The following is a 57,299-nucleotide window of genomic DNA, read 5'->3' on the forward strand; positions in this document are numbered from 1 at the left end:
AAGCACCGCGCGAGCACGGCGCCCGCCTGGTCGCGCACGCGGTCGCCGAAGGCCCGCAGCTCGGCGGCGAGGTCGGGCACCCCGGCGGCAGCCGCGTCCGCGCGGCGGTCCCGCAGGACCCGCGCCGGGTTGCCCGCGACCACGGCCCAGTCGGGCACGTCGCGGGTGACCACCGCGCCCGCCCCGACCACCGCGTGGTCGCCCACGGTGACGCCGTCGAGGATCGTGACGTTCGAGCCGACCCACACGTCGTCGCCGAGCACGATGCCCTTGCTCCAGGTGTCCTGCTGGTGGATCGGCAGGTCGGTACCCATGCTGTGGTTGAACCCGAGGATCGAGGTGTGGGCACCGATCCGCACGCCGTCGCCCGCCCGGACGTCGCCGCGGACCACGGCATACGGGTTGACCGAGCAGTCCGCGCCGAGGGTCACCTCGCCCGTGAGGTAGGCGTGGGCGGCGACGTAGGTGCGGTCGCCGAGGGCGAGCCGGTCGCAGAAGACGGCCGCACCGGGTGCCACGAAGACGCCCTCGCCGATCCGGGCGCCGGCCGCGACGAGCTCTCGCCGCCGGGCCTCCTGGGCCGCGCCCTCCGGGGACGCGGGGTCGTACTCCCAGGGCAGGTAGTCGATCCGTCGGGCGCCGTCGGCCGGTGTGGGGTGCACGCGCGCCACCCTATCCGGGGCCCTCCTGCCACCGTGCGCTCAGCCCGCCAGGAGCGCCCCGCGCGCGGCACCGGCCAGCGCCTCGGCGAGCTCGTCGACGCGCTGCGGGTCCGCGGGGATCTGTGGTGTGGCCACCCGGAGCCACGCGGGACGCGGCGGGGTCGCGAACGTGCGGGACGACGGCGTCAGCACGATGCCGCGCGCCCCGAGCTCGACCAGGGCCTCGTCCTCGTTCTCGGCCCGCACCCACACGACCAGGCCGCCGGGAGGCGTCATGGTGCGCACGTCGCGGGCCGCGAGCGCCGCGGCGAGGTCGCGGGCGCGGTCGGCGTACCAGCGCCCGGAGTCGGCGACGAGCGTGCCGACGCTGGGCGTGGCGAGCAGGTAGGCGAGCGCGTTCTGCAGGATGCGGCTCTGGGCGAGGATGCCGTGGCTGCGCAGGCGGCGCACGCCCAGCACGACGTCGCGGGCACCGCCCACCACGGTGGTGCGCAGGTCGAGGCCGAAGGCGCGGCAGAAGGACGTGATACGGACGACGCGGCCGGGCAGCAGCGCGCCGAGGCTGGGCGGCCGCACGGGGGCGAGGGGGCCGAGCACGTCCTCCTCCAGCACCCAGGCGTCGGGAGCGTGCTCGGCCAGCACGGCGGCCAGCTCGGCCAGCCGCTCCGGCGTGACGGCGCCCTCCAGGGAGAACTCGCCGCCGGGCTGGTAGACGACGGTGCGCGCGCCGGCCGCGAGCGCCCGCTCCAGCGCGCCGGGCAGCGGCCCGGAGGCGTCGGAGGCGATGCCCACCACCTCGAAGCCCACCGAGCGCAGGTTCCCGATGGTGCCGGAGACCGCGGGCTCCTGGACGGCGATGAGGCCGCCGGGCGCCGTGGCGGCCTCGGCCGTGAGCAGCGTGGCCTCGCCGGCGCCGCTGACGGTCACCCATTCGGCGGCGTCGAACGGCCAGTCCTGCCGGACGGCGTCGAGCAGCGCCGGGGTGATCGCCTCGCGGCGCAGCGAGTTGGTCTGGGGTTCGCGCAGGCTGTGCGCGAACGCCTCCAGCAGGTCGGGCAGACGGTCGGTGGTGGGGTGCGCGGAGGCGAGGTCGACCGTGGACCAGCCCGCGAACACGGGGGTCTCGCCCGCCCGCGGCCAGGTCGGGGCGGCCACCGGCCCGGCGACGATCGTGCCGCCCCGGCGGCGCGTGGTGACCAGGCCCCGGTCGACCAGGAGCGACCAGATCCCGGCGATGGTCGAGCGGCCGAGGCCGGAGGCGGAGGCCACCTCCGCGATCGTGGGCAGCCGCGTGCCGGGCGCGAGCACGCCCTCCTCGATCCATGCGGTGAGCTGCTCGGCCAGCTCGGGCCCGGAGACGCCGCGCACCGAGGAGATCAGGCCGGACGGCGTGTCCGGGGAGACGCCCCGGGCGTCGGATGCTGTGCTCGTCATCGCCCCTCGTCGGTCGCGTGCTGCCGGTTATCTTCCAGATGTATATCAGGATCGCCGTGCGGCGCGCCAACCCGTCTCGGCGCCCCGGATACGGCGCCGTACCAGCATCTCATCAGGCGGACGGCGGCGGCCGCGGCTTGGAGCGAACGGGCCGTCATGGTTAACGTCTACCCGTGACCACGAATCTTCCATCACATAAGCCGGCGTCCCGCCTGCCGGTGATGGACACCGCCGACCGGATCCGTTCCGGCCGCGAGAGCGCGCGCTCCGTCGCCGAGCGCACCCTCGCGCGGGCGGACGCCGTCGACCCGGCCGTGCGGTCCCTCGTGTGGCGCGACGACGCCGCGACGCTCGCCGCCGCGGACGCCGTCGACGCGGCGCTGGCCCGGGGCGCGGACCTGCCGCCGTTCGCGGGTGTGCCGATCACGGTCAAGGACACGTTCGCGGTGGCGGGCCAGCCCTGGACCCGGGGCTCCCTGGCGATCGACGAGACGCCGGCGACCACCACCGACCTTCTTCCCGCCGCCGCGTTCGCGGCCGGCTTCGTCCAGGTCGGGCGCGCGGCCACGCCGGAGCTCGCGATGACGACGTCCTGCGAGAGCCCGCGCTCGGGCGTCACGCACAACCCGTGGGACCTGGGCCGGTCGCCCGGCGGGTCCAGCGGCGGGCCGGCCGCCGCGGTGGCCGCGGGCATCGTCCCGGTCGCCCTGGCGAGCGACGGGGGCGGCTCGCTGCGCGTGCCCGCCGCGTTCTGCGGCCTGGTGGGCCTCAAGCCCGGCCGCGGCCTGCTCCCCCAGCGCGTCCAGGGCTGGGAGGGCGGCGCCACGGAGGGCGTGGTCACGCGGACGGTGCGCGAGACCGCGGCCGTGGTCACGCACCTGGCGGCGCCCGACCCGCTGGCCTGGTCGCGCGGGGCCGCCGCCCCCGACTACCTCGCCGCGCTCGACGACCCGCCAGGCCCGCTCCGCGTCGGCCTGCTGACCCGCTCGTGGGACCCGCGGATCCAGGTCGACGCCGCCTGCGTCGCCGCCGCGGAGGACGTCGCCGCCGTGCTGCGCGCCGCCGGGCACACGGTGGTGGCGCTCGACGCCGCCGCCGAGGGCGCGGAGCTCATGGACCTGTACCCCGACGTCGTCATCCCGGCGTGGCTGCGGCAGGTCCCGCTGGACCACCCCGGCCGGCTCCAGCCCTACATCCACCGGGTGATGGCCCAGGCCGACGCGCTGGGCGCCGCCGACTACGTGCGCGGCGCGGTCCGCCTGCGCGCCCTGGCCCGCGACGTCACGGCCACCCTGTTCCGCGGCGCCGACGTGGTCGTGACCCCCACGACGGCGACCCGCGTGCCCGAGGTCGGCGTCGTGCTGAACGAGCTGACCCGCGCGGCCCCGACGCGCGACGCCGTCGTCTACGAGCGCACCCTCGCGTTCACGACCGTGCCGAGCGTGCTCGGCACGCCCGCCCTGACCCTGCCCGCCCACCTGGACGGCGACGGCCTGCCCCTGGGTACCCAGCTCGTCGCCCCGCAGGGCGGCGAGGCGCTCCTCCTGCGGCTCGGCCAGGTCCTGGAACGGCACTACGCCTGGGACCTGCGCCGCCCGCCCCACCACGCCGGGGACGCATGACGACCGCCCGGAACCCCGACCCGCACCGCGACCCCGTGCGCGGCCCAGCACCCCACAGGAACGAGACCACCATGACCTCCCGCTCCCCGCGCCGGACCACCCGGCCCCTGCCCCGCACGCTCGCCGCGGGCGCGGCGCTCGCGCTCACCGGTTCCCTCGCCGCCTGCTCGGCCGGGGGCGACGACGCGTCCGGCGGGGCGTCGGACGGCACGCTCAAGGTCGCCGTCTATGCCGGCTCCTGGGGTGAGTCGTTCACGAAGGCCTTCGTCGAGCCGTTCGAGGAGGAGACGGGCGCCACCGTCGAGCTCGTGCCCGGCAGCCCGGCCGACTGGCTCACGGCACTGCGCACCACCAAGGGCGGCACGCCCGCCTACGACGTCGTCGCGTTCACGCCGAACGTCATCCCGAGCGCAGTCTCCGCGGGCGTGGTCGCCGAGCTCGACACGGCGCGGATCGAGCAGTTCGACCAGCTCAACACGGTGCTCGCCGAGCAGAGCAACATCGCCGGCACCCAGTACGGCCTGCCGCTGACCGTCGGCTCCACCGGCATCGCCTACCGCACCGACAAGATCGAGGAGCCGCCCACCGACTGGTCCGACCTGCTCGACCCGGCCTACTGCGGCCACGTCGCCGTGTCGCCGCTCACCTTCAACACAGGCATCGAGTTCGTCGCGGGCCTGATCAACGAGGCCGGCGGGACCATCACGGACCCGGCGGACGTCGACGCCGCGTTCGAGCAGCTCGAGACCCTCAAGGACTGCGCCTCGACGTTCCCCGCGGACGGCACCAGCGTGGAGACCGCGCTGTCCAACGGCGACGCCTGGATCGCCGCGCACTGGGACGGCCGCGCGTTCGTGCAGAAGAACCAGGGCGAGCCGATCGGCTTCGCCTACCCGGCCTCCGGCTCGGTGGGCGCCCTGACCTCCCTGTTCGTCACCGAGGGCACCGAGCAGGAGGAGCTGGCGTACACGTTCCTCGACTACGTGGCCTCCAGCGACCACCAGCCCGTCTTCTCCGAGGGCACCTGGTACGCCGCGTCCAACGACCAGAACGAGTACCCCGCGCAGTTCGACGGGCAGATCACCAGCGGCCCGGGCGCGTACGACAGCTTCGTGTGGGTCGACTACGAGACCATCACCCCGCAGCTGCCCGACCTGCAGGCCCGGTGGCAGGAGATCTTCGGCTGATGACGGCACCCACCACCCCGGAGGCCGGCACCGCCGGCCGTGTCGAGGTCCGCGGTCTCAGCGTCGGGTACGGCGGCGCACCGGTGCTGGAGCTCGACGAGCTCACGATCGAGGCGGGCGAGTTCCTGTCCGTGCTGGGCCCCTCGGGCTGCGGCAAGTCGACGCTCCTGTCGGTGCTGGCCGGGTTCGTCACCCCGACCACCGGGTCGGTGCTGATCGACGGCCAGGACGTCACCCACGTGGCGCCCCACCGGCGCGAGACCGGCCTCGTGTTCCAGAGCTACGCCCTGTTCCCGCACATGACCGTGCGGCGCAACCTCGAGTACGGCCTGCGCACCCGGCGCGTGCCGCGCGACGAGCGGGCGCAGCGCGTGGCCGACGCCCTGCGCCTGGTCGACCTGGCGGGCTTCGCGGACCGGTACCCGCAGCAGCTCTCCGGCGGGCAGCAGCAGCGCGTGGCCATCGCCCGCGCCCTGGTCACCCGGCCGCGGGTGCTCCTGCTCGACGAGCCCCTGTCCAACCTCGACGCCAAGCTGCGCCGCCAGATGCGCCACGAGCTGCGCGAGCTGCAGCGCGAGATCGGCACCACCACCGTCTTCGTCACGCACGACCAGGCCGAGGCGCTCGCGCTGTCCGACCGGGTCGCGCTGCTCGCGCACGGTGACCTGGAGCAGCTCGGCACCCCCGAGGAGCTGTACCGCACGCCGCGCACCCGGTTCGCGGCCGACTTCGTGGGCGCCGCGAACCTCCTGCCGGTCCACGACGCCGACGGCGCCCGCACCGTGCTGGGCCGCCCGGTCCCGCTGTCCGCGGACGCCGGCACCACCGTGGCCCTGCGGCCCGAGCACGTGCGCGTCGTCGAGCCCGGCGGTGACGCCGCCGTCGCGACCGTGCTGTCCGTCGGGTTCGCCGGGGAACGGTACGAGTACCGCCTGCGCACGCCCGACGGCACCGAGCTGCTCGCCAGTCCTGCGGGGGCCGGGCGGCGTTTCGCCGAGGCCGAGACCGTCGGGCTCACGTGGTCCGACGACGCCCTCCTGCCGCTCGGGGCGGCCTGACGTGGCGGCCACGCGCGCCCGCGACCTGCGCGGCCACGTGGCGGCGATCGTGCCCACGGCGTTCGTCGTGGTCGCGTTCCTGCTGCCGCTGGTCGGGCTGCTCCTGCTGAGCCTGCGCCCGACCGACGCCATGAACAACGTGCTGCCCGGGTTCACCGGGGCCCAGTACGCCGAGGTGTTCGCCACGCCCTACCTGTGGGGCTCGGTCGTGGAGAGCCTCTGGCTCGCCGTCCGCGTGAGCGTCACGTGCCTCGTGCTCGCGTTCCCGCTCGCGTGGTACCTCGCCCGCTCGACGTCGGCCGTGGGCCGGTCCCTGGTCTTCGTCATCACGCTGTCGCCGCTGCTGACCAGCGAGGTCGTACGGTCCTTCGGCTGGCGCGTGGTCATGTCGGGCGAGGGACCCGTCAACGTGGTGCTCCAGGGGCTCGGGCTGGTCGACGAGTCGCTGCCGCTGCTGCGCTCCCCGTGGACGGTGTTCCTCGCCGTCGTGCACGTGCTGCTGCCGTTCGCGGTGCTGGCCCTGTCCGCCTCGCTCGGCGCCATCGACACCCGGCTGCTCCAGGCGTCCGCCGACCTGGGGGCGTCCGCCGTGCGCACCTTCCGCTCGGTGGTGCTGCCGCTGGCCACCCCCGGGATCGTCGCGGCGACCGTGATCGTGTTCTCGCTGAGCATGGGCGTGTACGTGACGCCGCTGCTCGTCGGCGGCGCCAACCAGTCGCTGGCCGGGCTGCGCATCCAGACCGAGGCCATGGTCGCGTTCGACCAGCCGCGCGCCGCCGCCCTCAGCTTCGTGCTGCTGGCCGTCACGCTCGCCGTCTGCGGGCTGGTCGGGCTGACCGGGCGGCTCGCCGAGAGGGGGCGTCGTGGCTGACCGTCCCGTGCGGGCCGCCGCCCGGCCCGGTAGCGGCCGGGCCCGCGCCCGGCGGGTGCTGACCCTGGTGCCCGTCGTGCTCGTGTGCGCGTTCCTGCTGCTGCCGCTCCTGGTGGTCGCGCTGAGCTCCTTCAACGCGGAGAACAACTTCCGCTTCCCGCCGTCGGGCCTGAGCCTGCGCTGGTACGCCGAGGTGTTCGGCTCCGCGCAGTGGCTCGACTCGCTGGGGTACTCGCTGCGCCTGGCCCTGCTCGTGGTGCCCGTCGTGGTGCTGCTGGGCACGCTCGGCGGGTACGCCGTCGGCGCCGGGAACTTTCCCGGGCGGCGGGCGCTCGGCCTGCTGTTCCTGTCCCCCATGGCCGTGCCCGGCGTGATGGTGGGCCTGGCGCTGCTCTACCAGCTCCAGCGCACCGGGCTGGTGGGCTCGGCGCAGGGGCTGTGGCTCGCGCACCTCGTGGTCACCTTCCCGTTCTGCGTGCGGGTCGTCGCGGTGAGCGCCGCGGCCCTCGATCCCGCGCTGCCACGCGCGGCGCGGTCGCTCGGCGCGTCGCCGCTGCGCACCTTCCTGACCGTGACCGTGCCGCTCATGCGCCCGGGGATCGTGGCCGGCGCGTTCCTCGGCGCCGTCATCTCGCTCGGCGAGGTCGCCGTGTCCGTGCTGGTGGCGGGCGCCGGCGAGGCCACCGTGCCCGTGCGGATCTACTCCGCGGTGCAGGTCCAGCTCGAACCCACCGTCGCGGCCGTCTCGACGCTCCTGCTGCTGGTCAGCGTCGTGACCATCGCCGTGCTCGACCGCACCGTCCACGTCTCGAGGTTCCTGTGACCCAGTCCCCCACCGCGGCACGCCGCCGCTGGCGCATCGGCATCGACGTCGGCGGCACGTTCACCGACCTGGTCGCCGTCCCGGGCGACGGCACCTCGTGGTCGCTCGCCGACGCCGTGACCCACAAGGTGCCGAGCACGCCGCACGACCCGTCGCAGGGTGTGGAGACCGGGCTGGCGCAGCTCCTGGAGCGGGGCATCGCCGTGGAGGACGTCGCCGCCGTGGCGCACGGCACGACCATCGGTCTCAACGCCATCCTCCAGGGTCGTGTCGCCCGGGCGGCGCTCGTGGTGAGCGCGGGCCACCGGGACGTGCTGCAGATCGCGCGTGCCCGCATGCCCCGGTCGTTCGACCTGCACGCGACGCCGGAGCGTCCGATCGTGCCGCGCGAGCACGTGCTGGAGGTCGCCCACCGGTTCGCGCCGGACGGCACCTCCGTCAGCCCCGGACGGGCGTCGCCCGGGGTGGGCGAGGCCGAGCTGGCCCGGCTCGTGGAGCGCCTGACGGCGGTGGCGCCCGAGGTGGTGGCCGTGAGCCTGGTGGGCGGGTACGCCGCACGCGAGGCCGAGCAGCACCTCGCCGACCGGCTGGCCGCCGCCCTGGGCGTGCCCGTGACGTCGGCCGCCGCGGTGTGGCCCGAGGCCGGCGAGTACGAGCGCACCACGCTCGCCCTGCTGGACGCACAGATCACGCCGCTGATGACCGGCTACTTCACCGCGCTGCGGGAACGGCTGCGCCGCCTGCGGGTGGACGCCCGCGTCTACATCACGACGTCGAACGGCGGCTCGGTGTCCATCGAGTCGGCGATGCGCCGCCCGGTGCAGACGGTGCTGTCCGGCCCGGCCGGCGGGGTCTCCGCAGCCGCCACGGCCTGGCCCGGCACGGACATGGTGACCGTGGACATGGGCGGTACCAGCAGCGACATCGGCGTGCTGCGCGGGGGCCGCCCCGTGCTCACCACCACCGCGACCGTGGGGCCGCACCCGCTGATGACGCCCGTGGTCGAGGTGTCGGCCATCGGCGCGGGCGGTGGCTCCGTGATCGGCGCCGACCGGTCGGGAGCCCAGCCGGTGCTCCGCGTCGGACCCGCCAGCACCGGTGCCGTGCCCGGCCCGGCCGCCTACGGCGCGGGCGGGACCCGGCCGGCCCTGACCGACGCCTACGTGCACGCGGGCGTCATCGACCCGCGGACCTTCCTCGGTGGCACGTTCCCGCTGCGCGCGGACCTGGCCACGGCAGCCCTCGCACAGGTCGCGGACGACCTCGCGCAGGAGGACGGGTCGCCGTCCTCCTGGGCCCCGGCCGCGACCGGGGCCGGGCCCGCCGCGCTCGCCGCCCGCGCCGACGGCGTGGCCGACGCCGCCCTGCGCGTCGCGTCGGTCGGCATGGCCGCCCGCCTGCGGACCGTGCTGGCCGCGCACGGCGAGGTGCCCGAGCGGTACACGTTCGTGGCGTTCGGCGGTGCGGGCGGCACGCACGCCGCGCTGCTGGCCGACGAGGTGGGCGTCCGCCGCGTGCTGGTGCCCGCGGCCGCCGGGACGTTCTGCGCGCTCGGCGCGGCGATCGCCCCGATCCGCCGCGACGTGGCGCGCACGGTGCGCACCGTGGTGGCCGAGCAGAACCTGGACGCGCTCACGACGTCGGCCGCGGAGCTGGAGCGCGAGGTGCTCGACTGGCTGCGCACGCAGGACGTCGCCGCGACCGGGACCGTGACGCTGAGCGCCGACCTGCGCTACACGGGCCAGCCGACCACGCTGGAGGTGCTGCTGGCCGAACGCCCGGCGGAGCCGGGCACGGACGGGCCCGGGCCGCTGCGTCTGGAGACCGAGCCGGTGCTGCGGCGGTTCGCCGAGCAGCACGAGCGGGTGCACGGGTTCGTGGACCCCACGGCAACGGTGCGCGCCGAGACGCTGCGCGCGAGCGTCAGCGTGCGCCTGGGCGAGGTGCGGTCCGGGCACGGCGGCGCGGCGTTCGTGAAGACCGGCGCACGCGACGTCCGCTACGACGGGACGCCGCGGCCGGCGAGCGTGCACGCGCTCGCGGAGGACGGCGAGGCGGCGGTGACCGGTCCGGCCGTGATCGAGAAGGCCGACACGACGGTGCTCGTGCCGGCCGGGTGGACCGCGACGACCGACGACGGCGGCAACCTGCACCTGGTGCGGGATGCGGTCGAGATCACGAACGAGGAGGGCTGAGCCGTGCTGACGACCGTCGAGAAGGACGTCGCCCACACGCGGCTGCAGGCCGCGGTCGAGGAGATGTGCCTGACCCTGCGGCGCGCGAGCCGCAGCCTGTACGTGCGCGACGCCGCCGACTTCGCGTGCGCCGTGGCCGACCGGTCGGGCCGGTTCGTCGCCTATCCGCAGGACGTGGGTGTCTCCGGCTTCGTGGGCCTGGACCTGACGCCCGCGATCGAGGCGGCGACGGTACAGGGCCCGCTGGCCCCGGGCGACGTGCTGCTGACGAACGACCCGTACCTCTCGGGCGGCCTCTCGACGCACCTCCCGGACGTGCACGCGATCGCCCCGTTCTTCGACGGCGACGAGCTGGTCGGCTACGGGTGGGCGTTCGTGCACGTGTCCGACGTCGGCGGGCGCGTGCCCTCGTCGGTGAGCGTGCTCAACGACTCCGTCTTCGCCGAGGGGCTGCGGATCCCGCCGCTGCGGTACGTGCGGGCCGGGACCGTGGTGCCCGAGGTCGAGGCGATCCTCGCGGCCAACTCCCGCACGCCCGAGGCCAACCGGGGCGACCTGCACGCCATGCTGGCCGCGCTGGACACCGGGCGCCGGCGGGTCGGTGAGCTCACCGCCGACCTGGGGCCGGCCGGGTTCGCCGACGTCGGCTCCTTCGCCCGCGAGCAGAGCGCGGCCCGCGCCCGCAGCGCCGTGCGCACCCTGGCCGACGGCACGTACCGCTTCGAGGACTACCTCGACAACGACGGCGTCAGCTCCGTGCCGCTGCGCGTGGTGGTCACCGCCACGGTCGACGACGGCACCGTGCACCTGGACCTGACCGGCACCGACCCGCAGGTCGAGGCCGCCCTCAACATGGTGACGTTCGGCCGCGCGCACTCGTGGGTGGTGACCCGCCTGTTCGCGATCGTCGGCACGCTCGACCCGGCCGTGCCGCTCAACGGCGGGCTGATGGACGTCATCGGCTTCACCGCACCCGAGGGCACGCTGCTCAACGCGACCGGCACTGCCGCCACGGGCGTGCGGCACGCGACGACCTCGCGGGTCAACGACGTCGTGTCCGGGGCGCTGGTCCAGGCCGCACCCGAGGTGCTGCCGGCGGCGTCGAGCGGGCTCGTGGTGCCGGTCGTGTTCGCGGCGGCCGACGGGTCGCGGGTCGACGTGGTCGAGCCCATGGTCGGCGGCACCGGCGCGCGGCACGGGGCCGACGGCGCCGACGGGCGCGACTCCGGCATCTCCAACCTGTCCAACAACCCGGTCGAGACCGTCGAGGCGAACGTGGGTGTGCGCGTGCTGCGCTACGCCCTGCGGCCCGACTCCGGCGGCGCGGGCCGCTGGCGCGGCGGATCCGGCCTGGAGCTCGAGTTCGAGGCGCTGACCGACGGCGCGCTCCTGGCCCGCGGCCTGGAACGACTCCGGTTCCGGCCCTGGGGCTTCGCAGGCGGACGGCCCGGCGCCCTCACCGAGCTCGTGGTCAACGAGGGGCGGCCCGACGAGCGCCGGCTGTCCGTCGTCGACGTGCACCCGCTGCGCGCGGGCGACCGCGTGGTGCTGCGCACCTCCGGCGCGGGCGGCTACGGCGACCCGCTGGAGCGCGCCACCGACGCCGTGCTCGCCGACGTCGCCGCCGGGCTCGTCACCGCCGGGGCCGCGCGGGAGACGTACGGGGTGGTGGTGCACGACGGCGTGCTGGACGAGACCGCGACGGCGGCGGAACGCGCCCGGCGGACGACGGGGCCGGACCAGGAGGCCGCGGCGGCACCAGGAACCGGGGACGCTGCCGGGCAGCCGCGCCCGGGCGGGACCCTGCACACGTTCGGCCCCGAGCGTGACCGCTGGGAACGGGTCTTCCCGTCCGCGCTCACCGACCGCCTCGACGTCCACCTGCGCACGCTGCCCACGACCAGGCGTGCCGCACGACGCCGGGAGATCCTCGGTGCGGTGCTGGCGGGGCTGCCCGAGCGGTTCCCCGGTACCGCCGCGTCCGGCGAGGCGCTCGCCGCGGCGGGGCGGGCGTTCGCGGAGGCCGTGACGAGGGCGGAGACGGGGACCGTTGCCGAACCACCTGCCGGGGCCGGCCCGGGGAACGCTCCGGCGCCCGCACCCGCGTGAGCGACGCACCGCACGCGTCGTTCGACGCGGTGATCGTGGGCGGCGGCCCGCGCGCCGTCGCGGTCGTCGCCCGGCTGGCCGCGCGACGTCGGCCGGACGCACCCTGGGGGTCCGCCCCGGACCCGGCGCTGCCTGTGCTGCGCGTCGCCGTGGTCGACCGGGTGGAGGTCGGGGCGGGCGCCACGTGGCGCACCGACCAGTCGCCGCTGCTGCTGAACAACACGTGGGCGGCGCGGACCACGGTGCACGCCGACTCCTCGACGCCCATGACCGGGCCCGTCGTGGCCGGGCCGGACCTGGTCGCCTGGGCGCACGCCGCGACGTCCGACGGCGGGCCGGCCGGCATGGCACCGCGACCGCCGGGCACTGCCTGGGCCGCGGACGAGGCACGGGGCCTCGGGCCTGGTTCCTATCCCACGCGGCGGCTCCAGGGCGCCTACTACCTGGAGCAGATCGACGAGGCCGCACGCCGCGGGGGCATCGAGGTCGTGCCGGTGCACGGGACGGTCACGGACGTGCGCGCGATCCGGACCGAGCTCCGGGAGGTGACCGTCTCGGCCGACACGGTCCCTGGGCCTGCCGGTCCGGCCATCCCAGCGACCCAGACGGCACCCACACGCCTCTCGGCACCCGTCGTCGTGCTCGCGCAGGGCATGATCCAGGCGCGGCGCGCGCCGCGCACCGCGCGGTTCGCCGAGGCCGCGCGCACGCACGGCCTCGTCTACGTCGAGCCGGGCATGCCCGCCGAGCGCGACTGGGCCGTCGTGCCGGCCGGCCAGGACGTGCTGGTGGCCGGGCTCGGCGCCAACTTCTTCGACGTGCTCGCCCTGCTCACCGTGGGCCGCGGCGGGCACTTCGTCGACGCCCGCACCGGCGCACCTGCTGATGCCTCCGGCCGGTCCTGTGACGACGGCGGCGCCGACGGCCCGCACGCCGGCGACCCGCTGCGCTACGTCCCCTGCGGCGCCGAACCGCACCTGCTCGCGGGGTCGCGGCGCGGCCTGCCCTACCGGGGCAAGGGCGCGCTCACCGACGGCCTGCCGGCCCCCTATGCGGCCCGGATCGCCACCCGGGAGCGCTTCGCCGCGCTGGCCGACCGCGCGGCCGGGCGGCCGGTGCTCGACCTGGCCCGCGACGTCTGGCCGCTCCTCGCCGCCGAGCTGACGCTCGCCCACCTGACGGCCCTCGCCGAGCACCGGCCGTCCGCCCTCCGCGCCGGGGTGACACCGGACGCGCTCGCACGACGCCTGGAACGAGCCACCGACCCTGCGTGCGTGGCGGCCGCGCTCGTGGTCGACCCGGCGGACGCGTTCGACGCCGCGCGCGCCGACCGCCCGCCGATCCTCGAACCCGCGACGTGGCCCGCGTGGGTCGAGCGCTGGGTCCGCGACGAGCAGGAGTCCGTGTCCGGCCCGCTCACCTCCCCGCGTGCCCGGGTCAACCAGGCCATGGAGACCCTGCGCGGCGAGGTGGCCCGGCTCACGCGGGCCGGCGCCGTGGACGGCGCCTCCCTGGAGTCGACCGGCGAGAGCGTGCTGACGCCGCTCGGCCTGGCGCTCGCCTCCGGACCGCCCCCGCGGCGCACTGCCCAGCTCCTGGCCCTGGTGCGGGCGGGCGTCGTGGAGCTGCTCGGCGAGGACACCCGGGTCGACGTCGAGGAGGGCGCGTTCGTGGCTCGCAGCCGGGTGCGCGCCGCCGTCCGTGCCCGGGCCTTCGTCGAGACCCGGATGTCGCGGGGCCAGGTGAGCCCCACCGACGACCCGCTGCTGCGATCGCTGCTCGACTCCGGCCGGGCCCGCCGCCACCCGCTGCCCACGGCCGCGGGCGGCGTCGTCCCGTCCGAGAGCCTCGACGTGACGCGGGACGGCTTCGCACTCGTCGACGCCGCGGGCCGCGCGGACGAGCGCGTCGTCGTGCTGGGGATCCCCGCCGAGGCCGTGCAGCGCGGCTCCGCGATCGGTGCGAGCCCCGGCGTGCCGTCCCCGCTGCTCGCGGGAGCCGACGTCGCCGCCCGCCGGATCCTCGCGGCCGCTCAGCCCACGGCGCCAGGAACGGGGAGGACCGCGAGCGGCACGTGGTGCTGACCGGCGTGGATGTCCCGGTCGCGCAGCGACCCCTGCGACACGGGCCGGGGGAACGAGATCTTCACGACGTCGAGGTCCGGCAGGCGGAAGATCCGGACCGTCGAGGGGTCCACGTCGTACAGGTCGGCGACCCGCCGCTCGTCGAGGAAGGCAGGGTCGGCCACGAGCCGGTAGGTCGCGCTGTCCTTCACGAACAGGTCGATGGTGACCCAGAACGGGCCGGCGTTCTTGGAGCGGACCTCGTGGCAGACGTCGGCCAGGGTGGGCGTGCGGTCAGGCATGGGCGGACACTCCGGTCTCGGTGCGGAACAGGGCGGTGGGGGTCGGGCTGTCGACCACGTGGTGCAGCACGAACTCGTAGGCGGCGCCGCGCTCCGTCTCGGCGGGCGAGGTGGCGAACGCGAAGCTCGGCAGGTAGTCCATCTCCGGCGTGGGCATGTGCAGCAGGTAGGGGTTCATCACCTTCGCGACGGCGGTGGCCGTCTCCTGGTCGGCTGCGCTGACCACGAGCATCACGCCCAGCTCGCGGGGCGTGCCCGTGCCGGGGTCCAGCGCGCCGAGCACGGCGTCGTACCCGTAGAGGCGCAGGTCGAACTCGAACTGGTCCGCGGACATCCCGAGCGCCTCCTCGGCGCGCCGGTACAGGTACGTACGCAGCAGGTCCGCCCAGCGCCCAGGGTCGGCGAGCACGAGCGGTTCGCGGACCCCGACGAACGACACGGTCTGGTACCCGGTGACGCGCGCGCCCTCCAGCTTGACCGTGTGCTGCGCGGCATGCCGGAAGACGGAGCCCTCCACGCGCACGCGGCGATCGTCGAGGGCCCGGTAGGTCGCGTGCCGCACGTCGAGCACGCCGTCCGGCTCGGTCAGCAGGAACGGGTCGGCGTTCTCGTACAGCATGTGCGCGGCCACCGACGTCGGCGTGCAGGCCGTGCCCGGGTCCACGGCCTCGATCGTGAACCCCTCGCGGTCGATGGTCGCGAAGATGCCGCCGGTGCGCGGGTTCGTCGTGGCCTGCGCGCCGCACTCGACGATCTTGCTCGCGTGCCACGTCGGTCCGGCAGGCATGCCGCGCAGGAGCGGCACGGCGGCGGCGACGGCGGTGTCGGTCGCGCGGCCGGCGAGCACCACCTGCGCGCCCGCCTCGAGGGCGGCGACGATCGGCTCGTGGCCCATCAGCCCGACGATGTGCGTGCACGAGTCGAGCGTGACGGGGTCCAGCTCACCGAGAGGCGGCAGCGGGTGGATGCGTCCCGCGGCCAGGTGCTCGCGCAGGTCCGCCGCGCGCTGCTCGCTGTAGATGCGCGCGACGGGCAGCTCCAGCCCCTCTTCGGCCATGATCCGGGCGGTGATCCCGGCGACCCAGTCGACGCCCGCGTCCGTGCCGCTGGTCCCGCACGACCCGACGATCAGCGGGATGCCGGCCCGGGCGGCTGCGCGCAGGAGCAGCCGCAGGTCGCGCGCGACCGAGGCGGCGGGCGACTTGGCGGTCGCGGAACCGAGGTAGTACGGGCCGGAGTCGGTGGAGCCGCTGTCGACGGCGATGACGTCGGGGCCCAGCTCCAGGCCCCGCTCGACGATCGACTCGGCGAAGCCGCCGCCCAGCATCCCGATCGGGACGAAGACCTTGACGCTCTCGGTGGGTGTGGCGATGGGTGGCACGTCGGCTCTCTTCTCCTCAGGTGGTGAGGTTCAGTGGGTGGTGGGGTTCAGTGGGTGGTGGGGTTCAGCTGTCAGTGGTGGGACGACCGGCCCGGCGGCCCCTGCGCCAGGGCACGCCGCACGAAGTCGACGACGGCCGGGGCGACGGCGCCCGCGTCGTGCCCGGCACCGGGCACCACCGCGGTCTCGACCGGGACGCCGCGCTCGGTCAGCTCGTGCGCGAGCCGCCGCGCCCGGTCCACGCGGGTGGCGCCCGCGCGCGCCTCGCGGGGGTCGGCGGCGACGGCGGCGAGCAGGGCGCCTGCGAGATCCTCGCTCCCCACCACGACCTGGTAGGGCACCTGCCGCAGCGCCGCCACGGACGGCGCCGTGCCGAACAGGTCCGCCACACCGCCGAGCCCGAGCGGCCAGGGCGCGTCGTCGGGCAGGGTCACGCGGCCGGGTGCACCCACGGAGACCGCCTGCAGCCGGTGCGGGTGCAGGTAGGCGAACCGGTGCGCGAACTGGCCGCCGCCGGAGAAGCCGGTCAGCACGAAGCGCGTGGTGTCGATCTCCCAGCGCCCGGCGGCCTGCTCGACCATCGCGAGCAGCGCCTCGTCGAACCGGATGCCGGCGGCCAGCAGCTCCTTGTAGGCGTGCACGTCGTCCGGTCCGTCGAGACCCGCCGGGAACAGGGGCGCGAGGACCACCACCCCCAGCGCGTCGGCCAGGGCCGCGAACCGGTCCCGGGTGGCCTCGACCCGGCGCCCCGTGCCGTGCACCGCGACGAGCAGCCGCAGCGGACCGGTCCGGTCGCGGTACGACGGCGGAACGTACGTCGTCCACGAGAGCCGCGGTTCCGCGGAGCTCACCTGGAACGGGGTCGCGCCCAGCAGGAGATCCCAGGCGGGGTGGTCGCGAGGGAAGTCGTCGAGCCGCCTCATGCCCGGCCGCCCTCGGCAAGCTGCCCGGAGCTGATCTCCCGGCGCACCAGGAGGAACAGTCCGAGCGCTGCGACGCCGACCATGCTGGAGTGCAGGAACAGGTACCGCCAGTCCGTCAGGTCCACCAGGCCGCCGATGAGGGCGGGCCCTGCCGACGCACCGACGGCGGCGGCCACCGCGTAGAGCCCGCTGTAGGCACCGGTGACGGCGCCGCTGGGGGCGAGGTTCCACATCAGCACCACGCCGTTGACGGAGAAGGCGGCGTACCCGAACGAGGCGATGACGATCCCGGTGATCGTCACGGGCAGGCTCGTGACGCTGAACGTGACGAGGCAGCCGACCACCATGACGACCAGTCCCAGCCGGATCATCCGCCGGCGGCCGGCCCGGTCGGAGACGAACGACAGCGGGACGGCGGCGGCGACGAAGGCCACGCCGGCGGGCAGCGTGAGCGACCCGGCCTCGCCCCGGCTGAGGCCGATCACCTCCATCGCGTACGGCGTGAGCTGCGAGCGCATCGCCGCCCACGTCCCCGCGGTGGCGACGATGCCGAGCAGCAGGAAGATCCGGCTGTGGTCGGGGTCGTGGACGAGCTCGCCGACGACGCGGCGGAAGCTCCATCCGCCCCCGCCGTCGGACCGCCCGTCCGCGAGCGCGCGCCGGTAGCCCGGTGAGCGCGTCTCGCGGATGGTCAGCGCCACGATCACCATGGCGCACACCATCAGCACGGCGGGGATCGCGAACGCCAGCCCGAGGCTCCGGTCGACCACGAGCAGGCTGATGAGGGCCGAGACGATGATGGTGAGGCTGGTCGCCACCTTGGCGATGCCGTTGGCGAGGCTGCGGCGCTGGGGCACCTGGAAGTCGGGCGTCAGCGCGTCGGTGAGCGGCTTGAAGGCGTTGGCGACCACCGCGAACAGGAACATGCACACCACCAGCGCCCCCAGCGAGCCGGTGTGCGGGATGAGCACGAAGAAGACGGCGGCGACGGGCGCGCCGACCACGAGGTACGGCACGCGCCGGCCCCAGCGGGTGCGCGTGCGGTCGGACAGGTGGCCCACGAGCGGCTGGAGCACGATCCCGAGCGCGTTGTCGACGCCCATGAGCAGGCCGATCAGGGCCGCGCTCGTCGTGTACTGCGCGATCGACGCGGGCACCTGCGCGTCGTAGAAGTTCCAGACGGACTCCTGGGCGAAGACGGCCAGGGCCACCAGCATCGCGGCGCGGGTGTTCAGCTTCCCGGCTGTGGCGGACGTCTCCGCGGGGACTGCTGCGTTCATCAGACTCCCTTGTCTGTTGCTATTTGCTATAGCAAAATGTAGCCACGTGCGACCCGGCGAGCAAGCATCCGTCACCACCCCGGCTCCCGGTCCCGCCGACCCGACCGCGACGACGCTGGAGGATCCGCCCGCATGACCCCCGACACCCCCACCCTGACCACCGCCGACCTCGACTTCCTCAGCGGCGTCGACAGCCCGACCGTCGCGAACGCGATCGAGCGCCTCGACCTGCGCGACCGCAGCACGGGCTACGTGGGCGGGCGCATCCGGTGCGGCTTCCCCGAGCTTGGCCCCATGGTGGGCCGCGCACTCACCGTGACGGTCTCCGACGCCCTGGGCCGGCCCGCGCGGCAGGAGGGCTACTGGGACCTCTGGGAGCGGCTGGAGGGCATGACCGGCCCCGTCGTGATCGTCATGAAGGACGCGAGCACCACGCCCAGCCGGGTCGCCTACGCCGGCGAGATCATGGCCACGCTGGCCCAGCGCCTCGGCGCCGTCGGCTTCGTGACCGACGGCGCGCTGCGCGACGTCGACGAGGTCCGCGCCAAGGGCATCCACTACTTCTCGCGCTACACCGTCGCCTCGCACGCGAACTTCGAGCTCACGCGCGTGGGTGACCCCGTGCGCCTGGACGGGGAGACGGTGGCCACGGGCGACGTCCTGCACGGGGACGTGAACGGCCTGGTGGTCGTGCCGTGGGCGGCCCTGCCCGGCCTGCCCGCCGCGGTCGCGCGCGTACGGGAGGGCGAGGCCCGCGACCTCGCCTACCTCGAGAGCCCGGACTTCACGCTCGCCGGCTACCGCCGCCTGCGCACCTACGGCGCCGCCGCCGGGCCCGCCCACGAGCCCGGCGTGTGAGCCGCCCGGCGGAGGGGTTCGGCGCCCGGTTCGCGGCACCGCTCGTGCTGGGGCCGGCGCTGAACTCGATCAACACGACGATGATCTCCGTCGCGCTGGTACCGATCGCCGACGCCACCGGGGCGTCCGCCGCCCAGGTCGTGCTCCTCGTCGCGGGCCTGTACCTGGCCGGGGCGATCGCCCAGCCGGTGGCGGGCGGCCTCGTGGACCGCTACGGCCCGCGGCGCGTGTACGTCACGGGGATGGCCGTGGCCGCGCTCGCGGGCCTCGTCCCGCTGGTGGTGCCGACGTTCGAGGCGGCGCTCGCCGCGCGGGTCGCCGTCGGCGTGGGCACGTCGTCGGCCTACCCCGCGGCCCTGGCCGCCATCAGCGCGCAGGAGCAGCGCACGGGGCACGCACCGCCGCGCGGGCTGTTCTCGGCGCTGTCGGTGTCGAGCCTGACCAGCGCGGCGGTCGGCCCCGTGCTCGGCGGCCTGCTCGTCGCGAGCTTCGGCTGGACGGCCGTCTTCGTCGCGAACGCGCCGTACGGGCTGACGGCGATCGTCCTCGCCCTGCTGTGGCTGCCGCGCGACCGGGACCGGCCGGCGCCGCCGCGGCCCGACGACGCAGCGCGCACTGGGCCGGATCTGGTGGGGCTCCTCCTGTTCGTCGGCGCGGTCGGCTCAGCGCTCGTCGCCGCGCTCGGCCTGTGGCCGGGGCCCGGCCGGTACGGGCTGCTGGGGCTCGCGGCGGCGGCGACCGTCGGCCTCGTGCTCTGGGAACGCCGCCGTCCCGTGCCGTTCGTGGACGTCCGGACGCTGACCGGCCGGCCCGCGCTCGTGCGCACCTACGCGCGGCTGTTCCTCGTGTACTCGTGCACCTACCTGGTGCTCTACGGAGTGACCCAGTGGCTGCAGGCCACGGCGGGCTACACCGCCGACGCCGCAGGCTGGATGCAGCTGCCCGCCGTGGTGCTCGCCGGGGCAGCCGCCGCGCTCGCCGCGCGCACCCGCGGACTGCGCCTCCCGCTGCTGCTGGCCGCCGTGCTCCCCGCCGTGGGCGGCCTGCTGCTGACCCGGCTCACCGACAGCACCCCCACGTGGCTGGTCCTGATCACCATCGCGCTGTTCGGCCCCTCGCAGGGCCTGGCCGCCGTGGCCAACCAGGTGGCGCTCTACGCCCAGGCCCCACCGGACCGGACGGGCGTGCTGGCCGGGATGTCCCGCACCGCCGTCCAGCTCGGCGCTGTGGGGGCCACCGCCGTGATCGGACCTCTCTTCGCGCAGGGCGCCACGAGCGCGGGCCTGCACGCGACCGGCTGGATCATCACGGCGCTCGCCGCCGCGGCGCTCGTGCTGACGGCCGCCGACCCCGCGCTGCGCGGCGTCTCCCCGGACGACCCGCGCGGCTCGCCGCAGAGGTAGGGTGGCAGCCACGGCAGGGGGACGAGAGAGGCACGGATGGTCGACCTTCAGGACGCTCTGCCCCGTGTCTCCCGGGCCGGCTCGCTGGCCGAGCAGGTGTACCACGCGATCCGCGCCGGGATAGCAGACGGCCGCATCGCACCGGGCAGCCGGGTCACCGAGCGGCAGCTCGCGCAGGCCCTCGACGTCAGCCCTACGCCGGTCCGCGAGGCGATCGGCAAGCTCGAGCACGAGGGGCTCCTCGAACGCGTGGGCGCGCGCCGCCTGCAGGTGGTCGACCACCCGGCCGAGACCCTCCACGAGCTGATGGAGGTCGAGGTCATGCTGCGCGGCGCGGAGGCGCGCTTCGCCGCCCGGAAGATCACGCCCGAGGGTGTCGCCCGCCTGCGCGGGTGCATCGAGGAGCACCGTGCGGGCGGGGAAGCCCTGACGCTGCAGGAACGCTTCGAGATCGCCCAGCGCTTCGACGCCGAGATCACCCGCGCCGCCGGCAACGCCGCCCTGCGCGGCCTGATCGACAGCTACGCCATCTACGGCGACTACCGCCTGGCCCGCGCCGCCGAGCGCGCCGGTGACCCGGACTGGGTCGCGGCGCGCCTCGCCGACCACGTCGCCATCGCCGACGCGCTGGAGGCCCACGACGAGGACGCCGCCGAACGGCTCATGCGGGCCCACGCCCGCTCCGCCATCCGGAACCTCTAGCAGGGTCCGCCGTCCGACGCGGGACGCGGGCCGCCGTCGGGCCGGACAGGTGCGTAGGGTGGCGACGGTACGCACGCGGTCAGGAGGAGAACGGTGAGCACGCACGGGCAGGCGGAGACAGGCCAGGGCTGCGGGTGCGGGTGCGGCACCCCGGGGCGGGACGCGTTCGTGCAGATCGGCAGCCGCCCGGCCGACGCCGCCCCCGCCGCACCGGCACCCGGCCGGCACCTCGTCGAGCAGGTGCAGGTGCCCGCCGGCACCTTCACCATGGGTGACTCGTCGGGCGACGAGAACCCCGGCGACGGCGAGACCCCCCGGCACGAGGTCACCCTCGACGCGTTCGAGATCGACGCCACCACGGTCACCACCGCCGACTTCGCGCGGTTCGTGCAGGACACCGGGTACCGCACCGAGGCCGAGACCTTCGGCTTCTCCGCGGTGTTCCACCTCGCGGTGGCGGCCGACCCCGCCGACATCATGGGCCAGGCCGACGCCACTCCCTGGTGGTTCGGCGTCCAGGGCGCCGACTGGGCCCACCCCGGCGGCCCCCGGTCCGACGTCGACGGCCTGGCCGACCACCCCGTCACCCACGTGAGCTGGAACGACGCCCAGGCCTACTGCGACTGGGCGGGCCGCCGCCTGCCCACCGAGGCCGAGTGGGAGTACGCGGCCCGTGGAGGGCTCGACGGCGCGAAGTACCCCTGGGGCGACGCCGAGGTGGACGAGGGCGGCTGGCGCGCCAACATCTGGCAGGGCGTCTTCCCCCGCGACAACACCCTGGAGGACGGCTGGCTCACCACCGCCCCCGTCCGCACCTTCGAACCCAACGGCTACGGGCTGTGGCAGCCGGTCGGCAACGTGTGGGAGTGGTGCCAGGACTGGTTCCACCCCGGCTACTACCGCAGCTCCCCCGGCGACAACCCGTCCGGACCCGGCGCGGGCACCGGCCGCATCCTGCGCGGCGGGAGCTATCTGTGCCACATCTCCTACTGCAACCGTTACCGCAGCTCAGCCCGCTCCTCCAACACGCCCGACTCCTCGATGGGCAACGCCGGGTTCCGCACCGTCGCCGCCCGGTCCTAGGGGCTCGACGACCCGGCGCTCCCGGCCGGGCGGTCGAGTGGTCGGAGTGGTCCGATGCGGCACAATCGTGGGTCATGCGCTTCACCTCCCACCCGGCCCGCCAGACACCTCGGGCCGTGGGGGCACGTTCGTCCGGCGAGTCCGGCCTGCGCCGTCGCCCCGCCCAGATCGTCGTGGCGGGCTTCGCCGGTGCCATCGCGGCCGGGACCCTGCTGCTCCTGCTCCCCGTGTCCTGGACCGACCGGGCGCCGACCGTCGTCGAGGCGCTGTTCACCGCGACGTCGGCCGCCTGCGTGACCGGCCTGGTTGTGGTGGACACGGGCACGTTCTGGAGCCCGTTCGGGCAGGCGGTCATCGCGGTGCTCATCCAGGTCGGCGGGTTCGGCGTGATGACGGTGGCGACCCTGCTCGGCCTGCTCGTCTCCCGGCGGCTGGGCGTGCAGACGCGGCTCCTCGCCGCGGCGTCCACCCGCAGCGTGCACCTGGGCGACGTGCGCAGGGTCCTGCTCGGCGCGCTCCGGGTGACGCTGATCGCGGAGGTGACACTCGCCGTCCTGCTCGCCGTGCGCTTCGCGACCACCTACGACGAGCCCCCGGCACGCGCGGTGTGGCTCGGGGTGTTCCACTCCGTGTCGGCGTTCAACAACGCGGGCTTCGGGCTCTACCCGGACAACCTCATGCAGTTCGTCGCCGACCCGTTCATCTGCCTGCCGCTGTGCGCGGCCGTGATCATCGGCGGCCTGGGGTTCCCGGTCCTGGTCGAGGCGTGGCAGCACCGCCGGGAGCCCTGGTGGGGCCTGGGGCGCCCGCACCGGTGGAGCCTGCACGCCAAGGTGACCGGCCTGACCACCGCGATCCTCCTGGTGGCCGGCACCGTCTTCTTCCTGCTGGCCGAGCGCACCTACACCCTCGCGGGGATGGACGGCGGCACCCAGCTCCTGGCCTCGTTCACGCAGTCCACGATGGCGCGCACCGCCGGGTTCAACTCGCTCGACACCTCCGCGATGAACAACGGCACCTGGCTCGGCACGGACATCCTCATGTTCATCGGCGGCGGGTCGGCGGGCACCGCGGGCGGCATCAAGGTGGGCACGTTCGCGGTGCTCGCCTTCATCATCTGGTCCGAGCTGCGCGGCGACCCGGACTCCACCGTGTTCGACCGCCGCGTGGCCACGGCCACCCAGCGCCAGGCCCTGGCCGTGGCCCTGCTCAGCGTGGCCGCCGTCGTGCTGGCCACCCTGACGATCACGCTGTCCACGCGGACGTTCTCGCTGGACCAGATCCTGTTCGAGACCACCTCCGCGTTCTCCACCACCGGCCTGTCCACGGGCATCACCGCGGACCTCGAACCCTGGCACCAGGTGGTGCTCGTGCTGCTGATGTTCCTGGGCCGGCTGGGTCCGGTGACCCTGGGCACCACGATCGCGCTGCGGGCCGGCCAGCGGCTGTACCGCCGGCCCGAGAGCGCGATGGTCATCGGATGAGCCCTCACTCCTCGAACCGGTAGCCCGCACCCGGCACGGTGACCAGGTGCCGGGGGTGCGACGGGTCGCGCTCCAGCTTGCGCCTCAGCTGCGCCGTGTAGACCCGCAGGTAGTTCGTCTCCACCGAGAACGACGGGCCCCGCACCTCGTCCAGGAGCTGCTGCCGCCCCACGATCCGACCCTGGTTGCGCACGAGGACCTCCAGCAGCGCCCACTCCGTAGGACTCAGGCGTACCTCCGCCCCGGCCCGGAACACCTGCCGCCGCGCCAGGTCGATCCGCAGCTCACCCGCCACGACCACCGGCTCCTCCGCCCGCGCCGGGGCCGCGCGGCGCACCGCCGCCCGCAACCGCGCCAGCAGCTCGTTCATCGCGAACGGCTTGGTCACGTAGTCGTCGGCCCCTGCGTCCAGGGCGTCGACCTTGTCGTCACCGAGCTGGCGGGCCGACAGCACCACGATCGGCACCCGGCTCCAGCCGCGCAGACCGTCGATGACGTCGAGCCCCGGCATGTCGGGCAGGCCCAGGTCCAGCAGCACCACGTCCGGCCGGATCGTCGCCGCGGCGGCCAGACCGGCGGTGCCGGTGGCCGCCGTCGTCGGGTCCCAGCCGTGCGCCCGCAGGTTCACGGACAGGGCACGGGCGAGCGCGGCGTCGTCGTCCACCACGAGCACGCGGTTGCCGAGGTTCTCCGGCGCGAGGGTCACGACGCCGCCCCGTCCCGCGGCATGGTGAGCACCATGGTCAGGCCGCCACCGGGAGTGTCCTCGGCGGTCAGCGTGGCGCCGACGGCGCGGCTCAGGCCGTCCGCCACGGCGAGCCCGAGGCCCAGCCCGGTCCCGGTCACGTCGCCGAGCCGCTGGAACGGCTCGAACATCGACGCCTTGCGGCCGTCGGGCACGCCCGGGCCCGTGTCGATCACCCGCAGCTCCACCTCCTCGGGCGTGGCGGAGCCGCTCACCAGCACCTTCGCACCGGTCGGCGAGTGCCGCACCGCGTTGGAGACCAGGTTGGCCACCACGCGTTCCAGCAGCCCGGGGTCGGTGTGCACGAGCGGCAGGTCCTCCCCCACGTCGAGCGAGAGGTCGGCCAGCCACGGCTCCACGGCGATCGGCACCACCTCCTCCAGCGACGCGGCGCGCAGGGCGGGCCGGACCGCGCCCGTCTGCAGCCGGGACAGGTCCAGGAGGTTGCCGATGAGCCGTTCCAGCCGTGCGGTCGACTCCCCGATGGTGCGGGTCAGCAGGTCGCGGTCCTCCTGGTCCAGCTCCACGTCGGGCATGGTCAGGCCGTCGACGGCGGTCCGGATGGTCGCCAGCGGCGTGCGCAGGTCGTGCGAGACGGCGGCCAGCAGCGCGGTGCGGGTGCCCTCGGTCTGCTCCAGCAGGGCCGCCTTCTCGGCCCGCTCGCGCAGCCGCCGGTGCTCCAGCACGATGCCCGCCTGCGCGCCGAACGCCTCCACGGCCTGCCGGTCGCTCGCGGGCAGCGCCCGGCCGCACAGCACGAGGCGCCGCCGGTCGTCGATCGCCACCTCCGACTGCTCGGCGTCCGACCACTGCCGTTCGGCGTCCGCCGCCGGACCCGCGGGCACCGGGCCCGCCGGCCCCACCCCCGGACGCACCGCCGAGGCGAGCACCCGCCAGGGCGCGCGCTCCTCGGCCCGTTCCTCCAGCCGCACCTGCGCCAGGCCGAACGTCTCGGCGACCCGCTCCACGACCGCGCTCGCCGTGTCGTCGCCGCTCAGCACGGAACGCGACAGGGCCGCGAGCGCCGACGCCTCCGCGCGCGCCCGGTACGCCTGCGCGGCGCGGCGGGCGGCCAGGTCGACCACGGACGCCACGGCGATCGCCACCACCACGAACAGGGCGAGCGCGAGCACGTTCTCCCCCTCGGCGATGGTCCAGCGCCCCACCGGCGGCGTGAAGAACCAGTTGAGGCAGAGGTTGGAGACGATGGCCGCGACGACGGCGGGCCAGAGCCCACCGATCAGCGCGATGCCCACCACGCCCGCCAGGAGCAGCATGGCGTCGGTCGCCAGCGCCGCGTCGTCCCGGCCGATGCCCAGGAGGCCGGCGGTGAGCAGCCCGGGGATGAGCACGGCGCAGACCCAGCCGGTGAGCCGTCGCCGAGGCGACAGGAGCGTCCCCTTGCGCCGCGCGTGCCCGCCGCCGCGGGCCTCCTCGTGGGTGACGAGGTGCACGTCGATCGCGCCGGAGAGGCGGGCGATCTCCGCGCTGGAGGAGCCGAGCAGCGCCTGCCGCCAGAGCGGGTGCCGGGACACGCCCACCACGATCATGGTGGCGTTGACCCCGCGGGCGAAGTCGACGACGGCGGACGGGACGTCCTCCCCCACGACCGTGTGGAAGCTGCCGCCCAGGGACTCGACCAGGGTCCGGTAGCCGGCGATGGTCGCCGACGGCGTGGACGGGAGCCCGTCGGTGGGCAGCACGTGCACGGCCAGGAGCTCGGACCCGGCGGCGCGCTGGGCGATGCGCGCGCCGCGGCGCAGCAGGGTCTCCGTCTCGGCGCCGCCGGTGACGGCCACGACGATGCGTTCGCGCGCGGGCCACGTACCGGTGATCGCGTGGTCGGCGCGGTACTTGGTGAGGGAGTCCTCGACGCGGTCGGCGAGCCACAGGAGCGCGAGCTCGCGCAGCGCCGTCAGGTTGCCGACGCGGAAGTAGGACGACATGGAGGCGTCGATCTGCTCGGCCCGGTACACGTTGCCGTGCGCCAGGCGCCGCCGGAGCTGTTCCGGGGAGAGGTCGACGAGCTGGATCTGGTCGGCGTCGCGCACCACCTGGTCGGGTACGGTCTCGCGCTGCCGGACGCCGGTGATGGCCTCGACGTCGTCGTTGAGCGACTCCAGGTGCTGCACGTTGACGGTGGTGACCACGTCGATGCCGGCGTCCAGCAGGTCGTGGACGTCCTGCCAGCGCTTCGGGTGGGGCGAGCCGGGGGCGTTGGTGTGGGCGAGCTCGTCCACGAGCACGACCTCCGGGTCCCGGTCCAGGACGGCCGGGACGTCGAGCTCGGTCAGGGTGACGCCCCGGTGCTCGACCAGGCGCCGCGGGATCATCTCCAGGTCGCCGATCTTGGCGACGGTGGCGGCGCGGCCGTGCGTCTCGACGAGGCCCACGACCACGTCGGTGCCGCGGTCGGCCCGGCGCTGCGCCTCGTCGAGCATGGCGTACGTCTTGCCCACCCCGGGCGCGGAGCCGAAGTAGACGGTGAGCCGCCCCCGGCGCCGGGTGGTCCCGGCGCCGGGAGCGGGGTGCTCGTCGCTCATGTCCTCAGTCTGCCGTGCCGGACGGCGCCGCCGCCTGGCCGGACAGGCCGTCGAGCGCGAGGTTCAGCTCCAGCACGTTCACCCGTGGCTCGCCCAGCACGCCCAGGTCCCGCGCGGCGGTGTGCTCGGCGACCACGGCCTCGACGTCGGCCTCGGACAGGCCGCGCGCGTGCGCGACCCGGGCGACCTGGATCGCGGCGTACTCGGGGCTGATGTGCGGGTCGGCGCCGGACGCCGAGGCGGTGACGGCGTCGGCGGGCACGTCGACCGGCGACACGCCCTCCCGCTGCGCGACCTGGGCCTTGCGCTCCTCGATGGTGGCGACCAGGTCGGGGTTGTTCGGTCCCAGGTTGGAGCCGCCGGAGGCTAGCGTGTCGTACTCGCCCGCCGACGGACGCGGCTGGAAGTACTGGTCGCCCTCGAACCCCTGGGCGACGAGCGCGGAGCCCACGGCGTCCGCACGCGAGGTGGTGCGGCCGCCGTCGGACGTGACGAGCGAGCCGTTCGCCTGCCAGGGGAAGGCGAGCTGGCCGACGCCGGTGACCGCCAGCGGGTACAGCAGCCCGGTGACCAGCGTGAGGCCGATCAGCACGCGCAGGCCGGCCAGCGAGTGCCGGGTCAGCGCCGCGAGGCTGCTCGCCACGGACGTGGTGCTTGATGACATGGTGGTTCCTTTCCTCGCGCCGCTCAGAGACCGGGCAGCAGCGAGACGACGAGGTCGATGAGCTTGATCCCGATGAAGGGCGCGACCAGGCCGCCCAGTCCGTAGACCAGCAGGTTGCGGCTCAGGAGCGCGGAGGCCGACGCCGGCCGGTACCGCACGCCGCGCAGGGCGAGCGGCACGAGCACGAGGATGATCAGCGCGTTGAAGATGACCGCGGAGAGGATCGCCGACTCGGGGCTGGACAGCCGCATGATGTTCAGCACGTCGAGCTGCGGGAACACGACCGCGAACATGGCGGGCAGGATCGCGAAGTACTTGGCGACGTCGTTCGCCACCGAGAACGTGGTCAGGGCGCCGCGCGTGATGAGGAGCTGCTTGCCGATCTCCACGATCTCGATGAGCTTGGTGGGGTCGGAGTCGAGGTCCACCATGTTCCCGGCCTCCTTGGCGGCCGAGGTGCCGGTGTTCATCGCCACGCCGACGTCGGACTGCGCCAGGGCCGGGGCGTCGTTGGTGCCGTCGCCCGCCATGGCGACCAGCCGGCCGCCCTGCTGCTCGCGCTTGATCAGCGCGAGCTTGTCCTCGGGCGTGGCCTCGGCCAGCACGTCGTCCACGCCCGCCTCGGCCGCGATGGCCCGCGCGGTGACCTGGTTGTCACCGGTCACCATGACGGAGCGGATGCCCATGGCGCGCAGCTCGTCGAACCGCTCGCGCATGCCCTCCTTGACGACGTCCTTGAGGCGGACGACGCCGAGGATCCGTGCGGGCTGCTCGCCGACCTGCTCCGCGACCACGAGCGGGGTGCCGCCCAGGCGGGAGACGGCGTCGACGTGCTTGTCGAGCTCGGCGGCCTCCTTGTCCGAGACGCGTGCCCCGGTGCTGTGCACCCAGCGCTGGATCGCGCTGCCGGCACCCTTGCGGATGCGGTGGATCTCGGTGTGCCCGGCGCCGCCCACCTCGGTGGTGCGGGTCAGCGGCACGTCCACGCCCGACATGCGGGTCTGGGCCGTGAACGGCACGAGCTCGGCGTCCAGCGGCAGCTCCTCGACGGTGCCGTACTTGCCGTCCACGAGCTCGACGATGCTGCGGCCCTCCGGCGTCTCGTCCGCGAGGGACGCGAGCCGTGCCGCCTCCGCCAGCTCGCGCGGCGCCACCCGCCCGAGCGGGAGCACCTCGGTGGCACGCCGGTTGCCGTACGTGATGGTGCCGGTCTTGTCGAGCAGCAGCACGTCGACGTCGCCCGCGGCCTCCACCGCGCGGCCGGACATCGCCAGCACGTTGCGCTGCACCAGCCGGTCCATGCCCGCGATGCCGATGGCGCTCAGCAGCGCGCCGATCGTGGTGGGGATGAGGCAGACCAGCAGCGCGACCAGCACGAGCAGGCTCTGCCGGGCCCCGGAGTAGATCGCGAACGGCTGCAGCGTGGCCACGGCCAGGAGGAACACGATGGTCAGCGACGTGAGCAGGATGTTCAGCGCGATCTCGTTCGGGGTGCGCTGGCGCTCGCTGCCCTCGACCAGGGCGATCATCCGGTCCACGAACGTGGACCCGGCCGGTGCGGTGATGCGCACGACGATCCGGTCGGACAGCACCACGGTGCCGCCCGTGACCGCCGACCGGTCACCGCCGGACTCCCGGATCACGGGGGCCGACTCGCCGGTGATCGCCGACTCGTCCACCGAGGCGACGCCCTCGATCACGTCGCCGTCGCCCGGGATGGTCTGCCCGGCGGTGACCACGACGACGTCGCCCACCACCAGGGTGGAGGACGGCACCTCCACGGTGGGCAGCCCTGCCAGGCCACCGGTGTACTCCAGGGTGTCCCGGGGCGCGTCGACCTTGTGCGCCGTGGTCTGCTGCTGCGTGGCACGCAGGCTGGAGGCCTGCGCCTTGCCGCGGGACTCGGCGATCGCCTCGGCCAGCGTGGCGAACAGCACGGTGGCCCACAGCCACACCGCGATCCACCAGGCGAAGACGGCCGGCTGGACGACGGCGAGCACCGTGGACAGCGCCGCGCCCACCTCGACCACGAACATGACCGGGGAGTGCCACAGGTCGCGCGGGTTCATCTTGCGCACCGCCGACGGCAGCGCCTCGCGTACCTGAGCCCAGGTCAGGGCTCGGGGGCGGCGCGGGGCGCGCCCGGGGATGCCGTCGGGCCGGGGGGACCCGGGGGTGGTGACGGACGGGTTCTGGGTGACGGTGCTCATGAGAGGGACTCCACGACGGGGCCGAGGGAGAGGACGGGGATGAAGGTGAGGCCGACGACGATCAGCGCGACGCCCGCCAGCAGGCCGGCGAACAGCGGCCGGTGGGTGGGCAGCGTGCCCGCCGACGCGGGGACCGAGGTCTGGGCGGCCAGGCGCCCGGCCAGGGCCAGCACCAGGGCGATCGGGACGAAGCGGCCCAGGAGCATCGCGAAGCCCTGCAGCCACTCGTACCAGGGCGTGCCGGCGGACAGGCCCGCGAAGGCCGAGCCGTTGTTGTTGGCGGCCGAGGCGAAGGCGTACAGCACCTCGGACAGCCCGTGCGGGCCCGTCTCCTGGACGCTGGCCAGACCCGGTTCGGTCACGACCGACAGGGCCGTGCCGACCAGCACGAGCGCCGGCGTCGTCAGCACGTAGAGCGCCACCAGCGTCATCTCCTGGCGGCCGATCTTCTTGCCCAGGTACTCGGGCGTGCGGCCCACCATGAGGCCGGCGATGAACACGGCCACGACGGCGAGCACGAGCATGCCGTACAGGCCCGCCCCGACACCGCCGGGCGCGATCTCGCCGAGCAGCATGTTGAAGATCGTGATGCCGCCGCTGGGTGCCGTGAGACTGTCGTGCATCGCGTTCACGGACCCCGTGGACGTCGCCGTGGTGGACACCGCGAACAGCGCGCTGCCCGCCAGCCCGAACCGGGTCTCCTTGCCCTCCAGAGCGGCACCGGCCGCCTCGGGCGCGGCACCCGGGCCGGCCAGCTCCGACCAGGTGGCCAGCGCGACGCCCAGGGCCCACAGGCCCGCCATGACGCCGAGGATGCTCCAGCCCTGCCGCTTGTCGCCGACCATGATGCCGAACGTGCGGGGCAGGGTGAACGGGATCACCAGGAGCAGGAAGATCTCGATGATGTTGGTGAACGGGGTGGGGTTCTCGAAGGGGTGCGCGGAGTTCGCGTTGAAGAACCCGCCGCCGTTGGTGCCGAGGTCCTTGACGGCCTCCTGCGAGGCGACCGGGCCGCCCAGCACGTGCTGCGTGGCGCCCTCGACCGTGGTGGTCGCGGTGTGCGGGTCGAGGTTCTGGATGACGCCCGCGGCGATCAGGACGATCGCGACGACGAACGAGAGCGGCAGCAGGATCCGCGAGACACCGCGGGTCAGGTCGGTCCAGAAGTTGCCGATGCGCGCGTCCGTGCCGGAGCGGGCGAAGCCGCGCACCAGCGCGATCGCGACGGCCATGCCGACCGAGGCCGACACGAAGTTCTGCACGGTGAAGCCCGCCATCTGCAGCAGGTGGCCGGTGGCGGCCTCACCCGAGTACCACTGCCAGTTGGTGTTGGTGGTGAAGCTGACCGCCGTGTTCCAGGCGCCGGCCGGGTCCAGGCCCGTGAAGCCCAGGTTCCACGGCAGGTGCTCCTGCAGCCGGCCCAGGGCGTACAGGACCAGGACGGACACGAGGGAGAAGCCCAGCAGGGACAGCAGGTAGGTGATCCAGCGCTGCTCGGCGTCGGGGTCCACGCGGACGGCGCGGTAGAACGCCTTCTCGACGCGCAGGTGGTTCGGGCTGGTGTAGACGCGGGCCATGTACGCGCCCAGCGGCGCGTGGACGACGGCCAGCAGGACGAGAAGGACGCCGATCTGTGCGACGGCGTACCAGGTCTGGGTGGTCACGGCGCGATCACCGGGTCCGGTCGCTGCGCAGCAGCGCGACGAACAGGTACACGAGACCGGCCAGGGTCAGGACGAGGCCGATGGCGTCGAAGGGGTTCACTTCCGCCTCCCGAGCGGGTCGGACGACGTGTCGGACGCGGCGGCGCGGCGGGCGACGACGGCGATCGCGGCGAAGCACACCACGGTCACCACCGGGAACACCAGGTCGAGGAGATTCATAAGGCCTGGTCTACGCCCCCGCGGCACCCCCGGACGGAGACGTTGACGGTTTCCTGACGCCCCGGCGCGGGACTCTGACGCGTCCCTGACGGGTACGCCGGACGGCCTTGTCCGCGGCGTCCGCGAGCACGACCGCCGGGACAGCGGCCACCGCCAGCGCCCAGCCCGCCGCCGGCGGCGGGCTGCCGCCCAGATAGCCGGCCAGCGGCGGCAGCAGGAACACCGCGAGCAGCGCCAGCTCGACCGCGACGGCACCCAGCAGGAGTCGGTTGCCGCGCAGCGGGAGCGCACCCGCCCACCGGACCTCGCTGCGGCAGGCGAAGGCGTTGGCGAGCTGCCCCAGCACCACGGCCGCGAACGTCGCCCCCGACGCCGCCGCCAGGAGCGGCGCGGCGGGCGCGGCACCCCGCGTCCACCCGCCGAGGCCGAGCACGACCAGGAAGGCGCCCATCCCCACCGCGGCCTCGGTCGGGCCGAGCACACCGAAGGCCCGGCGCAGCAGGCGGCCGTCGATGAGCGCCCCGCTCGACGGGCGGCGGCGCATCGTCGTCCCGTGCGGCGGTTCGGCACCCAGGGCGAGCGCGGGCAGCAGGTCGGTGCCGATGTCCAGGGCGAGGATCTGCAGCACCGTCAGGGCCAGCGGCACCGAGCCCCCGCTGAGGGCCCAGACCAGGAAGGGCGTCAGCTCCGCGACGTTGTCGGTCAGGTGGTAGGTCAGGAACTTGCGGATGTTGGCGAACGTCGCCCGGCCCAGCTCGACGGCCGCCACGATCGTGGCGAAGTCGTCGTCGAGCAGCACCACGTCGGCCGCCTCCCGGGCGACGTCGGAGCCGGTGCGGCCCATCGCGATCCCGATGTCGGCCTCCCGCAGCGCCGGGGCGTCGTTCACGCCGTCGCCGGTCATCGCGACCACGTGGCCGCGCTGCCGCAGCGCGCGGGCGATCCGGAGCTTGTCCTCCGGCTTCACCTGGGCGATCACCACGCCGTCCCGGTCGACCAGCTCGCCGAGAGCGGCGTCGTCCTGCGGGAGCTCGGCGCCCGTGACCACGGGGGCGCCGTCGCGGTACAGGCCCACCTCGCGGGCCACCGCGGCCGCCGTGACCCGGTGGTCGCCCGTGATCATGGCGAGGCGGATCCCAGCCGTCCGGCACGCGGCCACCGCGTCGTGCACGTCGTCGCGCGGCGGGTCCTCCAGGGCCACGAGGCCGAGCAGGGTCAGCCCGGACTCGACGACGGTCGCGGGGGCCTCCTCGTCGGCGGGGACGGCGGTGCGCGCGGCGACGGCCAGGACGCGCAGGCCCCGGCCCGCCAGGTCCGTGACGGCGTCCGCCGCGCCGCCGTCGTCCGCGACCAGGGGCAGCACGCTGTCGGCGGCGCCCTTGACGTACACCTGGCCGGCGGCCAGGACCGACATCCGGCGCCGGCTCGCGTCGAACGGGATGCGCCGGCGCAGGGGGCGCTCCGCCTCGTCGCGCGCGACGTCGACGCCCGCGCGCAGGGCGAGCACGTGGAGCGCCACCTCCATGGGGTCACCGTGGGGCGTCCAGCGTTCGCCGCTGCGGACCACGCGCCCGGTCGAGCAGCGCGCCGCCGCGAGCGCGACGTTGCGCACACGGCCCAGCGTGCCCTCGTCCGCGTCGATCCGGGCCGTGGGGGCGTACCCGTGGCCGACGACCGATGCGGTGCCCCCGGGCGTCCACACCTCGACGACCGACATCTCGTTGCGGGTCAGCGTGCCGGTCTTGTCGGTGCAGACGAACGTGGTGGAGCCCATCGTCTCCACGGACTCCAGGTGCCGCACCAGCGCGTGCCGGTCCGCCATGCGCTGCGCCCCGCGGGCCAGCGAGAGCGTCACCGTGGGCAGGAGCCCCTCGGGGACCAGCGCCACGGTCACGCCCACCGCGAAGAGGAACCCGTCGGACAGGGGCGTCCCGAGCACCAGCGACACGGCGAAGAAGCCGATGCCCACGCCCACGGCGATGCCCCCGATGGTGCGCACCACCGTGCGCAGGCGCAGCGCGAGCGGGCTCACGGGCGCCTGCGCCTGCCGGGTCAGGGCCACGATGCCGGCCAGCTCCGTGGCGGTGCCGGTATCCGTGACCTCGGCCGTCGCCTCGCCCTCGACCACGTACGTGCCGGAGCGGACGGCGTCACCGGGTCCGGGGTGGGTGGCGGTGCTCTCGCCGGTCAGCATCGAGGCGTCCACGCCGAGCCCGGACGCCTCGACCAGCCGGCCGTCCGCGCACACGCCGTCGCCGGCCTCCAGCACGAGGAGGTCACCGACCACCACGTCCTGCGCGGCGATCTGGCGCCGCCGGCCGTCACGCACGACCGTCGCCCGCGCCGGCATCAGCTGCAGCAGCTTCTGGCCTGCCCGGTCCGCCCGGTACTCCTGGAGGAACGCGAAGACGCCGTTGACCACGACCACCAGGGCGGTGGCGACCGCGAGCTGCGGCATGCCACCGATCCAGGCGAGCACCACCGCACCCCAGAGCAGGAGCGCGAAGAAGTGGGTCAGCTGGGCCAGCAGCAGTCGCACGGGTGACGGCGGCCTCGGCCGGGGCACGAGGTTGGGACCCTTCTCCCGCAGCCGGTGGGCAGCCTGCGAGGACGTCAGGCCGCCCGCTCGGTGCCCGCCCGGGCCCCACGTGGTGGTCGTCCCCATCGTCCCTCCTCGCACGCCGGGCCCGAACTCGGTCCTCCACTCGGCCCTTCACTCAGTCCTTCACTCAGTCCTTGAGGACCTCGCCGTCGCTCTCGAGCACGAGGGGCATCGCCGTCGGCTCCCCGGGGAGGGGAAGGATCTCGACCGGCGTGTCGCACGTGCCCAGCACCGCTCGCGGCGTCGAGCCCAGGCGGACCGGGTGCCGCAGGCCGCGCCGGTGCCGCGCGACCACCAGCACGTCGGCGTCGGCGGCGGCCTCCGCCAGGACCTTGTCCGGGAGCCCCTGGACCACCCGGGTCTCCACCTCGACCGCGGGGTGCACGGCCGACCAGTCGTCCACCAGCCGGCGCAGCAACCGGGACGCGTTCTCCACCGACTCGCCCACGTAGGCGTCCGCGACGCCGAGGTCGGTGGCGAGGCCCGGGATCTCCACGGCGTGCACCACGCGCAGCACCGCGTGCCGCGCCGCGGCCTCGGCGAACGCGTGCGCCAGCAGCTCGTCCGCGCCCGCGAGGGTCTTGACCCCGACGACGACCCGGCCGTGGCCGCCGTCCTGCCACCGGGCCGGCACGACCACGACGGGGACGGCCGCACGGGCGGCGACGTCCGCCGTCGTGGTCCCCGTGACCAGGCGCTCGACGCCGTGCCGGGTCTCGCGGCCGAGCACCATCAGACCGCCCGTGGCGGCCGCCTCGACGAGCCGGGCCACGCGCGGGCCCGCGGCGACCACGGGCTCGACCTCCGTGCCCGGGGCGACGGCGCGGATCGCCGCCACCTCCCGCCGCACGGTCTCGGTGCCCGAACGTTCCAGGTAGGTGACGTCGCCGGCCTGCGCGGGCCACAGCCCGCCCTCGGGCAACGGCGCGGGCACCACGTGGACCACGCGTACCCCGCTGCCCCGTCTGCGGGCCTCGCCCACGGCGTACCGGACCGCACCCGCGCTGCGCGTGCTCCCGTCCACGGCGACGACGACCGGGGCGGGACGCTCGACGGCACTCATGGCCACCACTCCCCTTCGTTCTGCGCTGTGCCATTCCCCTGGCTGCCCTCCGAGCCTGCCGTCCGGGCCGGCGCGCGGCACGAGGCAAAGGTCACCGTGACCCAGGACGTTCACCGGCAGCGGAGGGACCTTCGCCCCTGCTCCGGCCCGGGCGGCCGAGCGACCGTGGAGCAGGGGCCGGTTCGTCCGGGTCCGGACACCGTCCGCTGAACCGTCCGCGAGGAGGAGCCATGAGAGCCACGACCGTCATCGACGTCGCCCCGGCGCAAGGTCGGACGACGACCTGTCCCCCGCCCGAGAGCAGGCGGCTGCTGGTGGTGTGCTCGCACCCCTTCGACGTCACCCACGCGCTCGGCGGCGTCATCGCGGCGTTCGCCGCGGCCGGGACCGTCGTGCAGATCGTGTGCCTCACGCACGACCCGGGCCCCGACCCGGAGCGGCGCCGGCGCCCGGGCGACGCGGCCCAGCTGCTCCAGGCCACCCGCCTGCTGGGCGCCCGGGAGGCGGTCCTGCTCGACCACGGCGCCGCGCACCTCCAGTGGAACCCGCCCGAGACTCTCGCGTGCGAGCTGCGGTCGGTCGCCGGGCCGGTCGACGCGGTGCTGACCGTCGACGCCCGCGCCCCCGGCGCCCACCCGGACCTCGTCCGGGCGATGCGCGCCGCGCGGCGCGTGGGGGCCAGGCTGCACTGCCCGGTCTACGGCTGGGTACCAGGGCCGGAGGCGGCCGCCGCCGCAGGCGTACCGCCACTCCTCGCCGGCCGGGCCGACGAGATGATCCCGGTGGACTGCGACCGTGCCCGGCAGCGGGCCGCGATCGCGTGCCAGGGCGCTCCCGGGGCCGAGGACCCGGTGCTGTCCCTGGGCGGCGCCGACGGGCCGCGGGACCTGCTCACGGTTCTGTAGGACCAGCCGACGGCCCTGGTGCGGGACCCGGCTCCGTGGCCGCTGCTTCCGGCTCGGTTCCGGCGGGCTCCAGGTCCGCGGCCGGCGCCACGTCCACGGCGGGCGCCACGTCCGCCGCAGGCGCCACGTCCGCCGCGGGTGCCGCCGCTCCCGCGGGCTCCGGAGCGTCCGCGTGCCCCGGGCCTCCCGGGACCTCCCCCGGCTCGTCGGCCGGGGCGCGCCAGAGCCAGGCCTGGCCCGGACCCAGCGTGCGCTCCTGCCCGTGCAGCGCGACCGTGATCGCGGGCTGGCGCGACCGGGGCACGCTGATGCGCACGCTGTCGTGGGTGCACCGCACCTCGATCCCCCGGTGGCCGCGGTAGCGCAGGCGGAAGCTCAGCTCCGCGAGCTCGTCGGGCAGCCGGGGCGCCAGCCGGAGCACGTCGCCGGACAGCTCCAGCCCCGTGTAGCAGCGCTGCACGAGGTCGATGCTGCCCGCCATGGCCCCCAGGTGCACACCCTCGGCGGTGGTCCCGCCCTGGACGTCGGCGATGTCGCTGTCGAGCGCCTCGCGGAAGAAGTGCCACGACGCCCGCCGGTCCCGGCGGGCGAGCACCCAGGCGTGGACCACCGCGCTCAGCGTCGACCCGTGGCTGGTCCGCGCCAGGTAGTAGTTCACGGTCCGGTCGAGCGCCGCGCGGTCGAGGTCGTAGCCGAGCGAGGCCAGCGCGTCACGCAGGCCGTGCTCGCCCAGGAGGTAGACCAGCATGAGCACGTCGGCCTGCTTGGAGACCTGGTACCGGTGCACCGAGTCACCCTCGGCCTCCAGGATCCGGTCGAGGCGGCGTACGGACCCGTAGCGGGCCCGGTAGGCCGCCCAGTCCAGCTCCGCGAGCCGTTCGTAACCCTCGAACTGGCTGATCACGCCGTCGCCGTGGAACACCACGCGCATCCGCCGCCGGACGTGCTCGAACAGCTCCCGCTCCTGCTCGTGCAGGCCGAGGCGGCGGCACAGGGCCTCGCGCTCCGTCTCGGGCAGCAGGTCGAGCCCGTCCAGCGCGTACCCGAGCACCCGCGTGACCATGACGTTGGTGTAGGCGTTGTTGTCGATGCCCGGCCGGGCCGCGTCCGGGTAGGCGTCGTGGTACTCGTCAGGCCCCATGACCCCGCGGACGTCGTAGCGGTCGGCGGCGGCGTCGTACGTCGCCAGGGCGCACCAGAAGCGGGCGATCTCGACGAGCATCTCGACGCCGTAGGAGTGCATGAACGCCATGTCACCCGTGGCCTGGTAGTACTGCCAGACGTCGTGCGCCACCGCGAGCCCCACGTGCCGCTGCAGGTGCGAGTGGTCCTCGACCCACCGGCCCGAGGCCGGGTTGAGGTGCAGGCGCTGCGTCTCGTCGCGGCCGTCGCTGCCGCTCTGCCACGGGTACATCGCGCCCCGGTACCCGGCGTCCTCGGCGGCGGTCCGGGCCCGCGGCAGGCGCCGCCACCGGTACATGAGCAGCGACCGGGCCACCCGGGGCAGGCACAGGAGCAGGAACGGGAACACGAACAGCTCGTCCCAGAACACGTGGCCCCGGTAGGCCTCCCCGTGCAGGCCGCGGGCCGGCATGCCGGCGTCCAGGTGCGCCGTGTGCACCGAGAGGGTCTGCAGCAGGTGGAAGACGTACAGGTCGAGCGCCCGCTGCGGCTCGCCCGGTACGACGAGCGCGCACCGGTCCCAGAGGCGCTCCCAGGAACGGGCCTGCTCGGCCAGGAGGTCGTCGAACGGCGGGATCCGGGCGGCGTGCCGGCGTGCGGCGTGCAGCGGCTCGAAGATGGCCGGGTCCCGCGAGGTGTAGACCGCGACGCGCTTCTCGACCCGCAGCGGCACCCCTTCGGCCAGCTCCGGCCACAGCCGGACCGCCGACTCCCCGGTGCGGTGCTCGAAGCCGGCCGTCACCCGCTCCGGCAGGTCGACGACCACGGCCGCCGCCTGCGCCACCCGGACCTGCGACGTGGCCGTCCGGACCTCCAGCCAGGCCACGCCCGCGCCCGGGTCGTACCCCTCGCCCACCGGGACCAGGTGCCGGCCGTCCAGGTCCCGGTACCGGGCCACCCCGGAGTTGGTCACCCGCCCGTCCAGGCTCGCCCGCACCTCGAGGGTGCCCGACCAGTTCTCCGCCACGAAGGTGGTCTCCAGCGCCGCCACGTGCTGGTCGTGCATCGACACGATGCGGCGCTGCGTCACCGCGAGCACCCGGCCGACCGGGTCCCGGAACCGCGTGCGCCGGACCAGCACGCCCTGCCGCAGGTCCAGGTCCTGCCGGTGGTCCAGCACGGCCGTGCCGTCCAGCGTGAACCAGTCCTGGCCCGGGATGCGGAACCGGAGCGGCAGCCAGTTGGGCATGTTGACCAGGTCCTCGTTCTCCACCGTCGCGCCCGCCACCACGGAGATCAGCCGGTCGTAGCAGCCGGCGAGGTACGTGCCCGGGTAGTGGACGCCGTCGGCGGCCGACTCCGGGGCGGCGCCGCGCGTCGCGACGTACCCGTTGCCGAGCGTGCACAGCGCCTCGCGCAGCCCCTCGGCGGCGGGGTCGAAACCCTCATACGACAGGACGGTGCGGTGCATCTGACCTCCCCGCTACGACGACGTCGGCCAGGTCCGCGACCACGACGTCCGCTCCCGCCTCGCGCATCTCCCGGGCGAGGCGGCCGTGCCGGTCCACCCCGATCACCACGGCGAAACCACCGGCCCGGCCTGCCTCCACCCCGACCAGGGCGTCCTCGACCACGGCGCACCGGCCGGGCGGCACGCCGAGGCGCCGCGCCGCCTCCAGGAACAGCGCGGGGTCCGGCTTGCCCGCCAGGCCCAGGCGGTCGGCGTCGACGCCGTCCACCCGCACGTCCACGAGACCGGCCACGCCTGCCGCGTGCAGCACCCGGGCGCAGTTGCGGCTGGCCGAGACCGCCGCGACGCGGACGCCGCTCCGCCGCAGCTCGCGCAGCAAGGCCACCATGGACGGGAAGGCGCGCACCCCGTGCCCGGCCACCTCCGCGAGGAAGTAGCGGTTCTTGCGCGCCAGCAGGGCGTCGAGCGTGCCGGCGCCGGTCCCCTCGGGCAGCACGATCCCGCGCGACGCCAGGAACGCCCGCGCGCCGTCGGCCCGTGCCCGGCCGTCGACGTAGGGCAGGTAGTCCCGCTCGACGTCGAACGGCGGCTGCGGTCGCCCCGAGCGCGCGGTGACGTCCCGGAGCACCTCGTCGAAGGCGCGCTTCCAGGCCGCCGCGTGGGTGCGGGCGGTGTCGGTGACCACGCCGTCCGTGTCCAGCACGACGGCGTCGACCGCCGCCAGGTCCAGGACCGCGGGACCGGTCATGGGTGCACGTGGACCGGGTGGTGCTCGATCTGGGCGATGTCGTCCGACGTCGCCCGCAGCAGCCGGTCCGCCAGGTCGCGCAGGGCGCGGGCGGCCGCGAGCTCCTCGCCGATCTCGGCGACCTGCGCGTCCCGCGGGTTGCGCCGGGCACGACCGTGCCCCTCGAGCGTGGTGCCGCTCGACGTCGTCAGCACGGCGTGGGCGGCAGTCCGGGTGCCGGAGCGCTCGATGTCGTCCGCGTCGAAGAGCCGGATGGAGACGTTCCAGGTGTGGGTCATGGCACTGCTCCCGTCGGTCAGGTTCCGCCCCGCGCGCGGCGGGTGTGCTCCCACCCTTCTCCGGCGGCCCGTGCGGCACCAGGGACCATGGGCCCGCAACCCCGGGACCGACGGCACGGGGCGCCCGGGCCCGCGCTGCCTAGCGTGGGAGGTGACCGGCGGCCGCGGCGGACCGCCCCGTACCGACCGAGGAGACCGAGATGACTCAGACGACGACGGGCCCCGTGCTGGTCGGGGTCGACGGCTCGGAGTCGGCCACCCGGGCGGCCCGCTGGGCCGCGCTGGAGGCCGCCCGGCGGGACGTGCCGCTGGTGCTCGCGCACGTCTGGACCCCGGTGCCGGTGAGCGTGCCGCACGCAGTGGCGCTCGGGGCGTACCAGGACGCGCTGATCGCGCAGGGCCGGCAGTGGCTCGACGAGGCCGAGGCAGCGGCCCGCGACGCGGCCCCAGGGGTCGTCACGAGCACCGACCTGGTGGGCGGCTCGGTGGCGGCGCGCCTGATCGGGCGGTCGGCGTCCGCCGGCATGGTGGTGCTCGGTGACCGCGGCCTCGGCGGTTTCAGCGGGCTGATCATCGGGTCGATCGCGGTGGCGGTCAGCACGCACGCGCACTGCCCGGTGGTGGTCGTCCGCACGGCCGAACCGCCCGGCACCACCCCGCCGGACGGTCCGCAGACCGGCCCGGTGGTGGTCGGCGTGGACGGTTCGGGCACCAGCCGGGCGGCCGTCACGTTCGCGTTCGAGGCGGCGTCGCTGCGCGGCGTCCCGCTCGTGGCCGTGCACGCCTGGAGCGACCTGCCCGTGACGACGGTCTGGGAGCTGACCACCGCGTGGGACGCCATCGAGCGGCACGAGTCGGAGCAGCTGAGCACGTGGCTGGCCCAGGACCGCGCGCGGCACCCGGGCGTCCGGGTCGAGGAGGTGGTGGTCCGGGAGGGGCCGGCCCGGGTGCTGCTCGAGCACGCCGAGCGGGCGCAGCTCGTCGTGGTCGGGACGCGCGGCCGCGGCGGGTTCCGCGGGCTGCTGCTCGGGTCGACCAGCCAGGCCCTGATCCATCACGCGGCGTGCCCGGTCGCCGTCGTCCCGCTGCCGCGGTCGTGAGCCCGGTGTGGCCGTGACGCCGCCCCGGGCGACGTGCCCGGGGCGGGCGGGCGACGGTCACGTGAAAATGATCTGGCCGCCCGCCGCGAGGTCGTAGAACTCGCCCACCGTGATGATGTCCTTCACCTGGCCGATGAAGTCCTCCCGGCGGTAGCCGAAGAGGTCCACCGACGCCTGGCAGGCGTACAGTCCCGCCCCGGTGTCGGCGATCATCTCCACGAACTCCGGGACCGGCGGGATGTCGAGCCGGTCCATCCGGCGAGCCATGTACCGCGTCATCAGGGCCGAGACCCCGGGCAGGGCGCCGACCCAGGTCGGCAGGTGCAGGCCGGGGTTGCCCACGGTGGCCAGCCGGACCCGCTCCCACCGGCGCTCGTGGATCGCGTCCAGCCCGAAGAAGGTGAAGAAGAGGTTAGCCTCGATCCCCTCGGCGCGGGCGCCGTTGGCCATGATCAGCCCGGGGTAGACGCCCTCGAGGGAGCCCTTGGAGATGATGATCGAGACCTTCTCGATCGTGCCGTCGCCTGCCATGACGCACCGTCCTGATGGTTGTTCCAGATGTCCTGTCAGATGCACCCGCGCGGCTTGGGCACGCCGGCGATCTTGGCCGCCAGCTTCGCCGGGCCCTTCGGGAAGAGCTCGTACAGCTCCTTGACCCCCACGCCGGAGGTCTTGCCGAGTGCCCGGACCGTCGGGCCGGTGCCCTTGTCGGCGTACTCGTGGCGCACGTGCTCGATGACGCGCCAGTGCCGCTCGGTCAGCGCGTCGATGCCGGCTTCGCGGGCGATCTCGGACGCCATCGGTTCGCGCCACTGCTCCGGGTCGGTGAAGAATCCCTCGTCGTTGACCAGCACCGGTGTGCCGGCGTAGGTGACGGTGGGCATGTCGGGCCTCCCTGCTCGTGCCTACCTGCTCGTGCTTACCGGCCGTGCGGTTCGTGCTGTTCGTGCGGCACGGCGCCTGCGGCCTGCGGACGCGAGGCAGCGGGCAGGTGCTTGCCCGCGCGCGGCATGGCCGCGCCGACCCCGGGCACGTCCCGGCCGGGCAGCAGGCTGTGCCAGTACAGCCAGGCGAACATCCGCTTGCCGAGGTGGTTGAGCCGCGACTCCTTGAGCAGCGGCAGGCCGACGGCCGCGGGGTACCGGCCGGGCAGCGGTTCGGTGTCGTAGTTGAAGTCGATCAACAGGGCCTTGCCGAACCCGGTCTCGATGAAGCAGTTGGCGTGCCCGTCGAACGCGGCGTCCGGCTCCTGACCGGCGAGGAACCGCGCGACGTTCCGGGTGAGGATCTCGCCCTCGAAGTGCGTGACGGAGCCGGCCTTCGAGGTCGGCAGGGCCGCGGCGTCGCCGATGACGAAGATGTTGGGCCGCGCCGTGGACTGCAGGGTGCGCGGGTCCACGGGCACGAAGCCAAGCTCGTCGCCCAGGCCGTCCGAGGCCTCCACGTAGGCTGCACCGCCGTGCAGGGGCACCATCACCGCCAGGTCGAAGGGGACCTCCCGCTCGTCGAACGACACGAGGCGTCCGCCGGCCCCGTCGGCGTCCTCGACGCTCCCGGTGTTGAACTCGGTAACCAGGTCGATGTCCTTGCGGGCGAGCAGGCCGGCCAGTGCCGCGGCGGCGACGGGCTTGGTGAACGCCGCGTCCAGCGGGGTGACGTAGGTCAGCGAGACCGCGTCGCGGATGCCACGCCGCCGGAAGTACCAGTCGGCCAGGAAGCAGAACTCCAGGGGCGCTACCGGGCACTTGATCGGCATGTCGACGACGTCGACCACGAGCCGGCCGCCGTCGAACGCGGCCAGGGCCCGGGCGAGGGCCTGGGCGCCCTCGTAGTCGTAGAACGTGTGCACCTGTGCGGGCCGCAGCGGCGTCGCGAGGCCCTCGGTCTCCTCGGGCAGCAGCCGTGCGCCCGTCGCGATCACCAGGAGGTCGTAGGGCAGCACCGCGCCGTCGGCCAGGTGCACGCGGTCGTGGTCGAGGTCGACACGCTGTACGACGCCGCGGCGGTAACCGATGCCCGGCCGCAGCTGCCGCCGGCGGGGCCGGACCAGGCTGTCGAGCGGGGAAAGACCGAACGGCGCGAACAGCAGCCCGGGCTGGTAGACGTGCCGGTCGTCCTGGTCGACGACGGTGATCTCGACGTCGTCGCCGAGCGTGCGCCGCAGCCGGTTGGCCGACAGCGTGCCGCCGGTGCCACCACCCAGGATCACGATTCGTCCCGTCATGCCCTCAGTCTCGGCGCCGGACGGTGCGCCCCGTAGGGGCCTTGGTCGTCGCGGTGCGGGACGTTCGCCCGGGCAAGACGGGACCAGCAGCCCTGCTGGCCCCTCGGGACCGGTGGTGTGCTGGGCGCAGAGCACGAGTGGCCCAGACCGCGAGGACGCGGCACGGGGCCCGCCGGACCCGCCGGCGCGACCCCGGAGGAGACGGAGGGAGACGGACCATGGACATCGTCGACGCACGGGTCGAGAGGATCCTGAACGCCGCCGGGGACGCGCCGAGCGTCCTGAACACCCAGCCCTGGCGGGTGGCGACGAGCGACCGCACGGTGACGCTCCGCGCCGACCCGTCGCGGCAGCTACGGCACAGCGACCCGCACGGCCGGGAGATGCTGATCAGCTGCGGGGCGTTCCTGTTCAACGCGCGGGTCGCGGCCCGCCGGGAGTCGCTCACCGCGGTGGTCACGGTGCTGCCCGACCCGGAGGACGACCTGCTCGTCGCGCAGATCACGCTCGAACCGGGCGACGACCCGGGCGACGACGAGCTGGAGCTGTCCGTCGCGATCGAGCACCGGACGACGTCCCGCGTCCCCTTCGAGGACCGGCCGCTGCCGGCCGACGTGCTGGTCGCGATCCAGCGCGCTGCGTACGCCGAGGGCGCCAGCATGCGCACGATCCAGCCCTCCGATCCCTCGCGGCCGGAGGTGCTCGCGCTGGTGCGCCGCGCCGAGGCGGTCGCGGCGGAGGACATGGCCGCACGCGACGAGGAGGCGGCGTGGACCGCTACCTGGCCGGGCCGCGACGACGGGATCCCGGCGCACCTGCTCGGACGCGCGCCGAGCAACCCGGACGCCCCCGTGCGCCGGTTCAACGCCAGCCGGGGCCGGGAGCCGTTCGAGCGGCACTCGACGCTTGCCGTGCTGACCACGCCGGGCGACTCTCCCCGGGACTGGGTCGCGGCCGGCCAGGCCCTGGAGCACGCACTGCTGGTAGCCACCACGCACTTCGTGCACGCGTCGTTCGCCACCACCGTCCTGGAGAACCCCACGACCCGGCACGACCTGCGCCAGGCCCTGTCCCTGCACGCCTACCCGCAGATGCTCATGCGGCTGGGCACCAGCCCCCAGGCGGAGCGCACACCCCGCCGCACCCGCCCGCGGCACGACGCCGTCCGCCCGTGGACACCGTGGCGCAACCGGCCGACGGCGTGACGCGGGGCGGCAGGTGAACCAGCCGTCAGCGCCTGAAGTGCGCTTCTACCCAGTCATCAGGCCCACCACGACCCTAGTTAGTGGGCCCAATGACTGGGTAGAAGCGCACCTTCGGTGGGCGAGGGCCACGCGTCGTCACGCATCGTCACGCGCCGCATCGTCCAGCCGGGCGCGGGCCGCCGCCAGGCGGGCGACCGGGATGCGGTACGGCGAGCAGGACACGTAGTCCACGCCGATCCTGTCGAGCAGCGTGATCGACGCCGGGTCACCGCCGTGCTCCCCGCAGACGCCGGTCTCCAGGTCGGGCCGGGTGCGCAGCCCGCGCTCGACGCCGGTCCGGACGAGCTCGCCCACGCCGTCCGCGTCGAGGGAGGCGAAGGGGTCGGCGCGCACGATGCCCTCCTCCAGGTACGCCGCCAGGAAGGAGCCTTCGGCGTCGTCGCGGGAGACGCCGATCGTCGTCTGGGTCAGGTCGTTCGTGCCGAACGAGAAGAAGTCGGCGTGCTCGGCGATCTCGCCCGCCGTCAGCGCGGCACGCGGCAGCTCGATCATGGTGCCGACGCGGTAGGCCAGGTCGGTGACGCCCGCGGCGGCCAGCTCCTCGTCCGCGGTGGCCACGACGATCTCGCGCATGCGCCGCAGCTCCTCGGCGTACCCGACCAGGGGCACCATGATCTCCACGCGCGGGTCCAGGCCGCGCGCCCGCACCGCGAGCGCCGCACGCACGATCGCGCGGGTCTGCATGACGCCGATCTCCGGGTGCAGCAGCGTCAGCCGGACGCCGCGGGTGCCGAGCATGGGGTTGGCCTCGGCCATGCTGGTGATCCGGGCCAGGAGGGCGCGCGCCTGCCCCAGCTCACCGGGCTCGCCGCCGGCTTCCAGCCGCTGCACCAGCAGCGACTGCTCCACCAGGTCGGGCAGGAACTCGTGCAGCGGCGGGTCGATGAGTCGCACGGCCACCGGCAGCCCGGTCATCGCGGTGAAGATCTCCTCGAAGTCCGCCTGCTGCACGGGCAGCAGCTGGTCGAGGGCGGCCTGCCGGGACGCGGCGGTGTCGGCCAGGATCATGCGGCGCACGACGGGCAGGCGGTCGGTGGCCATGAACATGTGCTCGGTGCGGCACAGGCCCACGCCCTCGGCGCCGAGCTCGCGGGCGCGGACGGCGTCGGCCCCGGTGTCGGCGTTGGCGCGGACGCCGAGGCGGCGGACGTCGTCGGCCCAGCCCAGGACGGTGGAGAAGTCGTCGGTGACGCGGGGCGGCACGAGCGGCAGGGCGCCCGGGTAGACCGCACCGGTGGTGCCGTCGAGGGTGACGGTGTCCGCGTCGGTGAGCACCGTGCCGCCGATGGTCAGGGTGCGGGCGTCGGCGTCGATGCGCAGGTCGCCGGCGCCCGCGACGCACGGCTTGCCCATGCCACGTGCCACCACGGCGGCGTGCGACGTCATGCCGCCGTGCGCGGTGAGCACGCCCTGGGCGGCGGCGACGCCGTGGATGTCGTCCGGCGTCGTCTCCCACCGGACGAGCACCACGGCCTGCCCGGCCGCGCCCTGCTCGGCGGCGGTGTCGGCGTCGAACACGAGGCGGCCGACGGCGGCGCCCGGCGAGGCGTTGAGCCCGTGGGTGAGCGGGGTCGCGGTGTGGTCGGGGTCGAGGGCGGGGTGCAGGAGCTGGTCGAGCTGGGCGGGGTCGATGCGCCGCAGGGCCTCCTCCTTGTCGATCAGGCCCTCTGCGACGAGGTCGCGCGCGACCTTGAGGGCCGCCGCGGCGGTGCGCTTGCCGGTGCGCACCTGCAGCAGGTAGAGCGTGCCGTCCTCGACGGTGAACTCGATGTCCTGCATGTCGCCGTAGTGGCGCTCCAGCCGGTCCATCGCGGACATGAGCCGGGCGTACGCCTCGGGCAGCACGGTCTCCAGCTCCGGCAGGCGCCGCGGGGTGCGGATGCCCGCCACCACGTCCTCGCCCTGCGCGTCGAGGAGGAACTCGCCGTACCGTTCCTTGGCGCCCGTGGCCGGGTTGCGCGTGAAGCACACGCCGGTCGCGGAGGTGCCGCCCTTGTTGCCGAAGACCATCTGCATGACGTTCACGGCGGTGCCCAGGTCGTCCGGGATGTCGTTCAGCCGCCGGTAGACCTGCGCCCGGGGGCTGTCCCACGACGCGAAGACGGCGTCGATCGCCCGCCGGAGCTGCTCGCGCGGCTCGGTGGGCAGGTCGTGGCCGGTGCTCTCGCGGGCCACGCGGCGGAACGTGGCGGTGAGGTCGCGCAGGTCGTCGACCGTGAGGTCCGTGTCCTGCCGGGCGCCGCGCCGGTCCTTGAGCGCGGTGAGCTCGTCCTCGAAGGCCTGTCCCGGGACGCCTTCGACCACCTCGCCGTACATCTGCACGAACCGGCGGTAGGAGTCCCACGCGAACCGCGGGTCGCCCGACTCGGCCGCGAGCCCGGCGGCGGACTGCTCCGAGATGCCCAGGTTGAGGATGGTGTCCATCATCCCCGGCATGGAGAACACGGCGCCCGACCGCACGGACACCAGCAGCGGGCGCTCGGCGGCGCCGAGCACCCGGCCGGTGCGGCGTTCCAGGGCGTCGAGGTGCGCCTGGATCTCGTCCCAGAGCCCGTCGGGCCAGGTGCCGCCGCCTCGCATGGCGGCGACGCACGCCGCGGTGGTCACCGTGAAGCCGTCGGGGACGGGTACGCCGATGCGCCGCATCTCCGCGACGCCCGCGCCCTTGCCGCCGAGCAGGGAGCGCATCCCGGCGTTCCCCTCCGACAGGTCGTAGACCAGCCTCCCGTCCGCCGGTGGTGCCGACGCCGGCGGCGGCGCGCCCGTGGTGGCCGATCCGGTCCGGCTGTCTGCATGCGTGGTCATCGCGCCTCCGTCGGTCCGCGCCCGCGTGCCGTGTCTCCGGCGGCCGTGCCGGGGCGGGGCGGCCCGGCCACGCTGCCAGCGTCGCCCGGCCGGTGCGCGGCGGGTCAGGGCCGTCGGCCCCGCACGGCGGGGACGTAGGTCCCCCTCGACCGGGCGGGCGAGCCCCGCGACGGCGACGGCCCGGGTCGTCCCGTCAGCCGGGTGTCACGACCAGCGAGCCGGACGCCGCCCCCGACCGGAGGTCCGCGAGCGCCTCGTCCGTCCGGTCGAAGGGGTAGCGGGTCACCTCCGGGACGATCCGGAGCGTGCGGGCCAGCCGCAGGAACGCGGCGCCGTCGGCGCGGGTGTTGGCGGTGACGGTGCGCAGGTCGCGCTCGTAGAAGAGGTGCTCGGTGTACGACATGGTGGGCAGGTCGCTCATGTGGATGCCCGCCAGCACCACGGTGCCGCCCCGTTCGGTGGCCTGGAGGGCGAGCGGCACGAGCTCGCCCGCCGGGGCGAAGACGATCGCGGCGTCGACCGGCTCGGGCGGCCGGTCGGTCGCGCCCCCGACGAACCGGGCGCCGGTCCGCCGGGCCAGGTCACGGTTGGCGGCGCCGCGCGTCATGACGTAGACCTCCGCGCCGCACGCGACGGCCAGGCGTGCGGTGAGGTGCGCGCTGGACCCGTAGCCGTACAGGCCGAGCCGGCCGCCGGCGCGCAGGCCGGTGCGGGTCAGCGCCCGGTACCCGATGATGCCGGCGCACAGGAGCGGGGCCACCTCGGCAGGGTCCCGGTCGGCGCGCAGCCGGTAGGCGTAGGTCTCGGGCACGGTGGTGTGCTCGGCGAAGCCGCCGTGGGCGTCCCACCCGGTGTACCGCGAGTCGGGGCAGAGGTTCTCCTGCCCCTCGCGGCACCACCGGCACGCGCCGCAGGTGCGGCGCAGCCACGCGACGCCCACACGGTCGCCGCGCCGCAGCTGCCGCACGGCGGGGCCCGTCTCCTCGACGACGCCGACCACCTGGTGCCCCGGCACCACGTGCGGCAGGTGCACGGGCAGCTCGCGGTCCACGACGTGCAGGTCGGTGCGGCACACGCCGCAGGCCTCGACCCGCACCAGCACCTCGTCCGGTCCGGGCCGGGGCACGGGCACCTGGCGCAGGGCGAGGCTGCCCGCCGTGCTCCCGGTGACCCACGCCCGCATGTCCATGCCTCCACCATGACCAGTCCACCGCCCGGCCGCCAGCGCCGGCGCACTCGCGGGGACCTTCGCCCGTCGGGTGTCGGGACGTTGGCCTCTGCTTCGCGCCAGCTCTCGCGCAGTGATGTTGAACCGTCAGCACACCCTCTCCGATCGGAGCTGTCATGAAGGCCGCCGTCGTCACCGACTTCACCGCACCGCTGCAGGTCATGGACGTGCCCGTCCCCGAGCCCGGACCCGGTCAGGTCCTGGTCCGGATCGAGACCAGCGGTCTGTGCCACACCGACATCCACGCCGCGCACGGCGACTGGCCGGTCAAGCCCCACCCGCCGTTCGTGCCGGGGCACGAGGGCGTCGGCCGCATCGAGCGGCTCGGCGAGGGCGTGCACGGCCGCAGCCCCGGGCAGCGAGTCGCCATCGCGTGGCTCGGCAGCGCCTGCGGCGAGTGCCGTTACTGCATCAGCGGCCGGGAGACCCTGTGCGAGAAGCAGGCCAACTCCGGCTACTCGGTGAACGGGGCGTTCGCCGAGTACGCCGTCGTCCCCGCCGCGTTCGCGACCCCGGTGCCCGACGACGTGTCGTCGCTGGACGCCGCGCCCCTGACCTGCGCGGGCGTGACCACCTACAAGGCGATCAGGGTGGCCGGCGTGGCGCCGGCCGAGACCGTGGCGATCTTCGGCATCGGCGGCCTCGGGCACCTGGCGCTGCAGTACGCCCGGATCGCGGGCGCGTTCACGGTGGCCGTGGACCTGGAGGACCACAAGCTGGACCTGGCCGCCCGGCTCGGCGCCGACCACGTGGTCAACGCCGCCCGCGAGGACCCGGCCCACGCGATCCAGCGGCTCGGCGGGGCCGACGTCGCGGTCGCGCTGGCCGCGTCGCCGGCCTCGTTCGACCAGGCCTTCGCGTCACTGCGCCGCGGTGGGCGGCTGGTCTGCGTCGCCCTGCCCGCGCACGGCACCATCCAGCTGCCGATCTTCGACACCGTCCTGAAGGGCATCTCCGTGATCGGCTCGATCGTCGGCACCCGCAACGACCTCGCCGACGTGTTCGCCCTGCACGCGGCCGGACGCACCGAGGTGGTCGCGACCGAGCGCAAGCTCGACGAGGTGAACGAGTCCATGACGGACGTGCTGGCCGGCCGGGTGCCGGCACGCATCGTGTTCGGCCTGTGAGGGCAGGGGGCTGACCGCGCCGGTCAGGCCCCGTCGAGCGGCACCCGCCACTCCAGGCGGGTGCCCTTCGACGGGCCGGGCCCGATGCTCAGCGAGCCGCCCAGCTCGGTGGCCCGCCGGGCGAGGTTGCGCAGGCCGCTGAACGCGACGCCCTCGGGCACGCCCGCGCCGTCGTCCGTCACCACGAGCGCCACCGTGTCCGTCACGGTCAGGCGCACCGACACCGTCCGGGCGTGCGCGTGCCGCGCCACGTTCGACAGCCCCTCGCGCACGACCGCCACGACGTGGTCGCCGACGTCGGGCGGCACCGAGGAGTCGACCGGACCGTCGAACCGCAGCCGGGGGGCGAAGCCGAGCGGCCCCGCGGCGGTGTCCACCTCCGTGATGACCCGCGAGCGCAGACCGACGCGGCGGTCGCCCGGGCCGCCGGGCTGCAGCCGGTGGATGGTGGTCCGGATCATGGCGATGGTCTCGTCGATCTCGTCCACCGCGCGCTCCACCCGTTCGGCGCCTTCGCCACCCAGCCCCCGGCTGAGCGTGTGCAGGGACAGCCCCGTGGCGTACAGCCGCTGGATCGCCAGGTCGTGCAGGTCCCTGGCGATGCGGTCACGGTCGCGCAGCACGGCGAGCCGCTCCACGTCGACGCGGTGCTCGGCCAGCTCCAGGGCGACGGCGGCCTGCGCCGCGAACCCCTCCAGCGCCTCGACGACGACGGCGGAGAACGGCGCCCCGCCGAGGTACCGCCCCACGGCGAGCACCCCGCGGGTACTGCCCTGCTCGCCCAGCGGCAGCACCGCGAACGGCCCGAGCTCGTGGCGCAGGTCGAAGGAGAGCTGGGCGCGCTCGTCGGCGGCCGCCGCCGCGGAGAACATCGGCCGGCCCGAGCCGATCACGACCGACGCGAACGTGCCGTCCGGCGGCAGCATGGTGCCGACCAGCCGGTCGGTGTCAGGGCCGGACGCCGCCTGCACCACCAGGCGCCGCGACTCCGGCTCGGGCACGGAGATCACCGCCAGGTCGGCGCCGGCCACCCGCCGGGCGTGCTTGGCCACGAGGTTGAGCACGTCGCCCGGCGCGCTGCCGGTGAGCACCTGCCGGGAGATCTCGTCGTTCGCCTGCGCCGCGCGCTCCCGCAGGCGCGCCTCGTCGTACAGGTCCGCGTTCTCGATGGCCACGCTCGCGCCGGCCGCCAGCGCCTCCAGGAGCCGCTGGTCGTCCTCCGTGAAGTCGCCCCCGCCCTCCTTCTCCGTGAGGTAGAGGTTGCCGAACGCCGCCCCGTGCACCTGCAGCGGAGCACCCAGGAAGACGCGCATCGGCGGATGGTTGGGCGGGAAGCCCACGGATGCCGGGTGCTGGGTCAGGTCGTGCAGCCGCAACGGCGCCGGGTGGCGGATGAGCTCGCCCAGGATGCCGTGCCCCGTGGGGTACGGGCCGATGGCGCGCACCTGGTCCGGCGTCAGCCCCACCGTCAGGAACCGCGCGATGCGCCCGTCCGGACCCAGCACGCCCAACGCTGCGTACCGAGCGCCCACGAGGCGCGCCGCGGTCGCACTGATCTCGTTCAGCGTGGTCTCCAGGTCGAGACCCCGCCCCATCGTCGCCAGCGCGTCGAGCAACAGCTCGGCCTGTTCGCGGGCACGCTCCGCCACCGCACTCCCCCGTCCTGCCCCCGCGGCACCACCGTATCGGCCTGGCGCTGCACACGCAGACGATGACACGGGCAGAGTGCTGTGCAGCACGGGATTCACCCCGTGCGTGCCGGTGACAGCGGGTCGAGCGGGAGGCAGCCGGGAGGGCGAGTCAGGCGGGAGGGCGCCGGCGCGGGAGGGACGACCGGGTCGCGGCCACCTCGGCCCCGAGCCCCTTGCCCCACGCCCGGGCCCGCGCGAGCTCGCCGTCGGCCAGCGGGCCGGTCATGTCGGTGACCCGGTAGCTCGTCGGCGCCGCGATGATCGGGTAGCCCAGCCGGTCCAGGCGCCGCCCGGCCGCCCGCGCCGCGGATCCGGTGAAGTGCGACGTCGCCCGGGTGTCGAAAGCCGTGGCCTCGGTCCGGGCATCGGTGCGGACGCCCGGTAGGGCACCCAGCCACTCGCGGATGCCCCGCTCACGAGACACGATGTGCGCCGCCCGCGCTGCCGCGTCCCGCCGCGTCGAGGGCCAGGACATGCTGAAGGCGTGCGTCGGCCCGCCGACCACGAGCAGCGTCACGTCCGCGGGCACCATGTCGGGTGCCGCCCCCACCTCGACGACGTCGGCGTGCATCGACGCCTCGATCCCCTCCGCGACCGCGTGCGCGACCTGCTCGGTGTTGCCGAACATCGACTCGTAGACCACCAGTGCGCGCATCGCGAGCACCTCCTCGACCTCGAACAGTTCCGTGTGGGACGAGCCTCGCCTCCGCCCGCACCCCGCCGTCAGGGCCGTCTGCCCCGGCCCCGCAGGACCTTCGGCCCGTGTGCCGGGCCCTCCCCCGCGCCAAGACTGACGAGGGGAAGGGAGGGCGGGGATGAACCTCGACGAAGCACGGACACAGCGGATCCTGCGGGCCGCCGCGAGCGCACCCAGCGTGCTGAACACCCAGCCGTGGCTGGTGACCACCGCGGGCAGCGCCCTGACGCTCCGCGCGGACCCGGCGCGCCAGCTCCGGCACACGGACCCTCGCGGCCGGGAGATGCTGATCAGCTGCGGCGCGTTCCTGCTCAACGCCCGCACGGCCGCGCGCCGTGAGTCCCTCGACGCCGTCGTCACGGTGCTGCCCGACCCCGACGACGACCACCTCGTGGCCACGATCGAGCTCGAACCGGGCCGCGACCCGGATGCGGACGAGCTCGAGCTCTCGGTCGCCATCGCACGGCGCACCACCTCGCGGGTCCCGTTCGACGACCAGCCGCTGTTCAGCGACGTGCTGCACGCCGTCGTCGCGGCGGCGCACGACGAGGGTGCCGACCTGCGCGTCGTCCAGCCGGGCGATCCCGCGCGCGAGGAGGTCCTGCGGCTCGTCCGCCGGGCCGAGGCGCTCGCCGCGGAGGATCCCGCGGCGAGCGCCGAGGAGGCCGCCTGGACCGCCACGGACCCCGGACGCGGCGACGGCATCCCGCGCGACCTGCTCGGCCCCCGCCCGACCGACGACCGGGCGCCGGTACGACAGTTCCTCGCCAGCGAGGGCAGCGCCCCGTTCGAGCTGCACTCGACGACGGCCGTCCTGACGACGCCGGGCGACTCGGCACGAGACTGGGTCGCCGCGGGCCAGGCCCTGGAGCGGGTGCTGCTGGTGGCGAGCACCTTCTTCGTCCACGCCTCGTTCGCCACCACCGTGCTGGAGAACCCGACCACCCGCCACGACCTGCGCCGGGCACTGTCGCTCGACGGGGTCCCCCAGATGGTGATGCGGCTCGGCTACAGCTCGATGCCGCAGCACACACCCCGCCGCACCGTCGAGCCGGCGGCGGGCTGACCCCACGGACCGCACCCCGGTCCGGGGCAGAAGGAGGACGATCATGAACAGTGCCTGGTACCACGGCGTCGTCGTGGGCGTCGACGGCACGGCCGAGAGCATGTCCGCGCTGGACTGGGCGGCCCGCACGGCCGACCTGCACCGGGCCCGGCTCACCGTCGTGGCCGCCTACCCCACGCCCCCCGAGCCCGGCCCGGGAGCGAGCAGCCTGGCCCTGGACGCGCGCGAGCAGGCCCACCGCGCGGCCCGCGCCGCACGGGACCGGCTGGGCGACCGGCGGCCGGGCGGCCGCGAGGTCCGGGTGCTCGTGCTGCCGGGCGCCGCCGCCCACGTCCTGGCCCAGCAGTCGAGCACGTGCGACCTTGTCGTGGTGGGACGGCGCGCCCTGGGCGCGCTCGACCGGGCCCTGCTCGGTTCCACCTCCTCGGCGCTGGCCGCCGGCGCACCCGGCACCGTCGCCGTGGTGCCGGCGGGCGCAGCCACGGGCGAGCCCCGCCGGATCAGGGTGGGGGCGGGGCGCGAGGACGAGCCGGACCTGCTGGAGACGGCGTTCGCCGAGGCGGCGGCGCGCGGGTGCCCGCTGGAGGTGCTGCACGTGACGGGCACCGACCCGGTCGTGTCGGCGCTGCTGGACAAGGACCGCGCCACCGGGACGTGGCACGAGAGCAGCGACGCGCTGACCGACCGGCTGCTCCAGTGGTCCCGGAAGTACCCCGGCGTCGCCTACACGGTGGTGACCAGGCGCGGGGACCCCGTGGTGGCCCTGCTCCACAACCTGGCCCGGCACGACATCCTGGTGGTCGGCGGGCGCCGCCACTCGGCGGTCACGGGCCGCCTGCTGCGCAGCGTGCCCGACGCCGTGCTGCGCACCGCGCCGTGCCCCGTCCTGGTGGTGCACGTGCACCGGCCGGAGACTCTCACGGCCGTATGAGCGCCGGCCGGGCACCGGGACCGGTCAGGGCTCCACCGACGCCGCGACCAGCCAGGCCGTGAGCAGCACGACCCCGGCCATCAGCGTCGTCTCCCGGCCCGTGCTGCGCCGCAGGGCCACCCCGGCCGTGCGGGAGCGGCCCGCGTGCCGCACGACGGCGCGGCGTCGGGCCGTCAGCCGCGGGACGACGCGGAGGTGGTTGTGCGCGCCGATCGCCGCCACCACGGCGACGAGGCCCGCCTTGGCCAGCAGGAACCGGCCCCAGTCGCTCTCCCAGAGCTGGGCCGGCCGGTCCAGGATCCCCACCGCGAGCAGCACCCCGGCCACGCCGACCACGGTGACGGCGGCCGCCGCGACCACCGAGAAGCGGGCCACCGTCAGCGCGGCGTCCGGGTCGCGCCCGTCCCGGCGGCGCGCCCGCAGCAGCACGCCGAGGGCGACGAGCCCGCCCACCCACGTGGCGGCGGCCGCGAGGTGCGCCACGTCCGCGGTCACCACCAGCCACCGCGGCTCGACGGTGTTGCTGTGCCCGCCGAGCACCTGCCCGGCGCCCGCCAGCGCAGCGCCGGCCGCTGCGAGCCAGGAGCCGGCCGCCGTGTGCCGGGCACCGACCGTGATCGCGACGGCGCCCGCGGCCTGGAGGCCGACGTCCCACCGCGCCGTCCCGGTGAGCGAGTCACCGATCGCGGACGCGGACACGCCGGACGCGAGGTCGCCGTGCGCCAGGAGCACCGAACCCGCCAGCACCCGGACGACGAGCCCGCCGAGCAGCAGCACGCCCGACCACCGGACCAGCCGCAGCACCGCCGGCGGGTCCGCCTCGTCGCGGCCGCGCAGCACCAGGCCCACGAACACCAGGGCACCCCCGGCGACCAGCGCGCCCCAGAGCGCGGCCGCGGCACCCAGGCGGACGGCGGCCGACGCCGCGCGGGTCGCCGGACTGTCCATCGCGGCGGGGTCGTGGCCCATGTCATGTCCCATGTCGTGGCCCGTGCCATGGCCCGTGTCGTGGTTCCCACCGGAGGCATCGTCCCCGGCACCGGCTCCCCCGGGCTCGCCGGACGCCTCCGGCGACGCCGACGCACCGCCCGGCGCCTCGCCGCCCGCAGCCCCGCCGGCGACGTCGAAGCCGAACGTGCCCTCCAGCGGGTGGCCGTCCTGGGCCGCTGCCGTCCAAGTCACCGTGTACCGGCCCGCCCGCAGCGGTGCGGACGGCGTCGCGACCAGGGCCAGGCCGTCCTGCGCCGGAGCGACCGTGGCCGCGACGGTGCCGTCCGGCCCGTCGACCACCACGCCGTCCCCGAGCGGACTCACCGGCAGCGTGAACCGCAGGGTCACCTCGGCCACGGGGGCCGACGCCGTCGACCCGGCGGCGGGCGCCGTCGACTCGAGCCGGGTGTGCGCCGCGGCGGGCGGCGCCCACCCCAGCGCCAGGACGAGTGTCGCGAGCAGGCCGGCGGCCGCCCGGACCAGGACCGCACGAGGGCGCGCGCCACCGAGCGTTCTGCACATGGGCAGACTCCTTCGGGAGGGGTGGGGGGGGGGGGGGGGGGGGGGGGGGGGGCCCCGGCCCCCCCCCCCACCACCGGCGGTCACATCGAGGCGAGCAGGCCTTCCATCGTCTCGATCTCGGCCGCCTGCGTGTCGACGATCGTCCGCGCCATCTCGACGGCGCCCGCGTCCTCGCCCGACTCGACCTCTTCCTGCGCCATCTCGACGGCGCCCTGGTGGTGCACGATCATCTGCTCCAGGAACAGGCGGTCTGCCTCGGGGCCGGCCGCGTCGGCCAGCATCTGCATGTCGTCCTCCGACATCATGCCGTCCATCCCGGCGTGCCCGCCGTGCTCCGAGGTGCGCTCGGCACCCCAGGTGTCGAGCCACTGGCCGAGCGTCTCGATCTCCGGGGCCTGCGCCGCCTTGATCTGCGTGGCCAGCTCCGCGACCTGCGGGGCGGCGTCCGGCCGGGCCAGGACGACGTCCGCCATCTCGATCGCCTGCTCGTGGTGCGGGATCATCATCTGCGCGAACATGACGTCCGCGTCGTTGTGGGCCGTGTGCTCGCCGGCCGCGGTCGCGGTGTCCTGCTCCGGTTCCGCGGAACCGGAGCAGCCCGTCAGCGCCAGGGCGCCGGCGAGGGCGATCGCGGACATGGTCGTGGACAGAAGGGTGCGCTTCATGGGGTCTTCCTCTGGTGTCGTCTCGGGGTAGCACTCACGGGCGCGACGGTGCTCGGGCACGGTCGCGCTCTCGGGCCGGCGCGGGTGCGCGCCGGGGCCCGGGTCTACGTCCGGGAGATGCAGAGCTCGTGCAGGGACGGCGCGGCGAGGCCGCCCAGGGTCGCGAGCGCCGGCGGCAGCGCGGCCGTCAGCGCGACCGGTGCGCGCCAGAGCAGACGCCGCACGGGTGCCACCAGGGCGAGCAGCGCGACGAGGATCATGAGGCACATCGCCATGGCGGCGTCGTGCCCGCCGCACCCGCTGCAGCAGGGGCCGGTGTCCCGCTCGTTCCCGGCGTGGCCGGCGGGTGCGTCGGCGACCGGCGCGACGGCGGCGACCGGCGCGACGGCGGCGGGCTGCTCGGCCGTCGGGGTCATGACCGGCACGGCGGCGGGATGTGCGGCGGCGACCTGGGCCGGTGCGGCCTCGTGCGGCACGGGGTGCGGGTGGGTCGCGGGCGAACCGCTCAGGGAGTGCATCGCCACCACGCCGACGATCACGGTGAGGATCGCCAGCGCTCCGGCCAGGCCCCGCCGAGGACCGGCGACGGCCGAGCGGAGCAGCGAGATCACGCGCACGGCACGGAGGCTATCCCACGGTCGGCGCCATGCCGAATCGAACGGCGCACGGCCGGGGACCGGGCTCAGCGGGCGATGTACCCGCCGTCCACGTAGAGCTCGGAGCCGGTGACGAACGACGCGTCGTCGCCGGCCAGGTACGCGGCGGCGGCGGCGACCTCCTCGGGCCGGCCCAGCCGTCCCATCGGGGTCACGTCGAGCATCGCCGCCTCGAACGGCGTGCCCCGGGCGGCGTCCAGGATCGGCGTGTCGATGAACCCCGGGTGGATCGAGTTGACGCGCACACCGTCCCGGGCCCAGGCCAGGGCCACGTTCTTGGTCAGCGTCCGCACGGCGCCCTTGGCCGCGTGGTAAGCGGGCGAGGTGCCGAAACCGCCGCTGGTGCCGAAGATCGAGCTGATGTTGATGACCGAGCCGTGACCGGACGCCTTGAGCGGACCGGCCGCGGCCTGCGTGCCCAGGAAGACGCCGGTCTGGTCCACCGCGATCGTGTGCTCGTACTGCTCCAGGGTGGTGTCCTCGATGGAGCCGAGGTCACCGATGCCTGCGTTGTTCACGAGGATGTCGAGGCCGCCGAGCCCGGTCACCGCCCGGTCGACCACCGCGGCCCAGGCGTCCTGGTCCGCCACGTCGTGGTGCACGAACACCGCGCGGCCGCCCTTCTCGGAGATCTCGGCGACCACCTTCGCGCCCGCGT

General features: G+C 75.1%; 48 protein-coding genes (2 of these 48 only partly in view). 19 read left to right on the plus strand and 29 right to left on the minus strand.

What is annotated here, in order from left to right; all coding sequences use genetic code 11:
* Both ACIBBF_RS02370 and ACIBBF_RS02375 read right to left on the minus strand, forming a co-directional pair.
* Nucleotides 1–662: the start of a DapH/DapD/GlmU-related protein gene (locus tag ACIBBF_RS02370; protein ID WP_397410086.1), read on the minus strand. The gene continues 1,045 nt to the left of window position 1, outside the view; 662 of the gene's 1,707 nt are visible here — the first part of the coding sequence; its start codon is at nt 660–662; its stop codon lies beyond the left edge, outside the window.
* A 39-nt stretch (nt 663–701) separates the two neighbouring features.
* Nucleotides 702–2,096 (minus strand): aminotransferase class I/II-fold pyridoxal phosphate-dependent enzyme, encoded by a 1,395-nt coding sequence (locus tag ACIBBF_RS02375; protein WP_397410088.1) that lies wholly within the window; start codon nt 2,094–2,096, stop codon nt 702–704.
* Nucleotides 2,097–2,269: 173 nt separating this feature from the next.
* Between ACIBBF_RS02375 and ACIBBF_RS02380 the strand changes: the two genes are divergently transcribed.
* The 8 genes from ACIBBF_RS02380 (at nt 2,270) to ACIBBF_RS02415 (ending at nt 14,045) form a co-directional block, all read left to right on the plus strand.
* On the plus strand, nt 2,270–3,718 hold the full coding sequence (locus tag ACIBBF_RS02380; protein WP_397410090.1) for an amidase: 1,449 nt from the start codon (nt 2,270–2,272) through the stop codon (nt 3,716–3,718).
* 71 nt (nt 3,719–3,789) lie between these two features.
* Nucleotides 3,790–4,905 carry a PotD/PotF family extracellular solute-binding protein gene (locus ACIBBF_RS02385; RefSeq protein WP_397410092.1) on the plus strand — a complete coding sequence of 372 codons (1,116 nt, stop codon included), beginning with the start codon at nt 3,790–3,792 and terminating at the stop codon, nt 4,903–4,905.
* Nucleotides 4,905–5,963: an ABC transporter ATP-binding protein gene (locus ACIBBF_RS02390; protein ID WP_397410094.1), complete on the plus strand. Its 1,059-nt coding sequence runs from the start codon at nt 4,905–4,907 to the stop codon at nt 5,961–5,963. The genes ACIBBF_RS02385 and ACIBBF_RS02390 overlap by 1 nt, the downstream gene beginning before the upstream one ends.
* Nucleotide 5,964: 1 nt before the next feature.
* Complete coding sequence (locus tag ACIBBF_RS02395) at nt 5,965–6,834, plus strand: ABC transporter permease (protein WP_397410096.1); 870 nt, start codon at nt 5,965–5,967, stop codon at nt 6,832–6,834.
* On the plus strand, nt 6,827–7,657 hold the full coding sequence (locus tag ACIBBF_RS02400; RefSeq protein ID WP_397410098.1) for an ABC transporter permease: 831 nt from the start codon (nt 6,827–6,829) through the stop codon (nt 7,655–7,657). The genes ACIBBF_RS02395 and ACIBBF_RS02400 overlap by 8 nt, the downstream gene beginning before the upstream one ends.
* Entirely contained in the window at nt 7,654–9,852 is a 2,199-nt protein-coding gene (locus ACIBBF_RS02405; protein WP_397410100.1) for a hydantoinase/oxoprolinase family protein, read from the plus strand. The genes ACIBBF_RS02400 and ACIBBF_RS02405 overlap by 4 nt, the downstream gene beginning before the upstream one ends.
* 3 nt (nt 9,853–9,855) lie before the next feature.
* Entirely contained in the window at nt 9,856–11,961 is a 2,106-nt protein-coding gene (locus ACIBBF_RS02410; protein WP_397410102.1) for a hydantoinase B/oxoprolinase family protein, read from the plus strand.
* Complete coding sequence (locus ACIBBF_RS02415) at nt 11,958–14,045, plus strand: FAD/NAD(P)-binding protein (protein WP_397410104.1); 2,088 nt, start codon at nt 11,958–11,960, stop codon at nt 14,043–14,045. The genes ACIBBF_RS02410 and ACIBBF_RS02415 overlap by 4 nt, the downstream gene beginning before the upstream one ends.
* On the opposite strand, the gene ACIBBF_RS02420 is transcribed toward ACIBBF_RS02415, so the two are convergent.
* The 4 genes from ACIBBF_RS02420 to ACIBBF_RS02435 all read right to left on the minus strand — a co-directional run bounded on the left by ACIBBF_RS02420 (nt 13,994) and on the right by ACIBBF_RS02435 (nt 17,910).
* Nucleotides 13,994–14,326 (minus strand): DUF4387 domain-containing protein, encoded by a 333-nt coding sequence (locus ACIBBF_RS02420; protein WP_397410106.1) that lies wholly within the window; start codon nt 14,324–14,326, stop codon nt 13,994–13,996. The genes ACIBBF_RS02415 and ACIBBF_RS02420 overlap by 52 nt on opposite strands.
* Nucleotides 14,319–15,707, minus strand: coding sequence for an acyclic terpene utilization AtuA family protein (locus ACIBBF_RS02425; RefSeq protein ID WP_397410108.1), 1,389 nt, complete (start codon nt 15,705–15,707; stop codon nt 14,319–14,321). Before ACIBBF_RS02425 ends, ACIBBF_RS02420 begins: the two co-directional genes overlap by 8 nt.
* A gap of 71 nt (nt 15,708–15,778) precedes the next feature.
* Complete coding sequence (locus ACIBBF_RS02430; protein ID WP_397410110.1) at nt 15,779–16,630, minus strand: hypothetical protein; 852 nt, start codon at nt 16,628–16,630, stop codon at nt 15,779–15,781.
* The gene (locus ACIBBF_RS02435) at nt 16,627–17,910 is read right to left on the minus strand and encodes an MFS transporter (protein WP_397410112.1); all 1,284 of its coding nucleotides are present in this window, start codon (nt 17,908–17,910) and stop codon (nt 16,627–16,629) included. The genes ACIBBF_RS02430 and ACIBBF_RS02435 overlap by 4 nt, the downstream gene beginning before the upstream one ends.
* 132 nt (nt 17,911–18,042) lie before the next feature.
* Here ACIBBF_RS02435 and ACIBBF_RS02440 point away from each other — a divergent pair, with 132 nt between their 5' ends.
* From ACIBBF_RS02440 to ACIBBF_RS02460, 5 genes are all read left to right on the plus strand, one after another.
* Nucleotides 18,043–18,768: an RraA family protein gene (locus tag ACIBBF_RS02440; protein WP_397410114.1), complete on the plus strand. Its 726-nt coding sequence runs from the start codon at nt 18,043–18,045 to the stop codon at nt 18,766–18,768.
* A complete protein-coding gene (locus ACIBBF_RS02445) occupies nt 18,765–20,171 on the plus strand; it encodes an MFS transporter (protein ID WP_397410115.1) in 1,407 nt (468 codons plus the stop codon). The genes ACIBBF_RS02440 and ACIBBF_RS02445 overlap by 4 nt, the downstream gene beginning before the upstream one ends.
* A 36-nt stretch (nt 20,172–20,207) precedes the next feature.
* The gene (locus tag ACIBBF_RS02450) at nt 20,208–20,873 is read left to right on the plus strand and encodes a GntR family transcriptional regulator (protein ID WP_397410117.1); all 666 of its coding nucleotides are present in this window, start codon (nt 20,208–20,210) and stop codon (nt 20,871–20,873) included.
* A gap of 246 nt (nt 20,874–21,119) precedes the next feature.
* Nucleotides 21,120–21,956, plus strand: coding sequence for a formylglycine-generating enzyme family protein (locus tag ACIBBF_RS02455; RefSeq protein ID WP_397410671.1), 837 nt, complete (start codon nt 21,120–21,122; stop codon nt 21,954–21,956).
* 74 nt (nt 21,957–22,030) lie between these two features.
* The gene (locus ACIBBF_RS02460) at nt 22,031–23,440 is read left to right on the plus strand and encodes a TrkH family potassium uptake protein (RefSeq protein ID WP_397410119.1); all 1,410 of its coding nucleotides are present in this window, start codon (nt 22,031–22,033) and stop codon (nt 23,438–23,440) included.
* Nucleotides 23,441–23,444: 4 nt separating this feature from the next.
* On the opposite strand, the gene ACIBBF_RS02465 is transcribed toward ACIBBF_RS02460, so the two are convergent.
* From ACIBBF_RS02465 to ACIBBF_RS02505, 9 genes are all read right to left on the minus strand, one after another.
* Nucleotides 23,445–24,146 (minus strand): response regulator, encoded by a 702-nt coding sequence (locus ACIBBF_RS02465; protein ID WP_397410121.1) that lies wholly within the window; start codon nt 24,144–24,146, stop codon nt 23,445–23,447.
* Entirely contained in the window at nt 24,143–26,728 is a 2,586-nt protein-coding gene (locus tag ACIBBF_RS02470) for a DUF4118 domain-containing protein (protein WP_397410123.1), read from the minus strand. Before ACIBBF_RS02470 ends, ACIBBF_RS02465 begins: the two co-directional genes overlap by 4 nt.
* A gap of 4 nt (nt 26,729–26,732) precedes the next feature.
* Entirely contained in the window at nt 26,733–27,392 is a 660-nt protein-coding gene (gene kdpC, locus ACIBBF_RS02475) for a potassium-transporting ATPase subunit KdpC (RefSeq protein WP_397410125.1), read from the minus strand.
* 23 nt (nt 27,393–27,415) lie between these two features.
* Nucleotides 27,416–29,602 (minus strand): potassium-transporting ATPase subunit KdpB, encoded by a 2,187-nt coding sequence (kdpB, locus tag ACIBBF_RS02480; RefSeq protein ID WP_397410126.1) that lies wholly within the window; start codon nt 29,600–29,602, stop codon nt 27,416–27,418.
* Nucleotides 29,599–31,266, minus strand: a complete 1,668-nt coding sequence (kdpA, locus tag ACIBBF_RS02485) for a potassium-transporting ATPase subunit KdpA (protein ID WP_397410128.1) — start codon at nt 31,264–31,266, stop codon at nt 29,599–29,601. The genes kdpB and kdpA overlap by 4 nt, the downstream gene beginning before the upstream one ends.
* A gap of 7 nt (nt 31,267–31,273) precedes the next feature.
* Nucleotides 31,274–31,366, minus strand: coding sequence for a potassium-transporting ATPase subunit F (locus tag ACIBBF_RS02490; protein WP_397410130.1), 93 nt, complete (start codon nt 31,364–31,366; stop codon nt 31,274–31,276).
* The gene (locus ACIBBF_RS02495; RefSeq protein ID WP_397410132.1) at nt 31,363–31,485 is read right to left on the minus strand and encodes a hypothetical protein; all 123 of its coding nucleotides are present in this window, start codon (nt 31,483–31,485) and stop codon (nt 31,363–31,365) included. The genes ACIBBF_RS02490 and ACIBBF_RS02495 overlap by 4 nt, the downstream gene beginning before the upstream one ends.
* Nucleotides 31,486–31,495: 10 nt before the next feature.
* Nucleotides 31,496–34,150 (minus strand): cation-translocating P-type ATPase, encoded by a 2,655-nt coding sequence (locus ACIBBF_RS02500; RefSeq protein WP_397410134.1) that lies wholly within the window; start codon nt 34,148–34,150, stop codon nt 31,496–31,498.
* A 64-nt stretch (nt 34,151–34,214) separates the two neighbouring features.
* Nucleotides 34,215–35,150 (minus strand): universal stress protein, encoded by a 936-nt coding sequence (locus ACIBBF_RS02505; RefSeq protein ID WP_397410136.1) that lies wholly within the window; start codon nt 35,148–35,150, stop codon nt 34,215–34,217.
* 230 nt (nt 35,151–35,380) lie between these two features.
* Here ACIBBF_RS02505 and ACIBBF_RS02510 point away from each other — a divergent pair, with 230 nt between their 5' ends.
* Nucleotides 35,381–36,055 (plus strand): PIG-L family deacetylase, encoded by a 675-nt coding sequence (locus tag ACIBBF_RS02510; RefSeq protein WP_397410138.1) that lies wholly within the window; start codon nt 35,381–35,383, stop codon nt 36,053–36,055.
* Here the strand turns inward: ACIBBF_RS02510 and ACIBBF_RS02515 are convergent.
* Genes ACIBBF_RS02515 through ACIBBF_RS02525 form a run of 3 tightly spaced genes read right to left on the minus strand, consistent with a single transcriptional unit; the run spans nt 36,042 to nt 39,674 of the window.
* Nucleotides 36,042–38,648, minus strand: coding sequence for a glycoside hydrolase family 65 protein (locus ACIBBF_RS02515; RefSeq protein ID WP_397410140.1), 2,607 nt, complete (start codon nt 38,646–38,648; stop codon nt 36,042–36,044). The two genes, ACIBBF_RS02510 and ACIBBF_RS02515, sit on opposite strands and share 14 nt — an antisense overlap.
* The gene (locus ACIBBF_RS02520) at nt 38,623–39,396 is read right to left on the minus strand and encodes an HAD family hydrolase (RefSeq protein ID WP_397410142.1); all 774 of its coding nucleotides are present in this window, start codon (nt 39,394–39,396) and stop codon (nt 38,623–38,625) included. Before ACIBBF_RS02520 ends, ACIBBF_RS02515 begins: the two co-directional genes overlap by 26 nt.
* Entirely contained in the window at nt 39,393–39,674 is a 282-nt protein-coding gene (locus ACIBBF_RS02525) for a dsRBD fold-containing protein (protein WP_397410144.1), read from the minus strand. Before ACIBBF_RS02525 ends, ACIBBF_RS02520 begins: the two co-directional genes overlap by 4 nt.
* Before the next feature lie 200 nt (nt 39,675–39,874).
* On the opposite strand from ACIBBF_RS02525, the gene ACIBBF_RS02530 reads away from it, so the two are divergent.
* Entirely contained in the window at nt 39,875–40,774 is a 900-nt protein-coding gene (locus ACIBBF_RS02530; protein WP_397410146.1) for a universal stress protein, read from the plus strand.
* A 57-nt stretch (nt 40,775–40,831) separates the two neighbouring features.
* On the opposite strand, the gene ACIBBF_RS02535 is transcribed toward ACIBBF_RS02530, so the two are convergent.
* The 3 genes from ACIBBF_RS02535 to ACIBBF_RS02545 are packed head-to-tail and all read right to left on the minus strand — an operon-like array spanning nt 40,832 to nt 42,998.
* Nucleotides 40,832–41,305 carry a DsrE/DsrF/DrsH-like family protein gene (locus tag ACIBBF_RS02535; RefSeq protein ID WP_397410147.1) on the minus strand — a complete coding sequence of 158 codons (474 nt, stop codon included), beginning with the start codon at nt 41,303–41,305 and terminating at the stop codon, nt 40,832–40,834.
* A gap of 35 nt (nt 41,306–41,340) precedes the next feature.
* Nucleotides 41,341–41,658: a TusE/DsrC/DsvC family sulfur relay protein gene (locus tag ACIBBF_RS02540; protein WP_397410149.1), complete on the minus strand. Its 318-nt coding sequence runs from the start codon at nt 41,656–41,658 to the stop codon at nt 41,341–41,343.
* Nucleotides 41,659–41,693: 35 nt separating this feature from the next.
* Nucleotides 41,694–42,998, minus strand: coding sequence for an NAD(P)/FAD-dependent oxidoreductase (locus ACIBBF_RS02545; RefSeq protein ID WP_397410151.1), 1,305 nt, complete (start codon nt 42,996–42,998; stop codon nt 41,694–41,696).
* A gap of 218 nt (nt 42,999–43,216) precedes the next feature.
* On the opposite strand from ACIBBF_RS02545, the gene ACIBBF_RS02550 reads away from it, so the two are divergent.
* A complete protein-coding gene (locus ACIBBF_RS02550) occupies nt 43,217–44,203 on the plus strand; it encodes an Acg family FMN-binding oxidoreductase (RefSeq protein ID WP_397410153.1) in 987 nt (328 codons plus the stop codon).
* A gap of 135 nt (nt 44,204–44,338) precedes the next feature.
* Here the strand turns inward: ACIBBF_RS02550 and ppdK are convergent, their stop codons facing one another.
* Nucleotides 44,339–47,068 carry a pyruvate, phosphate dikinase gene (gene ppdK / locus ACIBBF_RS02555; protein WP_397410155.1) on the minus strand — a complete coding sequence of 910 codons (2,730 nt, stop codon included), beginning with the start codon at nt 47,066–47,068 and terminating at the stop codon, nt 44,339–44,341.
* 193 nt (nt 47,069–47,261) lie between these two features.
* Complete coding sequence (locus tag ACIBBF_RS02560; RefSeq protein WP_397410157.1) at nt 47,262–48,257, minus strand: zinc-binding alcohol dehydrogenase family protein; 996 nt, start codon at nt 48,255–48,257, stop codon at nt 47,262–47,264.
* Nucleotides 48,258–48,412: 155 nt separating this feature from the next.
* Here ACIBBF_RS02560 and ACIBBF_RS02565 point away from each other — a divergent pair, with 155 nt between their 5' ends.
* Entirely contained in the window at nt 48,413–49,423 is a 1,011-nt protein-coding gene (locus ACIBBF_RS02565; protein ID WP_397410159.1) for a zinc-dependent alcohol dehydrogenase, read from the plus strand.
* A 23-nt stretch (nt 49,424–49,446) separates the two neighbouring features.
* Here the strand turns inward: ACIBBF_RS02565 and ACIBBF_RS02570 are convergent, their stop codons facing one another.
* The gene (locus ACIBBF_RS02570; protein WP_397410162.1) at nt 49,447–51,072 is read right to left on the minus strand and encodes a GAF domain-containing protein; all 1,626 of its coding nucleotides are present in this window, start codon (nt 51,070–51,072) and stop codon (nt 49,447–49,449) included.
* A gap of 151 nt (nt 51,073–51,223) precedes the next feature.
* Nucleotides 51,224–51,769 (minus strand): flavodoxin family protein, encoded by a 546-nt coding sequence (locus tag ACIBBF_RS02575; protein ID WP_397410164.1) that lies wholly within the window; start codon nt 51,767–51,769, stop codon nt 51,224–51,226.
* 160 nt (nt 51,770–51,929) lie between these two features.
* Here ACIBBF_RS02575 and ACIBBF_RS02580 point away from each other — a divergent pair, with 160 nt between their 5' ends.
* Both ACIBBF_RS02580 and ACIBBF_RS02585 read left to right on the plus strand, forming a co-directional pair.
* Entirely contained in the window at nt 51,930–52,877 is a 948-nt protein-coding gene (locus ACIBBF_RS02580) for an Acg family FMN-binding oxidoreductase (RefSeq protein ID WP_397410166.1), read from the plus strand.
* Nucleotides 52,878–52,920: 43 nt separating this feature from the next.
* On the plus strand, nt 52,921–53,808 hold the full coding sequence (locus tag ACIBBF_RS02585) for a universal stress protein (RefSeq protein WP_397410168.1): 888 nt from the start codon (nt 52,921–52,923) through the stop codon (nt 53,806–53,808).
* A 24-nt stretch (nt 53,809–53,832) separates the two neighbouring features.
* Here the strand turns inward: ACIBBF_RS02585 and ACIBBF_RS02590 are convergent, their stop codons facing one another.
* The 4 genes from ACIBBF_RS02590 to ACIBBF_RS02605 form a co-directional block, all read right to left on the minus strand.
* Nucleotides 53,833–55,320 carry a copper resistance protein CopC gene (locus ACIBBF_RS02590; RefSeq protein WP_397410170.1) on the minus strand — a complete coding sequence of 496 codons (1,488 nt, stop codon included), beginning with the start codon at nt 55,318–55,320 and terminating at the stop codon, nt 53,833–53,835.
* Nucleotides 55,321–55,400: 80 nt separating this feature from the next.
* Nucleotides 55,401–55,985 carry a DUF305 domain-containing protein gene (locus ACIBBF_RS02595; protein WP_397410172.1) on the minus strand — a complete coding sequence of 195 codons (585 nt, stop codon included), beginning with the start codon at nt 55,983–55,985 and terminating at the stop codon, nt 55,401–55,403.
* 104 nt (nt 55,986–56,089) lie between these two features.
* Nucleotides 56,090–56,602 carry a DUF6153 family protein gene (locus tag ACIBBF_RS02600; protein ID WP_397410174.1) on the minus strand — a complete coding sequence of 171 codons (513 nt, stop codon included), beginning with the start codon at nt 56,600–56,602 and terminating at the stop codon, nt 56,090–56,092.
* A gap of 65 nt (nt 56,603–56,667) precedes the next feature.
* Nucleotides 56,668–57,299 carry the 3' portion of an SDR family NAD(P)-dependent oxidoreductase gene (locus ACIBBF_RS02605; RefSeq protein ID WP_397410176.1) on the minus strand. 121 nt of this gene lie beyond the right edge of the window, so the window shows 632 of its 753 coding nt (coding positions 122–753); its start codon lies off the right edge, out of view; it ends in the stop codon at nt 56,668–56,670.

Source organism: Promicromonospora sp. NPDC050880 (assembly GCF_044456525.1).
Lineage (GTDB): Bacteria > Actinomycetota > Actinomycetes > Actinomycetales > Cellulomonadaceae > Promicromonospora.

Bases quoted from the DNA above. Each gene is read 5' to 3' on its own strand.
- ACIBBF_RS02575 (WP_397410164.1), bottom strand. From the start codon at position 51,769: ATGCGCGCACTGGTGGTCTACGAGTCGATGTTCGGCAACACCGAGCAG.
- ACIBBF_RS02500 (WP_397410134.1), bottom strand. From the start codon at position 34,150: ATGGGGACGACCACCACGTGGGGCCCGGGCGGGCACCGAGCGGGCGGC.
- ACIBBF_RS02515 (WP_397410140.1), bottom strand. From the start codon at position 38,648: ATGCACCGCACCGTCCTGTCGTATGAGGGTTTCGACCCCGCCGCCGAG.
- ACIBBF_RS02595 (WP_397410172.1), bottom strand. From the start codon at position 55,985: ATGAAGCGCACCCTTCTGTCCACGACCATGTCCGCGATCGCCCTCGCC.
- ACIBBF_RS02565 (WP_397410159.1), top strand. From the start codon at position 48,413: ATGAAGGCCGCCGTCGTCACCGACTTCACCGCACCGCTGCAGGTCATG.
- ACIBBF_RS02525 (WP_397410144.1), bottom strand. From the start codon at position 39,674: ATGACCCACACCTGGAACGTCTCCATCCGGCTCTTCGACGCGGACGAC.
- ACIBBF_RS02420 (WP_397410106.1), bottom strand. From the start codon at position 14,326: ATGCCTGACCGCACGCCCACCCTGGCCGACGTCTGCCACGAGGTCCGC.
- ACIBBF_RS02530 (WP_397410146.1), top strand. From the start codon at position 39,875: ATGACTCAGACGACGACGGGCCCCGTGCTGGTCGGGGTCGACGGCTCG.
- ACIBBF_RS02550 (WP_397410153.1), top strand. From the start codon at position 43,217: ATGGACATCGTCGACGCACGGGTCGAGAGGATCCTGAACGCCGCCGGG.
- ACIBBF_RS02495 (WP_397410132.1), bottom strand. From the start codon at position 31,485: ATGAATCTCCTCGACCTGGTGTTCCCGGTGGTGACCGTGGTGTGCTTC.
- kdpC (WP_397410125.1), bottom strand. From the start codon at position 27,392: ATGTCATCAAGCACCACGTCCGTGGCGAGCAGCCTCGCGGCGCTGACC.
- ACIBBF_RS02450 (WP_397410117.1), top strand. From the start codon at position 20,208: ATGGTCGACCTTCAGGACGCTCTGCCCCGTGTCTCCCGGGCCGGCTCG.
- ACIBBF_RS02535 (WP_397410147.1), bottom strand. From the start codon at position 41,305: ATGGCAGGCGACGGCACGATCGAGAAGGTCTCGATCATCATCTCCAAG.
- ACIBBF_RS02520 (WP_397410142.1), bottom strand. From the start codon at position 39,396: ATGACCGGTCCCGCGGTCCTGGACCTGGCGGCGGTCGACGCCGTCGTG.
- ACIBBF_RS02390 (WP_397410094.1), top strand. From the start codon at position 4,905: ATGACGGCACCCACCACCCCGGAGGCCGGCACCGCCGGCCGTGTCGAG.
- ACIBBF_RS02580 (WP_397410166.1), top strand. From the start codon at position 51,930: ATGAACCTCGACGAAGCACGGACACAGCGGATCCTGCGGGCCGCCGCG.
- ACIBBF_RS02560 (WP_397410157.1), bottom strand. From the start codon at position 48,257: ATGGACATGCGGGCGTGGGTCACCGGGAGCACGGCGGGCAGCCTCGCC.
- ACIBBF_RS02510 (WP_397410138.1), top strand. From the start codon at position 35,381: ATGAGAGCCACGACCGTCATCGACGTCGCCCCGGCGCAAGGTCGGACG.
- ACIBBF_RS02385 (WP_397410092.1), top strand. From the start codon at position 3,790: ATGACCTCCCGCTCCCCGCGCCGGACCACCCGGCCCCTGCCCCGCACG.
- ACIBBF_RS02590 (WP_397410170.1), bottom strand. From the start codon at position 55,320: ATGTGCAGAACGCTCGGTGGCGCGCGCCCTCGTGCGGTCCTGGTCCGG.
- ppdK (WP_397410155.1), bottom strand. From the start codon at position 47,068: ATGACCACGCATGCAGACAGCCGGACCGGATCGGCCACCACGGGCGCG.
- ACIBBF_RS02545 (WP_397410151.1), bottom strand. From the start codon at position 42,998: ATGACGGGACGAATCGTGATCCTGGGTGGTGGCACCGGCGGCACGCTG.
- ACIBBF_RS02440 (WP_397410114.1), top strand. From the start codon at position 18,043: ATGACCCCCGACACCCCCACCCTGACCACCGCCGACCTCGACTTCCTC.
- ACIBBF_RS02435 (WP_397410112.1), bottom strand. From the start codon at position 17,910: ATGAACGCAGCAGTCCCCGCGGAGACGTCCGCCACAGCCGGGAAGCTG.
- ACIBBF_RS02375 (WP_397410088.1), bottom strand. From the start codon at position 2,096: ATGACGAGCACAGCATCCGACGCCCGGGGCGTCTCCCCGGACACGCCG.
- ACIBBF_RS02505 (WP_397410136.1), bottom strand. From the start codon at position 35,150: ATGAGTGCCGTCGAGCGTCCCGCCCCGGTCGTCGTCGCCGTGGACGGG.
- ACIBBF_RS02540 (WP_397410149.1), bottom strand. From the start codon at position 41,658: ATGCCCACCGTCACCTACGCCGGCACACCGGTGCTGGTCAACGACGAG.
- kdpB (WP_397410126.1), bottom strand. From the start codon at position 29,602: ATGAGCACCGTCACCCAGAACCCGTCCGTCACCACCCCCGGGTCCCCC.
- ACIBBF_RS02470 (WP_397410123.1), bottom strand. From the start codon at position 26,728: ATGAGCGACGAGCACCCCGCTCCCGGCGCCGGGACCACCCGGCGCCGG.
- ACIBBF_RS02585 (WP_397410168.1), top strand. From the start codon at position 52,921: ATGAACAGTGCCTGGTACCACGGCGTCGTCGTGGGCGTCGACGGCACG.
- ACIBBF_RS02460 (WP_397410119.1), top strand. From the start codon at position 22,031: ATGCGCTTCACCTCCCACCCGGCCCGCCAGACACCTCGGGCCGTGGGG.
- ACIBBF_RS02430 (WP_397410110.1), bottom strand. From the start codon at position 16,630: ATGAGGCGGCTCGACGACTTCCCTCGCGACCACCCCGCCTGGGATCTC.